54 protein-coding genes and 1 pseudogene (2 of these 55 only partly in view) are annotated in these 56,343 nt (G+C 63.4%); 32 read left to right on the top strand and 23 right to left on the bottom strand.

The features are described 5' to 3' along the window. Nucleotides 1-661 carry the 5' end (the start) of a UbiD family decarboxylase gene (locus FJ419_RS07270; protein ID WP_140688909.1) on the bottom strand. Its footprint begins 848 nt before the window's first position, so only the first 661 of its 1,509 coding nucleotides appear in the window; its start codon is at nt 659-661; its stop codon lies beyond the left edge, outside the window. Between the two features lie 146 nt (nt 662-807). Here FJ419_RS07270 and FJ419_RS07265 point away from each other — a divergent pair, with 146 nt between their 5' ends. The 5 genes from FJ419_RS07265 to mog all read left to right on the top strand — a co-directional run bounded on the left by FJ419_RS07265 (nt 808) and on the right by mog (nt 4,286). Further along, on the top strand, nt 808-1,251 hold the full coding sequence (locus tag FJ419_RS07265; RefSeq protein WP_140632127.1) for a hypothetical protein: 444 nt from the start codon (nt 808-810) through the stop codon (nt 1,249-1,251). 127 nt (nt 1,252-1,378) lie between these two features. Continuing rightward, on the top strand, nt 1,379-1,825 hold the full coding sequence (locus FJ419_RS07260) for an SCP2 sterol-binding domain-containing protein (RefSeq protein WP_246679138.1): 447 nt from the start codon (nt 1,379-1,381) through the stop codon (nt 1,823-1,825). An 8-nt stretch (nt 1,826-1,833) separates the two neighbouring features. Beyond that, entirely contained in the window at nt 1,834-2,817 is a 984-nt protein-coding gene (locus FJ419_RS07255) for a peptidase U32 family protein (RefSeq protein ID WP_140689337.1), read from the top strand. Nucleotides 2,818-2,820: 3 nt separating this feature from the next. Beyond that, nucleotides 2,821-3,765, top strand: a complete 945-nt coding sequence (locus tag FJ419_RS07250) for a U32 family peptidase (protein WP_246679137.1) — start codon at nt 2,821-2,823, stop codon at nt 3,763-3,765. Nucleotides 3,766-3,770: 5 nt separating this feature from the next. Next, a complete protein-coding gene (mog, locus tag FJ419_RS07245) occupies nt 3,771-4,286 on the top strand; it encodes a molybdopterin adenylyltransferase (protein WP_140688905.1) in 516 nt (171 codons plus the stop codon). A gap of 67 nt (nt 4,287-4,353) precedes the next feature. Here the strand turns inward: mog and FJ419_RS07240 are convergent, their stop codons facing one another. Continuing rightward, nucleotides 4,354-4,632, bottom strand: coding sequence for a DUF2249 domain-containing protein (locus tag FJ419_RS07240; RefSeq protein WP_140688903.1), 279 nt, complete (start codon nt 4,630-4,632; stop codon nt 4,354-4,356). A gap of 166 nt (nt 4,633-4,798) precedes the next feature. After that, on the bottom strand, nt 4,799-5,242 hold the full coding sequence (locus FJ419_RS07235) for a pseudoazurin (RefSeq protein ID WP_140688901.1): 444 nt from the start codon (nt 5,240-5,242) through the stop codon (nt 4,799-4,801). Between the two features lie 350 nt (nt 5,243-5,592). Between FJ419_RS07235 and FJ419_RS07230 the strand changes: the two genes are divergently transcribed. Further along, nucleotides 5,593-6,000 carry a hypothetical protein gene (locus FJ419_RS07230; RefSeq protein WP_246679136.1) on the top strand — a complete coding sequence of 136 codons (408 nt, stop codon included), beginning with the start codon at nt 5,593-5,595 and terminating at the stop codon, nt 5,998-6,000. A gap of 29 nt (nt 6,001-6,029) precedes the next feature. Continuing rightward, a complete protein-coding gene (locus tag FJ419_RS07225) occupies nt 6,030-6,620 on the top strand; it encodes an NAD(P)H-dependent oxidoreductase (protein ID WP_140541812.1) in 591 nt (196 codons plus the stop codon). Nucleotides 6,621-6,693: 73 nt separating this feature from the next. Here the strand turns inward: FJ419_RS07225 and FJ419_RS07220 are convergent. Continuing rightward, nucleotides 6,694-6,852: pseudogene (locus FJ419_RS07220) on the bottom strand (alcohol dehydrogenase); the annotation flags it as partial. A 38-nt stretch (nt 6,853-6,890) separates the two neighbouring features. Further along, a complete protein-coding gene (locus FJ419_RS30715; RefSeq protein ID WP_181170643.1) occupies nt 6,891-7,139 on the bottom strand; it encodes a hypothetical protein in 249 nt (82 codons plus the stop codon). 143 nt (nt 7,140-7,282) lie between these two features. Here FJ419_RS30715 and FJ419_RS07215 point away from each other — a divergent pair, with 143 nt between their 5' ends. Then, nucleotides 7,283-7,927, top strand: a complete 645-nt coding sequence (locus FJ419_RS07215) for a helix-turn-helix domain-containing protein (protein ID WP_140688899.1) — start codon at nt 7,283-7,285, stop codon at nt 7,925-7,927. 47 nt (nt 7,928-7,974) lie between these two features. Next, the gene (locus FJ419_RS07210) at nt 7,975-8,490 is read left to right on the top strand and encodes a GNAT family N-acetyltransferase (protein ID WP_140688897.1); all 516 of its coding nucleotides are present in this window, start codon (nt 7,975-7,977) and stop codon (nt 8,488-8,490) included. Nucleotides 8,491-8,644: 154 nt separating this feature from the next. Here FJ419_RS07210 and FJ419_RS07205 read toward each other — a convergent pair whose 3' ends face one another. Further along, complete coding sequence (locus tag FJ419_RS07205) at nt 8,645-9,820, bottom strand: acetate/propionate family kinase (protein ID WP_140688895.1); 1,176 nt, start codon at nt 9,818-9,820, stop codon at nt 8,645-8,647. Between the two features lie 62 nt (nt 9,821-9,882). Then, complete coding sequence (locus tag FJ419_RS07200) at nt 9,883-12,264, bottom strand: phosphoketolase family protein (protein WP_140688892.1); 2,382 nt, start codon at nt 12,262-12,264, stop codon at nt 9,883-9,885. A 271-nt stretch (nt 12,265-12,535) separates the two neighbouring features. On the opposite strand from FJ419_RS07200, the gene FJ419_RS07195 reads away from it, so the two are divergent. Further along, nucleotides 12,536-12,751 carry a DUF1858 domain-containing protein gene (locus FJ419_RS07195; protein WP_140688886.1) on the top strand — a complete coding sequence of 72 codons (216 nt, stop codon included), beginning with the start codon at nt 12,536-12,538 and terminating at the stop codon, nt 12,749-12,751. Here FJ419_RS07195 and FJ419_RS07190 read toward each other — a convergent pair. Continuing rightward, nucleotides 12,748-13,452 (bottom strand): Crp/Fnr family transcriptional regulator, encoded by a 705-nt coding sequence (locus tag FJ419_RS07190; RefSeq protein ID WP_140688884.1) that lies wholly within the window; start codon nt 13,450-13,452, stop codon nt 12,748-12,750. The genes FJ419_RS07195 and FJ419_RS07190 overlap by 4 nt on opposite strands. A 212-nt stretch (nt 13,453-13,664) precedes the next feature. On the opposite strand from FJ419_RS07190, the gene FJ419_RS07185 reads away from it, so the two are divergent. The 3 genes from FJ419_RS07185 to FJ419_RS07175 all read left to right on the top strand — a co-directional run bounded on the left by FJ419_RS07185 (nt 13,665) and on the right by FJ419_RS07175 (nt 15,990). Then, nucleotides 13,665-14,864, top strand: coding sequence for an NnrS family protein (locus FJ419_RS07185; protein ID WP_140689331.1), 1,200 nt, complete (start codon nt 13,665-13,667; stop codon nt 14,862-14,864). A gap of 188 nt (nt 14,865-15,052) precedes the next feature. Next, nucleotides 15,053-15,514 (top strand): group III truncated hemoglobin, encoded by a 462-nt coding sequence (locus FJ419_RS07180; protein WP_140688882.1) that lies wholly within the window; start codon nt 15,053-15,055, stop codon nt 15,512-15,514. A 44-nt stretch (nt 15,515-15,558) separates the two neighbouring features. After that, nucleotides 15,559-15,990: a potassium channel family protein gene (locus FJ419_RS07175; protein ID WP_140688880.1), complete on the top strand. Its 432-nt coding sequence runs from the start codon at nt 15,559-15,561 to the stop codon at nt 15,988-15,990. 15 nt (nt 15,991-16,005) lie between these two features. Here FJ419_RS07175 and hemN read toward each other — a convergent pair whose 3' ends face one another. Continuing rightward, nucleotides 16,006-17,385: an oxygen-independent coproporphyrinogen III oxidase gene (gene hemN, locus FJ419_RS07170; RefSeq protein WP_140688878.1), complete on the bottom strand. Its 1,380-nt coding sequence runs from the start codon at nt 17,383-17,385 to the stop codon at nt 16,006-16,008. A gap of 210 nt (nt 17,386-17,595) precedes the next feature. Between hemN and ccoN the strand changes: the two genes are divergently transcribed. The 9 genes from ccoN to FJ419_RS07125 all read left to right on the top strand — a co-directional run bounded on the left by ccoN (nt 17,596) and on the right by FJ419_RS07125 (nt 26,430). Further along, nucleotides 17,596-19,206, top strand: coding sequence for a cytochrome-c oxidase, cbb3-type subunit I (gene ccoN, locus FJ419_RS07165; RefSeq protein ID WP_140688876.1), 1,611 nt, complete (start codon nt 17,596-17,598; stop codon nt 19,204-19,206). A gap of 10 nt (nt 19,207-19,216) precedes the next feature. After that, nucleotides 19,217-19,948: a cytochrome-c oxidase, cbb3-type subunit II gene (gene ccoO, locus FJ419_RS07160; protein WP_140541800.1), complete on the top strand. Its 732-nt coding sequence runs from the start codon at nt 19,217-19,219 to the stop codon at nt 19,946-19,948. A 13-nt stretch (nt 19,949-19,961) separates the two neighbouring features. Beyond that, nucleotides 19,962-20,111: a cbb3-type cytochrome c oxidase subunit 3 gene (locus FJ419_RS07155; protein ID WP_140541799.1), complete on the top strand. Its 150-nt coding sequence runs from the start codon at nt 19,962-19,964 to the stop codon at nt 20,109-20,111. Nucleotides 20,112-20,113: 2 nt separating this feature from the next. Next, entirely contained in the window at nt 20,114-20,977 is an 864-nt protein-coding gene (ccoP, locus tag FJ419_RS07150; RefSeq protein ID WP_140688874.1) for a cytochrome-c oxidase, cbb3-type subunit III, read from the top strand. A 167-nt stretch (nt 20,978-21,144) separates the two neighbouring features. Continuing rightward, nucleotides 21,145-22,704, top strand: a complete 1,560-nt coding sequence (gene ccoG / locus FJ419_RS07145; protein ID WP_181170633.1) for a cytochrome c oxidase accessory protein CcoG — start codon at nt 21,145-21,147, stop codon at nt 22,702-22,704. Further along, a complete protein-coding gene (locus tag FJ419_RS07140) occupies nt 22,701-23,216 on the top strand; it encodes a FixH family protein (RefSeq protein ID WP_140688872.1) in 516 nt (171 codons plus the stop codon). The genes ccoG and FJ419_RS07140 overlap by 4 nt, the downstream gene beginning before the upstream one ends. Next, nucleotides 23,213-25,498 carry a cation-translocating P-type ATPase gene (locus FJ419_RS07135; RefSeq protein ID WP_140688870.1) on the top strand — a complete coding sequence of 762 codons (2,286 nt, stop codon included), beginning with the start codon at nt 23,213-23,215 and terminating at the stop codon, nt 25,496-25,498. Before FJ419_RS07140 ends, FJ419_RS07135 begins: the two co-directional genes overlap by 4 nt. Beyond that, nucleotides 25,495-25,665: a cbb3-type cytochrome oxidase assembly protein CcoS gene (gene ccoS, locus FJ419_RS07130; protein WP_140541795.1), complete on the top strand. Its 171-nt coding sequence runs from the start codon at nt 25,495-25,497 to the stop codon at nt 25,663-25,665. The genes FJ419_RS07135 and ccoS overlap by 4 nt, the downstream gene beginning before the upstream one ends. A gap of 63 nt (nt 25,666-25,728) precedes the next feature. Then, nucleotides 25,729-26,430: a CBS domain-containing protein gene (locus FJ419_RS07125; RefSeq protein WP_140688868.1), complete on the top strand. Its 702-nt coding sequence runs from the start codon at nt 25,729-25,731 to the stop codon at nt 26,428-26,430. Between the two features lie 89 nt (nt 26,431-26,519). On the opposite strand, the gene FJ419_RS07120 is transcribed toward FJ419_RS07125, so the two are convergent. Both FJ419_RS07120 and FJ419_RS07115 read right to left on the bottom strand, forming a co-directional pair. Then, complete coding sequence (locus tag FJ419_RS07120) at nt 26,520-26,780, bottom strand: DUF6455 family protein (RefSeq protein WP_140632174.1); 261 nt, start codon at nt 26,778-26,780, stop codon at nt 26,520-26,522. A gap of 223 nt (nt 26,781-27,003) precedes the next feature. Further along, nucleotides 27,004-27,813, bottom strand: coding sequence for a universal stress protein (locus FJ419_RS07115; protein WP_140688866.1), 810 nt, complete (start codon nt 27,811-27,813; stop codon nt 27,004-27,006). Between the two features lie 263 nt (nt 27,814-28,076). Between FJ419_RS07115 and FJ419_RS07110 the strand changes: the two genes are divergently transcribed. From FJ419_RS07110 to hemA, 3 genes are all read left to right on the top strand, one after another. Further along, nucleotides 28,077-29,564, top strand: coding sequence for a PAS domain-containing sensor histidine kinase (locus tag FJ419_RS07110; RefSeq protein ID WP_281405820.1), 1,488 nt, complete (start codon nt 28,077-28,079; stop codon nt 29,562-29,564). Continuing rightward, nucleotides 29,551-30,165, top strand: coding sequence for a response regulator FixJ (fixJ, locus tag FJ419_RS07105; protein ID WP_140632180.1), 615 nt, complete (start codon nt 29,551-29,553; stop codon nt 30,163-30,165). The genes FJ419_RS07110 and fixJ overlap by 14 nt, the downstream gene beginning before the upstream one ends. Before the next feature lie 522 nt (nt 30,166-30,687). After that, nucleotides 30,688-31,965 (top strand): 5-aminolevulinate synthase, encoded by a 1,278-nt coding sequence (gene hemA / locus FJ419_RS07095; RefSeq protein ID WP_140688864.1) that lies wholly within the window; start codon nt 30,688-30,690, stop codon nt 31,963-31,965. Between the two features lie 673 nt (nt 31,966-32,638). Here the strand turns inward: hemA and FJ419_RS07090 are convergent. From FJ419_RS07090 to FJ419_RS07080, 3 genes are all read right to left on the bottom strand, one after another. Beyond that, complete coding sequence (locus FJ419_RS07090) at nt 32,639-33,400, bottom strand: SDR family NAD(P)-dependent oxidoreductase (RefSeq protein WP_140688862.1); 762 nt, start codon at nt 33,398-33,400, stop codon at nt 32,639-32,641. Nucleotides 33,401-33,462: 62 nt separating this feature from the next. Further along, complete coding sequence (locus FJ419_RS07085; protein ID WP_140688860.1) at nt 33,463-34,233, bottom strand: SDR family oxidoreductase; 771 nt, start codon at nt 34,231-34,233, stop codon at nt 33,463-33,465. Nucleotides 34,234-34,328: 95 nt separating this feature from the next. Continuing rightward, nucleotides 34,329-35,162, bottom strand: a complete 834-nt coding sequence (locus tag FJ419_RS07080; protein WP_140688858.1) for a GNAT family N-acetyltransferase — start codon at nt 35,160-35,162, stop codon at nt 34,329-34,331. A gap of 458 nt (nt 35,163-35,620) precedes the next feature. Here FJ419_RS07080 and FJ419_RS07075 point away from each other — a divergent pair, with 458 nt between their 5' ends. Next, nucleotides 35,621-36,487 carry a hypothetical protein gene (locus FJ419_RS07075; RefSeq protein WP_140688856.1) on the top strand — a complete coding sequence of 289 codons (867 nt, stop codon included), beginning with the start codon at nt 35,621-35,623 and terminating at the stop codon, nt 36,485-36,487. A 132-nt stretch (nt 36,488-36,619) separates the two neighbouring features. On the opposite strand, the gene FJ419_RS07070 is transcribed toward FJ419_RS07075, so the two are convergent. Then, complete coding sequence (locus FJ419_RS07070) at nt 36,620-37,819, bottom strand: ROK family transcriptional regulator (RefSeq protein WP_140688853.1); 1,200 nt, start codon at nt 37,817-37,819, stop codon at nt 36,620-36,622. A gap of 223 nt (nt 37,820-38,042) precedes the next feature. Between FJ419_RS07070 and FJ419_RS07065 the strand changes: the two genes are divergently transcribed. From FJ419_RS07065 to FJ419_RS07040, 6 genes are all read left to right on the top strand, one after another. Beyond that, a complete protein-coding gene (locus FJ419_RS07065) occupies nt 38,043-39,281 on the top strand; it encodes an extracellular solute-binding protein (RefSeq protein ID WP_140688851.1) in 1,239 nt (412 codons plus the stop codon). 79 nt (nt 39,282-39,360) lie between these two features. Then, nucleotides 39,361-40,245 (top strand): sugar ABC transporter permease, encoded by an 885-nt coding sequence (locus FJ419_RS07060; protein ID WP_140688848.1) that lies wholly within the window; start codon nt 39,361-39,363, stop codon nt 40,243-40,245. Then, nucleotides 40,245-41,090 (top strand): carbohydrate ABC transporter permease, encoded by an 846-nt coding sequence (locus FJ419_RS07055; RefSeq protein ID WP_140688846.1) that lies wholly within the window; start codon nt 40,245-40,247, stop codon nt 41,088-41,090. The genes FJ419_RS07060 and FJ419_RS07055 overlap by 1 nt, the downstream gene beginning before the upstream one ends. Nucleotides 41,091-41,092: 2 nt before the next feature. Continuing rightward, nucleotides 41,093-42,109, top strand: coding sequence for an SIS domain-containing protein (locus FJ419_RS07050; protein WP_140688844.1), 1,017 nt, complete (start codon nt 41,093-41,095; stop codon nt 42,107-42,109). Beyond that, nucleotides 42,109-43,047 (top strand): PfkB family carbohydrate kinase, encoded by a 939-nt coding sequence (locus tag FJ419_RS07045; protein WP_140688842.1) that lies wholly within the window; start codon nt 42,109-42,111, stop codon nt 43,045-43,047. The genes FJ419_RS07050 and FJ419_RS07045 overlap by 1 nt, the downstream gene beginning before the upstream one ends. After that, complete coding sequence (locus tag FJ419_RS07040; RefSeq protein ID WP_140688840.1) at nt 43,034-44,110, top strand: ABC transporter ATP-binding protein; 1,077 nt, start codon at nt 43,034-43,036, stop codon at nt 44,108-44,110. The genes FJ419_RS07045 and FJ419_RS07040 overlap by 14 nt, the downstream gene beginning before the upstream one ends. Nucleotides 44,111-44,194: 84 nt before the next feature. On the opposite strand, the gene FJ419_RS07035 is transcribed toward FJ419_RS07040, so the two are convergent. The 8 genes from FJ419_RS07035 to FJ419_RS07000 form a co-directional block, all read right to left on the bottom strand. Continuing rightward, the gene (locus tag FJ419_RS07035) at nt 44,195-45,709 is read right to left on the bottom strand and encodes an aldehyde dehydrogenase family protein (protein ID WP_140688838.1); all 1,515 of its coding nucleotides are present in this window, start codon (nt 45,707-45,709) and stop codon (nt 44,195-44,197) included. Nucleotides 45,710-45,888: 179 nt separating this feature from the next. Beyond that, nucleotides 45,889-47,163: an RNA polymerase sigma factor gene (locus FJ419_RS07030; protein ID WP_140688835.1), complete on the bottom strand. Its 1,275-nt coding sequence runs from the start codon at nt 47,161-47,163 to the stop codon at nt 45,889-45,891. After that, entirely contained in the window at nt 47,160-47,534 is a 375-nt protein-coding gene (locus tag FJ419_RS07025; RefSeq protein WP_095766415.1) for a YciI family protein, read from the bottom strand. The genes FJ419_RS07030 and FJ419_RS07025 overlap by 4 nt, the downstream gene beginning before the upstream one ends. A 110-nt stretch (nt 47,535-47,644) precedes the next feature. Then, nucleotides 47,645-48,736 carry a DNA topoisomerase IB gene (locus tag FJ419_RS07020; RefSeq protein ID WP_140688833.1) on the bottom strand — a complete coding sequence of 364 codons (1,092 nt, stop codon included), beginning with the start codon at nt 48,734-48,736 and terminating at the stop codon, nt 47,645-47,647. A gap of 90 nt (nt 48,737-48,826) precedes the next feature. After that, a complete protein-coding gene (locus tag FJ419_RS07015; protein WP_140688831.1) occupies nt 48,827-49,702 on the bottom strand; it encodes a transglutaminase family protein in 876 nt (291 codons plus the stop codon). Then, nucleotides 49,703-52,114 (bottom strand): circularly permuted type 2 ATP-grasp protein, encoded by a 2,412-nt coding sequence (locus FJ419_RS07010; protein ID WP_140688829.1) that lies wholly within the window; start codon nt 52,112-52,114, stop codon nt 49,703-49,705. Nucleotides 52,115-52,120: 6 nt separating this feature from the next. Continuing rightward, a complete protein-coding gene (locus tag FJ419_RS07005; protein WP_140688826.1) occupies nt 52,121-55,471 on the bottom strand; it encodes a transglutaminase family protein in 3,351 nt (1,116 codons plus the stop codon). A 354-nt stretch (nt 55,472-55,825) separates the two neighbouring features. Beyond that, nucleotides 55,826-56,343, bottom strand: partial view of an acyl-CoA dehydrogenase gene (locus tag FJ419_RS07000; RefSeq protein WP_140688824.1) — the end only. It continues 679 nt past the right edge of the window; the window shows 518 of its 1,197 coding nt (coding positions 680-1,197); the start codon falls outside the window, past its right edge; its stop codon occupies nt 55,826-55,828.

Here is a 56,343-nt window from a genome sequence, read left to right as displayed (position 1 = left end):
CGGGCATCTCAAGCCCCCTCGCCTGCCACATGCGGTGGTGAGCCGCGCCGCCTCGCATGGGCAGCCACCTTATGATCGCCCGATTCCGGGCAATGACCTGCATCCGGTATACGCCCAGATTGTATCTGCCGGGGTCACCGTCGCCCGGTGGCCGGGTGACGACCACGGGCCATGTGATGAGGGGACCCGCGTCCTCCGGCCAGCAGGTCTGGACGGGAAGGATCGCGAAATCCGGTTCCGCATCCCTCCATAGTCTCGATAGCGATACGATCCTCGGGCGCGCCGCCAACGCGCCGCGCGCTACGGAGAAAATCTGGCGGGCCTGGCGCAAATTCTGCGGAACCTGGGGGGACCTCATCCACGCCAGCAGAGCGCCGAGCGTTTCCAACCCGCGAACGTCCGTGCCCAGCCCCCAGGCGACACGCTCCCGCGTCCCAAAGATATTTGCCACGACCGGAAAGGACGAACCCACTCCCTGGCCGTCCGTAGGCATGGTGATGCGCAACGCCGGTCCTCGCGCCGCGATCACCCTTCTATGTATCTCCGTCAGCTCGAATCGCGTCGATACCGGGGCGCTGATTTGTCGAAGCTGGCCCTTCCCGTTCAGATAGGAAACAAAGGAGCCGAGATCGCAGAACTGGGGAAGAAGGCGATAATGCATGGCGAAATCCGGCACGACCGGTCCGTCGGCCGCATCCTTCTCGCACCAGCAGCCGCTCGAGAACTTTGCGCTAGCGCAAAGAACGAGCCGTTTCTGCACCCTACTATCGGTCGGAAACTCTTTTTGCTTGAAGGACTGGGGCGCATATGAGCAGCAACCTGATCAACAACACCCTTGATGCGTGCCGGACCGCAATCGCCGTTTTCAAAGACCGCAGGCGGAACAGGGTAGCCAGAAGGGATTTTTGGGCACTCGGAACAGACGAGTGCATGGGCCTGCTTGAGGACATTGGGATGTCGCCCAGCGAGTTCGAGGACGCCATGCATCTGCCCTATGCCGCGAAGGATTTCCTTACACTGGCGATGCGTTCAGTTGGGATCGATCCCGACAATTTTCATACTCTGGAATTCGCGCATGATCAGTTCATGTCCCGAACCTGTATCACATGTCCCCATCGCCGAAGATGCCACAGCCATCTTGAGGCCTTCGATTTCGAAAGCCACTATCGCGAGTTCTGCCCCAACAAGGATAATTTTTCGAAGCTGCTCAGGCAGCGAATGCGGTCTCTGGATGGCCGTAAACCTTCATGATCGAATGTGAAACGGGCAGCTCTTAAATATGCCGCAGCACAATGCCGGGCCAATCCTGCCGCGATTTGTCCGCCTCCTATTTCCGACGGTTGCAGGGCTGCCGCTCGGGCCATTGCTGACATTGTCCTTGCGCTCGCTCGCCAGGCGACGTCCCGGCCTTTTCGAGCGCCTGGGCGAATCCCGGTCGGCCTGCTTCGGCATCGATCCCGTCGACCTCGCATTCGCGTTCTGCGTGGTCCCGGACGGACAACGATCCGGCGTTCGCGTCGTAAGCAAGGATGAGGCTGCTCGATCGGACGTGCAGATCAAAGGGCCGCTTCTGACCTTGTTGGGCCTGCTTGACGGCACATTGGACGGCGATGCGATGTTCTTCAGCCGCGTGATCTCCATAAGCGGGCGCACGGAAGCCGTGCTTGCCTTGAGGAACACGATAGAGGACGCGGAGCTTCGCCCGGCGGACCTGCTCGGGCTGCACGGCACCTTGGCCCGCTATGTCGACAAGAGTGTCCTCGGCGCCTTGGGCGTCGCACGGCGATTGGCCCACAACAGCCCTAGCAAGGCGCAGCAAGCATGAAGGCACGCATGGAACTGGTCTGTCCGGCGGGAACGCCTGCTACGTTGAGGGCAGCCGTCCAGGCGGGTGCGGACGCGGTTTATTGTGGATTTCGCGATGAAACCAACGCCCGCAATTTTCCCGGGCTCAATTTCTCCCCGAACGAGCTCGCCGAAAGTGTGCGCTTCGCCCACGACCACGGCAGCAAGATTCTGGTCGCGATCAATACCTTTGCGCGCGTCGACGATGTCGACATCTGGAAGAAGGCTGCGGACGCAGCGGTCAAAAGCGGCGCGGATGCCATCATAGCCGCGGACTTCGCCGTGCTCGACCATGTGGCACGGAATCACAAGCAGATCCGCCTTCACCTGTCGGTGCAGGCTGCCGCGGCAACGCCCGAAGCGATCGGCTTCTATGCGGCTCATTTCGGCATCCGCCGCGTGGTGCTTCCAAGGGTCCTTTCGCTCCAGGAGATAGCGGCGCTGAACCGTGCGATCGGCGTGGAAACCGAAGCCTTCGTTTTCGGCGGCCTTTGCGTGATGATCGAAGGACGCTGCTATCTCTCGTCATACGCGACGGGAAAATCGCCCAACCTCAACGGTGTCTGCTCACCGCCCGAGATGGTGAGCTATGACGAAGGGCCGAGCGGCACGACGGCGCGGCTGTCCGGCTTCACCATCGACCGGTACGCGCGCGGCCAGCCGGTGGGTTATCCCACTCTGTGCAAAGGCAAATTCAAAGCCGGGGGCAAGACGTCCCATCTGTTTGAGGATCCCGTCAGCCTGAATGCCGGCGGCATGATCGCGGGCTTGAAGGCCGCCGGGGTAACTGCGTTGAAGATCGAAGGGCGTCAGCGCGGCAAAGGCTATGTAAGCGAGGTCGTCCGCGCCTTCAGGAAAGCGGTCGACGCGGTCGAACAGGGCGGCGACGCTGTCGATATCGACCGGCTTCTCGCCGGCCAGTCGGAAGGGGCTCGGCAGACGGCCGGCGCTTACGAGAAGAAATGGAGATAGCCGGTGCCCCAAATCGCCCCGACGGAAATCGCCCTGCCGGAAATCGCTCTGCCGAAAATCGCTTTGACGCTTGGACCGGTCTTCTTCCATTGGTCCGCCGACCGTCTCCTGGATTTTTACCGCAGGATCGCGGACGAGGCCCCGATCGAGCGGGTTCACGTCGGCGAAGTCGTCTGCGGAAAACGCATGCCGTTTTCCGATCCTGTGTGGCCGGCGGTCATCGAACGGCTGGAGCGCGGCGGCAAGCAGGTGGTGCTATCCACACTGGCCGCGCCGGCAACCGTCCGGGAACGCAAAGGCCTCGAGGACATTTGCGGAGACGAGCGGCTGGTTGAGATCAATGACGTGTCCGGCCTGCCCTCACGTTCCGGCAGAACCTTCGTCACGGGTCCGTTCCTGAACGTCTACAACGAAGCTTCCGCGAGATTCCTGATCCAGCTCGGCGCGCGGACGATCTGCCCGCCCGTGGAATTGTCGTTTGCGGCGATCGGCGCCATGTCCCTGAAATGTCCCGAGGCCGAGTTCGAGATTTTCGCCTTCGGGCGGCTGCCGCTCGCTCTTTCCGGACGCTGCTATCATGCGCGGATCCATGGCCTTCACAAGGATTCGTGCCAGTTCACATGCGAAAGGGATCCCGACGGTCTCGCGGTCGACACGCTTGACGACCAGCAGTTCCTCGCCGTCAACGGCGTGCAAACCCTTTCCAATCAGGTTCAGGCTTTCTGCCCCGCGCCCGACGCGCTCGCCTCGAAGGCAATCAGGCGCCTTCGTTTATCCCCGCAGGCATGCGACATGGCGGAGGTGGCGAGGACTTATAGAAGACTTGCCGACGGCAGGGAGGAGCCCGAAGATGCCCGCTTCACCCTTTCATGCCTCGATTTGCCCGGCACCCTGGTCGATGGATACGCCTATGCCAGGCCCGGCTGGCAGGTAACGGCGAGGGCCTGACGGCGATGACCCGGATCGCGATCGTGACTATATCCGACCGTGCAAGCCGCGGCGAATACGAGGATCTTGGCGGACCGGCAATCGAGCGCTGGCTTCGCCGTGTCTTGGCGGAACCGTGCGAATTCGTCCGCCGCATCGTCCCCGACGGCCTGGAGAGCGTCCGTGACGTGCTCATCGAGCTTTGCGACCAGGCAGGCGCCGACCTGATCCTGACGACCGGCGGAACCGGCCCCTCGCCAAGGGACCTCACTCCGGAAGCCATGCGGCAGGTCATCGCCAAGGAGTTGCCCGGTTTCGGCGAGCTCATGCGGCAGGCCAGCCTGCAGCATGTGCGCACCGCCATTCTCTCGCGTCAAACCGCAGGCGTGCGCGGTCGTTCGCTGATCATAAACCTACCCGGAAAACCTGCCTCCATCGACGTGTGCCTCAGCGCCGTCTTCCCCGCCGTGCCATACTGCCTCGAGCTCATCGGCGCGGGCGTGATCGCGGTGCATTCCTCCATCCTTGAGCAGCGTGACTGAGCTGTCAGAGCAATTCCGGACGGAAAACCGCTGCACACTGGAACTGCTCTGGACAGCGGCGCCATCGTCAGCCGCCGCAGCAACAGTCGCAGCCGGATGAATGCAATCTCTTGATCTCCACGCGCCAAATGTCCGGTCCTTGCTGCAGGTATTCCCAACCGAACAGGCCAGGATATCTGACTTCCATCTGGTAGCGCAAAGGGCGTGGGTCATGATCGTTCACGATGACGAAGGATTGGCCCCCGGCCAGTGCCTGGGCGATCGCGAAAATCCGGGCGTGGCGCTCCACGGGCGGGACGGCGCGTACATCCAGCTGGGGTTGTGATGAGACTTCTGATTCAGACATATTCCTAAATCCCGACTTGCTGTGGAAGCGCCGAGCACCGACACTCTTGGCTCGGCGCCAAAAAATATCTCCGGTCGAATCCGTTTAGTTGCCGAAGCGCAAACAATTCGCGGAAAGTGCCGTAGCCCGCCGGATCAGCACGGCGCACAGATGGTTTGCGGCTCAATTATTGGTCGATCTGCTTGAAGAGTTCTTCGAAGGCCTTCTTGGCCTTGCCGGGCTGGTTGACCGACTCGGCTGCCTTGAGATTGCTGCTCGGATCGCCGACCACGACGAGCGCAACCATGCCCATGCCATAGTGAGGATTGCATTTGATGCCGTAGACCCCGGATTTCGTGAATGTGACCGAGGTGTCCTTGTTCATCTCGCCTTTGAACGGCTGGGCGCCGTCGGGCAGCATGCCGGAAATGGATTCGACGTCGTGTCCCTTGTCCTTGGCTACGAAATGGACGGTATCGCCCGGCGCTATCTTGAGGAAGGACGGTTCCAGCTGAAACATCCCGTGCTTGCCCATGTTCATCATATCGACCTCAACCTCGGCCGCACGCGCGGCACCAGCGGCTATCAGTGTGGCTGCCACGACTGACAGCGCGAGTCTAATCGAACGCATTTTCTTCCATGTCCTTATTTGCCTGGATGAGACCGCTAACGTCGATCCCCGATGAGGGTTTAGACGAAGCTCGCCGGCGAACATTTGCGCTAGCTCAAATTTGCAGCCGCTCGCGGGTGGAAATGCGAGGACTTGCCACCACGCTGTCGCTGCGCCGATGGAATTCGGTTTCGACATGCATTGGATACGCAGCTTGGAGGTGGCGGGTAGCTCTGCTGGATCAATCCGATCCCTGCTCAAGATTGATCCCGGTCAACGTATGCGTGCGCGACATGCCTTAGCCTGAGCTTCCCGCCAGACCAGGATCCGTTTGACCTTGATCAAGGCCGCCTCCAGCCGCCGCGCTAGGAATGGCCTTGAAGGAGCTTGCCATGACCAGCTTGCACGATCTCACCCCGAAATTCAGGAACATCCGCCTGCTTCTGGCGCGCGAGAAAGGTCATCCGGAAGGAGACCGCGAAGAGGGCTACGACGTGCTTGCGCCGCTCACAGGCGAAGGACGCCTGGATGCACGGGAATGGAAATCGCATCAAGGGGTCTGCCGCGTTCGCCGTTTCCGTACCGGCGAGGACGACCTAGTCGGCCGCTTGCGCCGCAAGCCGGGCGGACAATGGTTTTTCGACTATGCCGAAGGCGACCGTGACGACGAGGTTGGCTTTCACCTCGGCGAGGAGCGCTTCGTCACCGGCGAGTATGTCTCCATAAAGCGCAACGGGGCCATGCACACTTATCAAGTTGCCCGGGTCGAGCAGCCATAACATTTTTGTTGAAGCCGTCGGAGGGACTCATGTCACGCCGCATACTTGTCCTCATCGGCCATCCCGACCCGTCCCCCGACCGGCTCTGCCGCGCCTTGGCCTCGGCATATGCTGAAGCCGCGGAGGCCGCGGGCCATGCCGTCCGCGAGATCGATCTGGCCTCGCTGGACATTCCGTTCCTTCGGACGATGCAGGAGTTCGAGCACGGGTCGATCCCCGGCAGCCTCAGGGAGGCGGCCGACGCAGTCGTGTGGGCGGAGCATCTCGTCTTCGTCTTCCCGCTTTGGCTGGGCACCGTGCCGGCAATGCTGAAAGCGTTCCTCGAGCAGGTCATGCGGCCGGGCACGGCATTCGCCTATCCGGAACAGGGTGAGGGTTTCGCGAAATCCTTGCTGCGCGGCCGCTCCGCCCGCCTGATCGTGACGATGGGAATGCCCGCGGCCGTCTACCGGATCTGGTTTCTTAGCCATGGAATTGCCGGCGTGCGGCGCGGCATTCTCAACTTTGTCGGGATCAGGCCGGTGCGCGAAACATTGCTCGGCATGGTCGCGAACGCCAGCGACGTGAAACGGGCGAGCTGGCTAAAGCAGATGCAGCGGCTCGGCGCGCGCGCCGTCTAGAGCATGATGCCGAAAAGTGTGGAGGGGTTTTTCGGACGATATCATCTCTTTGATCTAGAGCCGGCCGGACCCGTCATGGCCGCAGGACGGCGGCGCCGCTCAGCCTGCCCATTCGCAAATCATCCAGCGCCTGGTTTGCCTGCTCAAGCGGATAGACCTTTGTATGCGTGCGCACCTGAGCGCGCTGCGCTATCGGAAAGAACTCCTCCGCGTCGCGCCGAGTGAGATTGGCGCAACGGCAACGGAAAAGCGCCGGTCCGGCATCCGTTCCTAGCGCGAGTGCCTGACCTTGACCGGGTGCGGCCGTGCGTGACGGCCAAGACCGTAGTCCACGGAAGCGTCGTTGCGCTTCCCAGCGGAAAGCATTGCGAGATAAAGGCCTGCTGCGGCAAGATAGGCCAGGCCCAGTATTCCAGCCCAGATTTCGATCATGTCGGAAGTCATGTTCAGGCACCCCAGGTTGATTGGTTCGACCGGATGATCGCCGAGCCAATTCATCCGGGCCTTGATCGTGGTCAATTGCACAGGACGAAAGCCTCGCGGGTGCCCGATCTGGTGATTTCGGGACAGCCCTACGTAGTTTCCCGTAGGGAGATAACCGAATTTCGACGTGGCTGGATTTGCGCGATTGCTGTTGTCGCAGATTCACCGAGACCACAGCCATGCACGCTCAAGCTTCCGCCAAGATCGAACTGCAGTCCTATCACTCCCATCAGAGCCCTGCGTCCGTCTTTGAAGGGCCGACGACGCCGGTCAGCTTCTTCCCGTCAGGGGCGGAAATCTACGCCCAGGGCGAAAAGGCCGGCGCTCTCTACCAGGTCGAATTCGGCGCCGTGCGCATCTATCGCCTGCTCGCCGACGGCCGCAGACAGATCAGCGCGTTCTATCTGGCGGGAGAAACCTTCGGCTTCGAGGCCGACGCCACGCATCACTTCTTCGCCGAGGCGATCAACGCGACCGGCGTCCGGGTCCATCGCACTTCCTCGGGCATGGACATGTCGCGCCAGCTCCTGCCTCTCGCGCTCAAAGGCCTGACGCGGGCGCAGGAACATCTGCTAGTGCTTGGCCGCCAGAACGCCATCGAGCGCGTCGCGGCATTCCTCGTCGAGATGGCGGAGCGCCAAGGCGGGTTGCGGCAGATGGAACTGCCGATGTCGCGCAACGACATCGGCGACTATCTCGGCCTTACCATCGAAACCGTCTCGCGGGTCTTCACCCGCCTGAAGGAGAAGGGCGTGATCCGCCTGCTCAGCCTGCGCAGCATCGAAATTCTCAAGCGCGAGACACTGCTGGCGATGGGGGAATGAGGCCGCTCGGGCCAATCGCCCGCTCCTCAATCCTGAAAGGGACGACCATGAAAACCACGCTTGCAACCCATAGCGGATTTCGCTTCGAAGTGCGCCGTGCGCGCCCTGACGATGAGCCGCTTGTCGCACAGTTCTTCACTCACGTGACGCCGGAGGATATGCGCTTCCGCTTCCTCGGCGCGGTGCGGGAAGTGTCGCATGAGCGCCTGGTGGCGATGACCCGTTCCGACGATGCGCATATCCATAATTTTCTCGCCTTCTCGACCGACGGAATGCTGATCGCGGTGGCGACCCTCGCCACCGATCCGGCCGACAGGCGCGGTGAGGTCGCCATCTGCATTCGCGAGGACCGTAAGCATCTCGGCGTCGGCTGGGAATTTCTCGGCTATATCGCGCACTATGCCGACGACCATGGCATCGAGACGATCGAGTCGATCGAAAGCCGCGAAAATCGCGCGGCGATCGAGCTTGAGCGCGAGATGGGCTTCACTGTCGCGACGGACCCTGACGATCCGACGCTTGTCTTGGTCCAGCGGAAGCTCGGCGCCACGTTGGCGAATTAAGATCCTGCCATTTCCAGCCGTGTGGGAGCCCGCTACCAGGGTCGTGGAGATCGGGAGCGGGCGCAAATGGCACCTCCGAGGGATCGGCCATCCACCTCAATCGACAGCTCCCGCATGTGAGGGACGTTCCGCCAATAGCGGGAGACCGTTCCGCTCAGGCGGTTTCGACGCCGAGCAGTTCTGTCGCCACCGCGCGCTCTTCGTCGGCCGGAATGACAAGCACATCGACACGGGAATTCGCGGCACTCACAAGGTCTTCGCCGCTGCCATTCAAACCGTCATCCATGGCGACGCCCAGCCATGCGGCAGCCTCGCATATCCGTCGCCGGACCGCCGGCGCATGCTCGCCGATGCCGGCGGTGAACACCAGCGTGTCGAGCCCGCCCAGCGCGGCCGCCAGTGACCCGATCTCTCGCCCGACCCGATAGACAAACAGATCGACAGCGCGGATTGCCGCCGGGTCCTTCGACGCCAGCAGCGTCTGCATGTTTCCCGAGATGCCAGATACGCCGAGAAGCCCGGACTTCTCGTAAAGCAAGGTCGACAGTTCGTCGGAGGACAGCTTCCTGTCTTGCAGAAGGTGCAGGAGGACGCCCGGATCGATCGCGCCGCAACGCGTGCTCATGACCAGGCCGTCGAGCGTCGAGAAACCCATGGTGGTGGCCTGGCTTACTCCTGCCTTCATCGCGCAAAGGCTCGCGCCGCTGCCAAGATGGGCGACGACAGCGCGGCCACCCGCGCCGGCGCCGTAACGCGCGCGGAGCTCGTTGGCGATATGGCTGTAGGAGAGCCCGTGGAACCCATAGGACACCATGCCCTGCTCCGACATCTCGTGCGGCAGGCCATACAGTCTTGCGATCTGGGGCTGCGTGGCGTGAAAGGCGGTATCGAAGCAGCCGACTTGCATGGCGTCGGGCAGAAGACCGTGGGCCAGATCGACGAGCTCCAGGTTGATCGCCTGATGAATTGGAGCGAGCGGCTCGAGCTTGCGCAAGGCATCGAGCGTGGCCTGGTCAAGCAGCGTTGCGCGGGCAAACTCCCGACCGCCATGGACGATGCGATGCCCGACCCTGCTCACTCGGCGCAACAGGCCGCGGTCCGTCAGATAGGACGCAACGGCTTCGAATGCCTCCGCGACGGAGATCGCTCGTTCGCCGAGGCTCCTGTCGAACGGCGGCGTCGTTGCCGTGGGCGCGACATGAAGTCTGGGCCGCTCGCCGATTGACGAGACGCTGCCACGCATCAGCAGATGAAGCTCACGGCGTCCTTGAAAAGCGGCGAACTTCAGGCTCGATGAGCCGCCATTGAGGACAAGAATGACATCAGTCATGTTCGACCGGTTCCAGCCGGTTTTGCGGGTCGGATCCTGTCGGCCTGGCGCTTCGGCATCGGCTACTGCTCCCATTTCCAGCCGAGGATCTCCGGCATGTCCTGCCCGTGCTCGCGGATATAGGCCCGGTGCTCGATCAGCTTGCCTTCCATGGCCTGTTTCAGCTGGATATGCGCGCCGGCCGGCTCGGGAATGCGGTCGAGCACGCCGAGCACCAGATGGTAGCGGTCGAGCCCATTGAGCACGGTCATGTCGAAGGGTGTCGTCGTCGTCCCTTCCTCATTGTAGCCGCGCACGTGGATGTTGTCGTGATTGGTCCGCCGGTAGGTCAGGCGATGGATGGTCCAGGGATAGCCGTGATAAGCGAAGATAACGGGCTTGTCGCTGGTGAACAAAGCATCGAACTCGCGATCCGACAGCCCGTGCGGATGGTGTTCCCTTGGCTGCAGGGTCATCAGGTCGACGATGTTGACCACACGGACCTTGAGGTCGGGAATGTGGCGCCTCAGGATTTGAACGGCGGCCAGCGTCTCGAGCGTCGGCACGTCTCCGGCGCAGGCCATCACCACATCCGGCTCGGCCCCGCCGTCGGTCGACGCCCAACCCCATATGCCGATGCCGGCGTTGCAATGGACTTTCGCCTCGTCGATGGACAGCCACTGCCAGGAATTGGCTTTGCCGGCGACGATGATGTTGATGCGGTTCCATGTCCGCAGCACATGATCCGTCACGCAGAGCAGGCTATTGGCATCAGCCGGCAGATAGACGCGCACGACATCCGCCTTCTTGTTCAACGCCACGTCGATGAAACCCGGATCCTGATGGCTGAAGCCGTTGTGCTCCTGCTGCCAGACATGGCTGGACAACAGATAGTTCAGCGAAGCGATCGGCCGCCGCCAGGCAAGCTTGCGGCAGGCATCCAGCCATTTCGCATGCTGGTTGAACATGGAATCGACGATGTGCGTGAAGGCTTCGTAGCAGGAGAAGAGGCCGTGGCGCCCGGTAAGAAGGTAGCCTTCCAGCCAACCCTGACACGTATGCTCGGATAGAATTTCCAGAACCCTGCCTTCTCGACCGAGATGCACGTCCTCGGGCAGGATCTCTTCCATCCAGGCGCGCTCCGTCACCTCGAAGACGTCCTGCAGCCGGTTCGATGCCGTTTCGTCGGGCCCGACGATGCGGAAGTTCCTGGTGCCTTGATTCAATGCCATGACGTCACGCAGGAAACGGCCCATCACACGGGTCGACTCTGCCTTGACGCCGCCGGGCCGCTCGACCGGGACGGCGTGCTCTTGCAAGGCAGGCAGTTCGAGAGACCGGCGCAGCAGGCCGCCATTGGCGTGCGGGTTGGCGCTCATGCGCCTTTCACCTTTTGGCGCAGTAGCGCGGACCGCAGCCACAGGCTCGCCGGCGGCGTCGAAGAGCTCTTCGGGCCGGTAGCTTCTCATCCATTCCTCGAGCATCCTCAGATGCGCGGGGTTTTCGGCGAGGCCGGAAAGCGGGACTTGGTGGGCGCGCCAGAATCCTTCGGTCTTCAGCCCGTCGACCTGCTTGGGACCGGTCCAGCCCTTCGGGCTTCGCAATACGATCATCGGCCAGGTCGGCCGCGGCTGCGCGGTCTTTGCTCCGCTACGAGCCGTGTTCTGAATCGCCTTGATGCGGTCGAGCGCATCGTCGAGCACGAGCGCCATTCGCTCATGCATCCACGCCGGATCGTCGCCCTCGACGAACAACGGCTCGTAACCATAGCCGACGAACAAGGCACGCAGCTCTTCTTCGGGAATGCGAGCGAGAATGGTGGGATTGGCGATCTTGTAGCCGTTGAGATGGAGGATCGGCAGCACCGCGCCGTCAAGCGCCGGGTTGAGGAACTTGTTGGAGTGCCAGGAGGTGGCGAGCGGTCCGGTTTCCGCCTCGCCGTCGCCAACCACGCAGGCGACGACAAGATCCGGGTTGTCGAAAGCCGCGCCATAGGCATGCGAAAGCGCGTAGCCAAGCTCGCCGCCTTCATGGATCGAGCCGGGCACGTCGGGAGCGGCATGGCTTGGGATGCCGCCCGGAAAGGAGAACTGCCGGAAGAGCTTCTTCATTCCAGCCTCGCCCGGCGCGACGTCCGGATTGATTTCGCTGTAGGTGCCTTCGAGGTAGCTGTTGGCAACCATCGCGGGTCCGCCATGGCCCGGACCGCAGACATAGATGACATTGGCGTCGCGTTGCCGGATCACTCGGTTCAAATGCGCATAGATGAGACTGAGGCCCGGCGATGTGCCCCAATGGCCGAGCAGCCGCGGCTTGACGTGCTCCAGCCGAAGCGGCTCGCGAAGCAGCGGATTGTCGAGCAGATAGATCTGCCCGATGGTCAGGTAGTTGGCGGCACGCCAGTAGGCATCGACGTCGTGCAGTTCCTGTGCGGACAAGCGATTGGTGCTGGGACGCTCGGTCATTTTCCGACTCCTTCGCTGGTGCCAGACCCACCCGGCTGAAGCTGAACGCTTGAAGGCCGCCACCGGTTCACCACTGGTCGGTGTCAACAACGGTGACTTTCGATTTATCCGGGCAAGACCAGATCGAGCTTTGATCCATCGCAAATGCCGGTCGGGTGCGACCAAATTCTAAAGCCCGGTTGCGTCGCAAGACAGCGCCGTCTTTGTTTCAGAGCAACGAACGCGTCGTGTGGCTCAGGCAGACTGTTGCATCCAAATGCGGACAATCTGCATGAAGCGCAAACTGAACGACGAGGCGACGATGGACGGGATCATGCGCGCGACCCCGGCAACGATCCGCGTCGTTCTCCAGCACGGAATGCTTTGCGTCGGCTGTCCGATCGCTTCCTTTCACACCGTTTCCGAAGCGGCGCGCGAGCATGATTTGGATGAGGACCAACTTCGCCGCGACCTTGAGGCAGCAATCAAAAGCGGTGACGTGGATTAGCTTTTCGATCCACGCGCTTCGGCGACCACGACGAGCCGATGAGGCTCGACCACGACGACCCTTTGGCGCCCGCTTTTCACCAGCCCCTGGTCTTCCCAGGCCGAAAGCAACCGGCTTACCGTGTGAAGCGTCGTGCCCGTCATCTCCGCAATGTCCTGGCGCGAGATCGGAAAATCGATCAGGATTCCTTCCTCGGTCTTCTTTCCCGATTGTTTGACCAGTTTGAGCAATGCATTCGCGACGCGCTGCTCGACCTGCTCGGTAGACATCTCGATGACGCGTGTGTGGGCATCCTGCAGCCTGCTTCCCACCATCCTGTAAGTGTTGGCGCTGAGGCTCGGAAAACTCGTCGCGAATGTCGGCCAGAGATGGCTTGGCCAGGCAAGCACCACGCAATCGACGGCGGCGAGGGCATTTGCCGGATAGGTCGTCCGGCCAAGCGCGCCGGCGATCCCCATCAGCTCGCCCGGGCCTATGTATCGCACGGTTACCTCGTGCCCGGCCGGGGTCGATTTCACCACGCGCACATGGCCGTCAAGCAGCAGGAAGAACGAACGGGCCTCCTGTTCCTGCTCGAACACCGATTGACCCCTGGCGATCCGGATCGACCTTGCCTGTCCGACGATGCGATCGAGATCGGCGACCGCGATCCCCTCGAAGAGGGACAGCCCGGCAATCAGCGATCGGTCAAGGCTTGCCAATTGGCTTTTCTCCCGCTTTCAACAACGCAACGCGCTCAAAGTCCCGCGACTGGACTTTGTCACGGACCGCAGCCCGTCGACAAGCGAAGCCTCCTGTCGCTACCGCTGGCCATTCACGCGCCTGCTTTGATCTAACGCAAATTCCATCCTTCCGGGCCGGGATAGAGATGGGATCGAACAGGCAGCAAGCCTGGTCACCGATGAGGCATGCCATGGCAATTCCGCGGACGCGGCCAAGCGTCTATCCGGCAATTCTCTCCTACGGGTTCCGGCCCTTCTTTCTACTCGGCTCGCTGCAGGCAGGCACAGCTATACTTTTTTGGTTGCCTCTCTATTACGGCAAGCTCGGGACCTTCAGCACCTTCCTGCCCGTGGACTGGCATGTTCACGAATTGCTCTTTGGCTATCTGCCGGCAGTGGTGACGGGTTTCCTGCTGACCGCAATTCCGAATTGGACCGGTCGGCTTCCGGTTCAGGATTTCCGTCTGCTGGCCCTCGTGCTGCTTTGGATTGCCGGCCGGGCGGCCGTGTTCTTTTCGGCGGAAACGGGCTGGCTCCTGAGCGCCGTCATAGACTGCTCCTTTCTTCTGGCGGTGGTGGCTGCCGCCGCGACGGAGATCGTTGTCGGGCGAAATTGGCGGAACCTCAAGGTGCTGCTGCCGGTCGCGACCCTTTTTGCGGCAAATGTCATGTTTCATGCCGAAGCGCATTACCAGGGGATCTCCGACATGAGCCGGCGCCTCGGGCTTGCGGCGGTTGTCCTCCTCGTCATGATTGTCGGCGGGCGGATCGTTCCGAGCTTCACCCGCAACTGGCTGGTTCGCGAGAAGCCGGGCCGGCTCCCGGCATCGTTCGGCAGGTTCGATGTCGGGACCATCGCGCTGTCGGCTGTCGCGCTCGTCGCGTGGACGTTTTTTCCCGACGCCATCGCAACCGGCGTGTTGCTGGTCGCCGCCGCTATCTTCAACGCCGTCCGGCTTGCCCGCTGGGCGGGCTATCGGACGCTGCCAGACCCTTTGGTTCTGATCCTACATGTTGCCTTCGCCTTCGTGCCAGTTGAACTTCTGCTTGCCGGCTTGAGCGTCCTCGCCCCGGAAAGGATTCGGGCGATGGCCGGCATTCATGCCTTTGCGGTGGGAGCGATCGCCTCCATGACGCTTGCCGTCATGGCCCGCGCCACGCTTTGCCATACGGGCCGCGAATTGAGGGCAAGCGCCGGCACCTGCGCGGTTTTCGCCGCCATCATCGTTGCCGCCATCCTGCGCGTGGCCGCCGGCATGGCGCCTGCCATGGCAATTCTCCTCCATCTCTCGGCGGCGTTCTGGGCCGCGGCCTTCATCGGCTACGCGGTCCTGTTCGGCGGCATGCTGATGCGGCCGCGACTCAATGCGCGCAGCAGGACTCTCTCTTGAGGAAGCGCATGTTGTGGAGGGCATCCACCGGGCCTACATGTCGAACATAATCCGCGATGGCGACGGTGCGATTGTCCGGTCGGCGGGCCGCCTGAAATTTAGGCCTCCCATGTCCGTGACCACCGCCGCTGCGGGTCGCCACTCATCGCCTGGGATCGACCTGAGTTCTCGAGAAACAAGGAACCCGTATGACTTCGAAGTCCGTCTTGCTTGACAGGGTTCGCCCTGCCGCCGAACAGCCTCTGCTTCGCCCCGGCGTCGATCGGGCGTCGATAGGAAAACTGGTTCGCGAATTCTATTCCAGGGTGAGAAAGGATGGGCGGCTCGGGCCTATCTTCGCCGGCGAAATTGTCGGCGATTGGGAGCCTCATCTGGAGAAGATGACGGACTTCTGGTGCTCCGTCATCTTGAAGAGCGGCGACTATAACGGCCGACCGGTCCCGGCTCACCTGAAGCTCAAGGACGTCACCGAAGCCGATTTCGACATCTGGCTGGCTCTCTTTCGCGAAACGGCGGCAGAGCTGTTCACGCCCGAAATCGCGGCGGTCTTTGTCGAGCGGGCGGAGCGGATAGCGGCGAGCCTGAAGCTCGCCATGTTCTTTCGCCCAGGCTCCGCCGTCGCCCCGTCAAATGCTGCGGGCTCGGCTTGATTTTACGCAAGGACTGCAGCGGTCGGGTTGCGTAGTTTCCCTGGATGGTCCTCGATCTCTGCGTCGGCACGATCGTCATCAGCCTGACGGTGCTGATCCACACGTTCGGTCTTATCGCGATCACACGCGTGATGGCGCGTCTTGTGGCGCACTTGCGCATGCACGGTCGGCGTAGCCGGATCATCGCCATGATCAGCGTGGTGATGGGACTTTTCGCGGTCATGACGGCGGAAGTCTGGCTTTGGGCCGGTCTGTACCGACTGCTCGGAATCCTGAGCGATTTCGAGACGGCGCTCTACTTTTCGACCATCACCTTTTCGACCGTTGGCTACGGAGATGTGGTGCCTGCCCATGGCTGGCGCATCCTGGCGGCCCTGGAAGGCATCAACGGCTTTCTGCTGATCGGCTGGTCGACTGCCTATCTGATAGCGGCCGGCACGCGTGTCGGTCCCTTCAAGGTCGGCGAGCACTTCTGATGCGCAGTTCCGGCCTTAAACCGCTAACGAGTGCCTGCCGGTTCCATTGTTGAGATATTTGTCAAACTTGGCCGCCACCGTCCGCACGAGCGGACGGTTTTCCTCCGGCACGACGAAGTTGTCGCCGTCGAGCCGAAGCAGCTGGCCGGCGCCGCTGATAGCCAACCGGCTCGCTTCGCAGAGCAATGTTTGGCCGACCGCTCCAAAGCGTTTGACAAGCTCTGTCGCCGAGAACGTGAAGTTGCACATCAGACGCTCGATGATCCACCCTCGCGCCAGATCGTCCAGACTGAATTCGACGCCCCGGGCTATTGCCAGCCGTCCGGAATTCACGACCTTTTCGTACTCGCCCGTCGCAACGATGTTTTGTGCGTGGCCCTGGCGATACCGGCTGATCGAGGAGGGACCGAGGCCGATCAGGGTTTCGCACTGGTCTTCGGTATAGCCCTGGAAATTGCGGCGGATCCTGCCCGCGCGCGCGGCGACCGCCAGCATGTCCTGCGGCTTGGCGAAATGGTCCAATCCCAATGCCTCATAGCCGGCATCGACAATCAGCCGCGCGGCAAGCTGCGACTGCGCCAGGCGCGCGGTGGAGTCGGGCAGCCAGGCTTCATCGATCATCGTCTGGTGCTTCTTGAACCACGGCACATGCGCGTAGCCGAACAGGGCCAACCTGTCCGGCGCCAGGGTCAGCGCCTGGGCGACCGTCGCCGCTACGCTCTCGCAGGTCTGGTGCGGCAGCCCGTAGAGCAGATCCAGGTTGACGGAAAGAACGCCCCGCGCACGCACCGCATCAACAATGCCTTTGGTCAGCGCGAAACTCTGCTCGCGATTGATCGCCTTCTGCACCCTGGGATCGAAGTCTTGGACACCAAGGCTGGCTCGCGTCATGCCGATCGCCGCGAAGGCGTCGAGCCGCCCCTCGTCCATATCGTTTGGGTCGATCTCGACGCTGAGGCTGGCACCGTCGAGGAAGTCGAACCGATCCCGCAATGCCTTTCCGAGCATGAGGATGTCTTCGGGCTTGAGCATTGTCGGGGAACCGCCACCAAAGTGAACAGCTCGGACCCTGCTCCTGCCGCTCACAAGGCGGCCGACCGTTTCGATCTCCTTGTGAAGCGAACGCAGGAAGGTGGCGACGGGCGCATAGTGACGCGTCTGTTTGGTATGGCAGGCGCAGAACCAGCACAACCGGTCGCAATAGGGGATGTGCACATAGAGCGATACCTCGTCGTCGCCCTCAAGCGCATCCATCCACCCGCGCACCGCGACCGCGTCAACACCGGGATGAAAGTGGGGTGCCGTGGGATAGCTCGTGTAACGCGGTACATTGTCGCCGAGGCCCAATGTGTGAGTTGGCCTCGGGGAATGGACGGGAGCGGCGGGAGCGGTCATGACGGCCAAACTGCCCGAACGACGCCGGCAAAGCCTTGATTTCGATCAAGGCGGCCACTGCCGCGGCCATGCTCCAGCGATCGCTGCAACCCTCCCAAACAAAAGCCCTTCACGTTTGACTTGAATCAAGGCCCGGCAACGGAAAATCCCGAAATGGTGCCGCGAGCGGGAATTCCGCCGAACCTTTCGAGACGAGATCGGGGACTTGCGATGAAATATGGCACGGAGATGGTCCTTCTAAGCCTGTTTGCGTTTGGCGCCGTTGTCGCCGCCGGTTTCGGCGCGGATGAACCTTTCCGCCAGCATATGTGGGTTTTGTTCTTCGCCGTCGCCGGCTTCACCGCGATCCTGCTGCGCAACTCGGACTTCAAGCCAGCGTTGTCGGTCGACCCGGAAGCTTACATGGATGGACCGGTCCGCTACGGCGCCATCGCGACGATGTTCTGGGGTGTCGTCGGCATGACGGTCGGCGTCATTATCGCGCTTCAGCTCGCTTTCCCCGATCTTAACATCCCACCCTGGTTCAATTTCGGCCGCCTGCGTCCGCTGCACACCTCCGGCGTCGTCTTTGCCTTTGGCGGCAACGCGCTGATTTGCACCTCGCTTTACGTCGTCCAACGCACCTGTCGGGCGCGGCTGTTCGGCGGCAATCTTGCCTGGTTCGTCTTCTGGGGATATCAGCTTTTCATCGTCATGGCTGCGACCGGATACCTGCTCGGCATCACCGAGAGCCGCGAGTACGCCGAGCCGGAATGGTATGTCGACATCTGGCTGACGATTGTCTGGGTCGCGTATCTGATCCTTTTCCTTGGCACCATTTTGAAGCGCAAGGAACCGCACATCTACGTCGCCAACTGGTTCTACCTGTCCTTCATCGTCACCATCGCGATGCTGCACGTCGTCAACAATCTGTCGATGCCGGCTTCATTCCTGGGATCGAAGAGCTATTCGGCCTTCTCAGGTGTCCAGGACGCGCTCACACAATGGTGGTACGGGCACAATGCGGTCGGCTTCTTCCTCACCGCGGGCTTCCTTGGCATGATGTATTACTTCGTACCCAAGCAGGTGAACCGGCCGGTCTATTCCTACCGCCTGTCGATCATCCACTTCTGGGCGCTGATCTTCCTCTACATCTGGGCGGGTCCGCACCACCTCCACTACACCGCCCTGCCCGATTGGGCTCAGACGCTGGGCATGGTGTTCTCGATCATGCTGTGGATGCCCTCCTGGGGCGGCATGATCAACGGCCTCATGACCCTCTCCGGGGCCTGGGACAAGATCCGCACGGATCCGATCGTGCGCATGATGGTTGCGGCCATCGCGTTCTACGGCATGTCGACCTTCGAAGGGCCGATGATGTCGATCAAAACCGTCAACTCGCTGTCCCACTATACGGACTGGACAATCGGCCACGTCCATTCGGGCGCGCTCGGCTGGGTCGGCCTGATCTCGTTCGGCGCCATCTACTACATGGTGCCGAAGCTATGGAACCGACCGCGGCTCTACTCGACGCGGCTTGTCACCTGGCACTTTTGGCTGGCGACGCTGGGCATCGTCGTTTACGCGGCCGTCATGTGGGTGTCCGGCATCATGCAGGGCCTGATGTGGCGCGAGTACGACGAACAAGGGTTCCTCGTCTATTCCTTCGCCGAGACCGTCGCTGCCATGCACCCCTACTACGTCATGCGCGGCACCGGCGGCGCCATGTACCTCGCCGGCGCTCTGATCATGGCCTGGAACATCACCATGACCATCCGCGGCTACCAGCGCGAGGAACAACCTCTGCCGGGCGCGGCGCCCGCCCTCCAGCCTGCCGAATGAGGAGCCAGACATGGGCCTGATGGACAGACATGCTCTAATCGAGAAGAACGCAACCCTGCTTCTCGTTGGATCCCTGCTGGTCGTGACAGTCGGCGGCATCGTCGAGATCGCGCCGCTCTTCTATCTCGACAACACGATCGAGAAGGTCGACGGCATGCGGCCTTATTCGCCGCTGGAACTGGCCGGTCGCAACATCTACGTGCGCGAGGGTTGCTATCTCTGCCATAGCCAGATGATCAGGCCGTTCCGGGACGAGGTGGAACGCTACGGCCACTACAGCCTGGCGGCGGAGTCGATGTACGATCACCCGTTCCAGTGGGGATCCAAGCGGACCGGACCCGATCTCGCTCGCGTCGGCGACCGCTACTCCAATAGCTGGCACGTCCAGCACCTTAGCGATCCGCGTTCCGTCGTGCCCGAGTCGGTCATGCCGAGCTACGCGTTCCTGAAGGACACCCCGATCGAGGTGAAGAACTTCTCGACGCATCTGGTCGCCAACAGGCGCGTCGGTGTGCCCTACTCCGACGACATGATCGCCAATGCCAATGCGGATCTGACGGCGCAGGCTGATCCCAATGCAGACACGTCAGGCCTGGAGAAGAGATACCCGAAGGCCAAGGTCGGCGATTTCGACGGCAACCCCCAGCAGGTCACCGAGATGGACGCCCTGGTGGCCTATCTCCAGATGCTCGGCACCTTGGTCGATTTCAAGAACTACGACGAAGCCGCCGGCTACCGCTGAGGAGAAACAACCGATGGACTACAATTTGATGCGGGAGTTCGCCGACAGCTGGGGCCTGCTCGCAATGGCCCTGTTCTTTGTCGGCTGCATTGCTTTTGCCTTTCGCCCGGGCGGCAAGTCGCATGCCGATCACGCCGCGCAGATTCCTCTCCAGGACGACTGATCATGAGCAGCGAGCATGTCGACGAAATCTCCGGCGTCACGACCACCGGCCATGAGTGGGACGGGATCAAGGAGCTCAACAATCCCCTGCCGCGCTGGTGGGTGATAACCTTCTACATCACCATCGCCTGGGCGGCCGCCTACACGATCGCCTATCCCGCTTGGCCGATGCTGAGTTCCGCCACCAAAGGCGTCCTGGGCTTTTCCAGCCGCAACGATGTCAAGAACGAGATGGCGGCCGCGGAAGCCACCAAGGCCAAATATGTGGCGGCAATACAATCCAAGACGGTTTCGGAGATCGCCGCAGATGACGCATTGCGCGAATTTGCCGTCGCGGCGGGCGGTGCCGCATTCAAGGTCAATTGCGTGCAGTGCCACGGCTCCGGCGCCCAAGGATCGACAGACTTTCCGAACCTCAACGACGACGATTGGCTCTGGGGTGGCAAGGCGGAGCAGATCCAGCAGACGATCACCCACGGAATCCGGTTCGCGGCTGATGCCGATACCCGCCAGTCGGAGATGCCTGCCTTTGCCGATGTGCTCAAGCCGGAGCAGATCGCCGAGGTCAGCGCCTTTGTCGCCAGCCTTTCGGGACCGCTGCGGGACCAAACCCTGATCGAGCCCGGCGCCAAGGTTTTCGCGGACAATTGCGCGGCCTGCCATGGCGAGAACGCGAAGGGCAACAGGGACCTCGGGGCACCCGATCTGACGGATGCGATCTGGCTCCACGGTTCCGGCGAAGCCGCGATTGCCTCTCAGGTGCGCGCGCCGAAGAACGGGGTGATGCCGGCCTGGGTCGGCCGGCTCGGCGAGACGACGGTCAAGGAACTGGCTGTCTATGTCCATTCGCTTGGCGGCGGAGAATAGGAGCGGGGCCTATTCTCGGCCCTCAGCCGCTCAAGCGACGAGGCCCGGCCGTGCCGGGCCTCGACTTGCTTCTGATGACTCAAATTTGACCTGCATCAACGCGCCGCGCGAGCGACTGCAACACTGCTGGAGACAGGCGGCGTCATTCGCCGCGATTGGAGATCGTCGTGCTGGATCAGGCGCAGGTGGAACGGCTCGATGCCGAAGCGGTCAACTCGGCAAAGACGCGACCGCCGCTTTACGCCGCACGCAAGAAGATCTTTCCGAAGCGGGCCTCCGGCCGTTTCCGCCAGTTCAAATGGCTGGTGATGGCGATCACGCTCGGCATCTATTACCTGACGCCATGGCTGCGCTGGGATCGTGGTCCGTTTGCGCCCGATCAGGCCGTCCTCATCGATCTGGCCAATCGCCGGTTTTATTTCTTCTTCATCGAGATTTGGCCGCAGGAATTCTATTACGTCGCGGGCCTTCTCATGATGGCGGGGGTGGGTCTCTTCCTGATCACATCGACCGTCGGGCGAGCCTGGTGCGGCTATGCCTGCCCACAGACCGTCTGGGTGGACCTGTTCCTTGTCGTGGAACGCGCGGTTGAAGGCGATCGCAATGCCCGCATCAAGCTGGAAGCCGCACCCTGGAGTACCCGCAAACTTGTCCTGCGCGCATCCAAGCACGCGATCTGGCTCATCATCGCGGTAGCCACCGGCGGCGCCTGGATCTTCTACTTCGCCGACGCGCCGAAGCTGCTCGGCGAAGTTGTCACCGGGACGGCGGCGCCCGTGGCCTATGTCACCATCGCCGTCCTGACCGGCACCACCTATGTCTTCGGCGGACTGATGCGCGAGCAGGTCTGCACCTACATGTGCCCATGGCCGCGAATTCAGGCCGCCATGCTTGACGAAAATTCGCTGACCGTCACCTACAATGACTGGCGCGGCGAACCGCGTTCGCGCCATGCAAAGAAGGCTCTCGCCGCCGGTTTGCCGGCCGGCGATTGCGTCGACTGCAACGCCTGCGTTGCCGTCTGCCCGATGGGAATCGACATCCGCGACGGGCAGCAGCTCGAATGCATCACCTGCGCACTCTGCATCGACGCCTGCGACGGCGTCATGGACAAGCTCGGTCGCGAGCGCGGACTGATCTCCTATGCAACATTGGCGGACTACAATGCCAACATGGCGGTGGCGACCGCGGGTGGCACGAGTCCAGTCAATCCATCGCTGGTAAGAACAACGACCGGCGCTTTCGTCGACGGCCTGGCGCATTTCCATCTGGGCAAGATCTTCCGGTTGCGCACCTACATCTATCTCGGCGCATGGTCGACGATCGGCCTGGTGCTCGTCTATTCGCTGGTGACGCGCGAACGGCTGGAGCTCAATGTCCTGCATGACCGCAATCCTCAGTTCGTGACGCTCTCGGACGGCTCCATCCGCAACGGCTACACGGTCAAGCTGCTCAACATGATACCCGCACCAAGGACGATCGAGGTCATGCTGCAGGGTCTCGACGGCGGCGAGATGAGCATTGTCGGTGTGGACCAGGCCCCTAGCCGCTCATTTTCCGTTGCGGTCGAACCCGACCGGCTAAAGGTGCTCAAGGTCTTTGTTCGCCAACCGGTGGACCGGATCAGGGAGCCGGCGCAGAGCTTCGAATTCCGCATCGAGGACAAGGCGAGCTCGGAATCGGCCGAATACACCGCCAGTTTCAACGCACCGAAGAACGACAAATGAGCACCGGTTTGCAGAAGTCGCGCGAGTTCACCGGCCGGCACATGTTGATCGTGATCGTGAGCTTCTTCGCGGTGGTGATCGGGGTCAACGTCACGATGGCCACGCTCGCCCGAAAGAGTTGGACCGGCCTCGTTGTCGAGAACACCTATGTGGCGAGCCAAAAGTTCAACGAGGAGGCTCGGAAAGGACGAGCGCAGGCAGCACTAGGCTGGACAGGCAAGCTGACCATCGCCTCCGGAGAAGTCCGCTACAGCCTTGTCGATGAACACGGCGAAGCGCTGCAGCTGCGCGGCGTCAGAATATTGTTCCGGCACCCGGCCTACGAAGCGGAAGACGAAGCCCTGACGCTTGCCGCACCGGCGGGCGTCGCCCAGGGGAATGCGCAAGAGTTTGCCGTGCATCACACGCCAAAGGACGGCGTCTGGATCGTCGAGATCGATGCCGACGCGGGCCTTGCCGCTCCATTTCGCGACGTCCGCCGCCTCATGATCGCGAACGGAGCCCTGCAATGAGTTGCTGCGCGCCGGGGGCCGAGATGGCTCTGGAGGTCGTGGACGCGGCATCCGCTGTGCCCTCCAGCGACGAAATAAAACTGGCTAGCCGCGCATTGGACGGCGGCTACCGCCAGACGGATCTGTCAGTTCCGTCCGTTCATTGCGCGGGCTGCATCCAGGCGATCGAGGCGGCCCTGGCGAAGATCGACAACATAGAGTGCGCCCGCGTCAATCTCTCAACCAAGAGAGTATCCGTTCGCTGGCGCGGGGAACAGGTTCCGCCGTTTCTCGCAGCGCTTTCAAGGCTTGGCTATCAGGCGCATCTGTTCGACCCGGAAATCCAGGAAAAAGACCGAACCCTGTCGGAGCTGATCCGCGCCGTCGCCGTCGCCGGCTTCGCGGCAGGCAACATCATGCTGCTGTCGGTATCGGTCTGGTCCGGCGCCGAGGGCGCGACGCGCGATCTGTTCCACTGGCTGTCCGCGTTGATCGCCATCCCGGCCCTGGCCTTCGCCGGCGGCATCTACTTCCGCTCAGCCGCGAACGCGCTGCGCCATGGCCGCATGAACATGGACGTGCCGATTGCGGTGGGTGTGTCGCTGGCTTACGCGATGAGCCTCTACGAGACCATCAACCACGGCGAGCACGCCTATTTCGACGCCTCGGTGTCGCTGCTCTTCTTCCTGCTGATCGGCCGCACGCTGGACCATGTGATGCGCGAGCGCGCGCGGACCGCCGTCGATGGTCTGTCAAGGCTCGCGTCGCGGGGTTCGCTTGTCCTGACGGATGACGGCACGCGCGAATACGTGCCCGTCGCCGAACTGATGCCGGGAATGCGCCTGCTCATCGCGGCCGGAGAACGCATACCGGTCGACGGCGACATACTCAGCGGAAGCTCCGACCTGGATTGCTCGATCGTCTCCGGGGAGAGCGCGCCAAAGACCGTCGGCGCCGGCGCCCATGTGCAGGCCGGCACGCTCAACCTGACGGGTCCGCTGACGATGCGGGCGACCGCCGCCGCGAAGGATTCCTTCCTGGCGGAAATGGTTCGACTGATGGAGGCCGCCGAAGGTGGCCGCTCACGCTATCGACGCATCGCCGATCGCGTGTCGGCGCTCTACGCGCCCGTGGTCCACCTGGTGGCCTTCGCGACATTCCTTGGCTGGATGGCCGCGTCCGGCGACTGGCACCGCGCCATGACCATTGCCATCGCCGTGCTCATCATCACCTGCCCCTGCGCGCTCGGCCTTGCGGTGCCGATCGTCCAGGTCGTTGCGGCCCGACGTCTGTTCGAGGCCGGCGTCATGGTCAAGGACGGTTCGGCCATGGAGCGTCTCGCGACGATCGACACGGCTGTCTTCGACAAGACCGGGACGCTGACGCTCGGGCGTCCAAAACTGGTGAATGCGTCATCGATCGATCCGATCATGCTTTCGATCGCGGCAGACATGGCGGTTCATTCCCGCCATCCGTTCTCAAGGGCAATCGCCAGTTATGCAGGGTATTCCGGCCGGCCCGTCGTCGAATCCGTCAGCGAGCATCCGGGCTTCGGCATTGAAGCCATAACGGAGGGGAATACGTGGCGGCTAGGAAGGCGTGGATGGGCGGGCTGGAAGGCTCGCACCGGCGGGGAAGGCAAGCTCGGCGGCTATGGCGGCACGGTGCTCTCAAAGAATGGAAACATCGTTGCGTGTTTTGCTTTCGATGACGCGCTGCGACAAGACGCCAGGGCAGCGATCCGGCAGTTGAAGGACGCCGGCGTGTCCGTCGATATGCTGTCCGGAGATACTGCGAAGGCCTGTGGCGAGGTTGCCAGATCGCTGGGTGTCGACAGTTTCGCGCCTGCGCTGCTGCCCTCGGGAAAGGTCGAGTGGATCGAGGCGCTGACCCGCGCCGGACACAAGGTGCTGATGGTGGGCGACGGCCTCAACGACACACCGGCGTTGCGGGCAGCGCATGTTTCGATGGCTCCGGCAACCGCCGCCGACATTGGCCGGCAGGCAGCGGATTTCGTCTTCCTGCGTGAAAGCCTGCTTGCGGTCCCTCTGGCGATGGATGTCTCGCGCAAGGCTGGCCGGCTCATTCGCCAGAACATCGCCATCGCGATCGTGTACAACGCTTTTGCCGTTCCGATCGCCGTTCTGGGCCACGTGACGCCGCTCATAGCGGCGATCGCAATGAGCGCCTCTTCACTGATCGTGATTGCAAATGCGATGCGGCTTCAGGCACGGGCGAAAGCGGCACCTGAAGCTGCGCCGGCCCGGCGCCGCACCGATGTCGTCGACGCTGCCCGCCCATGACCACGCTCGTCTATCTCATACCAGTAGCCCTGTTCCTGGGAGCGCTCGGTTTGTCTGGCTTCCTGTGGGCCTTGCGCAGCGGCCAGTATGAGGACCTCGATGGAGCGGCAGAGCGGATACTGATCGAACCTGATCGCCGAGACGGCGAAGGCCGGCAATCAAACTGACATGGATCAAGGCGGCGTGGCTCTCGACGTCCGAAAAGCGGCTGACGAAAGCGGGAGATTTCGATGCAGGCTCGCGACATCATGACGACGCCGGTGGTCACAATCACCGCCTCTGCCTCGGTTGCCAAAGCGGCAGATCTGATGCTGACCAGGAACATCCGTTGCCTGCCGGTCGTGGGAGACGATGGATCGCTGGCTGGCGTCATCAGCGAAGGCGATTTCCTGCGCCGGGGCGAGCTTGGCACCAGACGTGCGCGGCCTCGCTGGCTGGAGGTTCTTCTCGGTCCAGGCAAGCTCGCTGACGAGTATGTCCGTTCGAGCGGCCGGCGGGTGGACGAGGTTATGACCACCGGCGTCATTTCCGCAGCGCCCGGCGCCTCGCTCGCCGAGGTCGTAGACCTTATGGCGACCCACGACATCAAGAACGTCCTTATCCTTGACGCGGGGAAGATCGTCGGCATCGTCAGCCGCTCCGATCTGATGCGTACTCTCCTTCGCACTCTGCCCAAATCAGGCGCTGCGACCGTCGACGACGAGGTCATCCGCAGGAACATTCTTGCCGAGTTGCGGGGCCAATCCTGGAGCGTCGGTGGCGACCTTATCGGCGTCACCGTCAAAAAAGGAGAGGTCGAGCTGAATGGCGCCATTTTCGACGAGCGCCAGCGAAAGGCCGCAGTCGTTGCCGCGGAGAACGTCGCCGGGGTCAAGACAGTCACCGACAAGCTCTTCTGCGCCGGACCGTTGTCGGTCCTGCTCCTCTCCTAACGAGGGTCGGCGTTTATCGGTCGATGGGCGTCCCGACCGTGGGCTGCATCGTGAACGGCGCGCTCAGGGCTTCCAGCGTCAAGGTTCAATCAACGGACGGACTGCAATCGAGCGATCAAGTCGCTATTGCGGCAATAGGCCGGTGGATGATCGGCATGCGCGGTTTCGTCGAGCCAGGCGGCGCATTCGTCCTGGTGGCCGCAAGACCGGCACCGATCGACGGCACGACTGGTGACGGCTGCGTGATCAGCCACAACTTTCAGCTGCCTCTCGACGCCCATCTTCTGCATCATGCGTTCCATCAAGGCGGTTCTAGCGTCAGCCCCGAGCAGATATTCGAGAAAGCTCATGTCGCTACACTCCTCAGACCGCGAATCATTGCCATGTCAGGCGGCGTGCGACATTGATCTCGATCAACGAAAGAGCCCGTCTGCGTTAGCGGACCTAACTGTCTCGAGCGACCAGTATGGGCGCTCGACCTGACCAGGAGAGCGGCTGGCCGATCGCGACCCGCTCGCCATGGCTATCGGCTGGTCTGTGCCATCTGCCGCTCCGGTCGCCATGATCGCAAAGTCAATTCGAAAACAGGCGGCTGATATCGCTCTCGCCAATCAGCGAGCGCGTGATGCCGCCAAAGGCCCATTCCCTGAGTCGGCTGTGACCGTAGGCGCCGCAGACGATCAGATCGGCGTTGACAGAGCGGGCAAACGCCATCAGCCCCTCGCCATGCGCGGCACCGGCGACCACTTCGGTTCGCGCCATGATGCCATGCTCCTCCAGAAACACCGCGACGTCGGCGAGGCTGTCTCGAACATCCGTTCCCGGGGCGGCTTCCATTGTGGCGACTACAACCTCTTTGGCCTTGGCAAGGAGCGGCAAGGCATCGGACAAGGCCCGTCGTGCTTCCCGGCTGTCCTTCCAGGCGACCAGCACGGTTTTCCCAAGCAGGTGTTCGGCATTGCCCGCCGCAACCAGCACCGGGCGACCGGCCCCAAGCACCAGGCCGCCTACATCGAGGGCTCGGAAGACATCGTCGCTGCCGTTGGCGGTCACGATGAGATCGGCTGAACGGGCTGCCAGCCCCAAAGCGCGAGTCGGACCGCAAATATGCTGTTTCCATTCGCTGCTGATGGAGTGCGGGACGAGCTTCTCAAAGCTATCGCACAGCTCGGCAAGACGCTTCTCGATCTCCTGCCGTTTGACCTGCATGACCTCGCCTTCATAGACCAGGCCTTCACCCGTGGTCACCAAGGGCGGAACGTCCGCGGCAGCGAAGCCGACAAGGTGAGCGTCAAAGCGATGCGCCATTTCTGCCGCAAGCTTCACGATTGGCGCGGGATCCGCATCGACGGCCAAGTTGACGACAATCGTTTTGTAGGACATGCGGCACCTTCAGGAGATGATGATCGATTGATGAGTGCCATTCCGCGAGGTGCATGACCTTGATGCTAGTCAAACTCCGGTAGCTCCATGTTTGCGAATGCCTGCGTGAATGCTAAACCATCGATCGCCAGTGTTCCTTCAGATGCAGAATGGATGTGACCCAGAAGAACCCAGCTTCCGCGGAAACCATCGCCGAAGCGGCCGCTTCGCCTGACGGCGTGTCGCGAGCTGGTGATTTGCCGGAACGTGCGCTGCTTGCATCGATGTTCGAGCAGGCGCCGGGTTTCATGACTTTGCTCAGGGAACCGGGGCACGTATTCGAGCTGGCGAATGCCGCCTACGAGCGAATGGTCGGCCAGCGAAACATCCTTGGCAGATCGATGCGCGAAGCCTTTCCCGATCTCGAAGGCCAAGGCTTCTTCGAATTGCTGGACCGCGTCTATGAGACCGGCGAACCCTATGTTGGCCGAAGCGTCAAGGTCGTCTATCGGAACGTCGAAACGGGCGTTGCGGAAGAACGCATCCTCGACTTCGTCTATCAGCCCGTCAGGGCGAAGGACGGCCGGATCACGGCGATATTCGTTCAAGGCACGGACGTCAGCGAGCTGTCCTTCGCCAATGCCGCGCTGCAGATGCGAGAGGATCACCTGCGTTCGATCCTGGCGACGGTGCCCGATGCCATGGTCGTCATCGACGAGAGCGCCAATATCCAATCCTTCAGCACCGCCGCGGAAACATTGTTCGGTTACAAGGCCAGCGAGGTCATCGGCCAAAACGTCAAACTGCTGATGCCCTCACCGTACAGGGAAGAGCATGATGCATACATGCAGCGTTACCTGACGACCGGTGAGCGGCGCATCATCGGGATAGGCCGCACGGTAACCGGGATGCGCAAGGACGGGTCGATCTTTCCGATGGAGCTCGCTGTCGGCGAGATGCATCCGGGGACAGGCCGCTTCTTCACCGGCTTCTGTCGCGACCTGACGGAACGCCACAAAACCGAAGCCAGGATGCAGGAGCAGCAGCAGGAATTGCTGCACATGGCGCGTTTCACCGCGCTCGGCGAAATGGCCTCGACATTGGCGCATGAGATAAACCAGCCGCTGACGGCCATTACGAACTACCTGAAGGGCAGCCGGCGCCTGCTCGAGAAAAGCAACGACGAGAACGCGGCAATGTTGCGGGAGGCTGTCGGAAAGGCCGCGGAACAGGCTTTGCGTGCCGGCGACGTCATTCGTCGTCTCAGGGACTTCGTTGCCAGGGGTGAAAGCGAGCGCCAGGTCGAACACTTGCCATCGCTTATCGAGGATGCCTCATCGCTCGCTCTAGTCGGCGCGAGGGAGGCCGACGTACGCGTCACATACGATCTCGACCCGGCGGCCGAGCTGGTTCTGAGCGATCGAATTCAGATCGAGCAGGTGCTGCTCAATCTCATGAGAAACGCCGTGGAGGCTATGCAGGGCATGCCGCGCCGGGAGTTGCGCGTCTCTACGACCTCTCGACATGACAGGATGGCAGAGGTCGGCGTGATCGACACCGGGCCTGGGCTGGCGCCGGAGGTCTCGGCCCAACTCTTCCAGCCCTTCATTACCACGAAGAAGCACGGAATGGGCGTGGGACTGTCTATTTGTCGCACTATCGTCGAGTCGCATGGTGGTCATATTTGGGCGGAGTCGATGCCCGATGGCGGAACGGCCTTCCGCTTCACTTTGCGCGCGGTAGAAAAGGAAGAGGTCGCTGGTGGCCAGTGATATCGTTCATGTCGTCGACGATGATGTCGACGTTCGCAAGTCGCTGGGTTTCCTGCTCGCGACAGCTGACTTTGCCGTGCGCCTCTACGAATCGGCAACCGCATTCCTGGCGACAGAGCCGAAGGAGCTCGAGGGTTGCATCGTCACCGACGTGCGCATGCCCGGCATCGACGGCATCGAGTTTCTGCGGCAACTGAAGACCCGTGGCCTTGGCGTGCCGGTGATCGTGATGACCGGGCACGCCGACGTCGCGCTGGCCGTCCAGGCGATGAAGGAGGGCGCCGCCGATTTCATCGAAAAGCCTTTCGACGACCAGGTGCTCATTGATGCGATTCGTTCCGCCTTGGACAATCGCAGCGAGCCCATTGCGACACATCCGCAATCAACCGATATCCGGAAGAACCTTGCCACTCTTTCGGAGCGCGAGCGCCAGGTGCTCGACGGGCTCGTCTCCGGCTTGCCGAACAAGACGATTGCCTACGATCTCGGGATCAGCCCGCGCACGGTCGAAATCCATCGTGCCAACGTCATGAGCAAGATGGGAGCGGGCAGCCTCTCGCATCTGGTACGGATGGCCTTGATCGCTGAGCCCAAACATTAAGAAAAGTTTGCCGCGGTTCCGTCCGGAATTGCCGCTCTAGATGTGCCGAAAAGTGTGGAGCGGTTTTCGGACGACATCATGCTCTATCTCTTTGATTTAGACATGGTTCCAACCGAGGCGGTACTGTCTTTTGGCAGATCCCAGTCGCGCCAGTGGGTCGGCCGGATATCGACGCGAATGCCGGTAACGGCATTCCGCCACCCCTCCCGGTCCTTTTCGCAGGGAAATATTACGGCGTGCAAGCCTTCCTCGTCCAGAACGGCTAGTTCGAGACTGCGGCCAAACGGAGCGCTTGCTATTGGATTCCACATCCAGCCAGCGTGGGTTGAAATGGGGTCCGGCGCTTTGATTTGAATCAGTTTTAGACGGCTTATGTCGAGGAACCTGCCTACCCATGAGGCATCCGCGCGCCTCCCAATTTGACATAGCTCAAAGCGGCGCCTTCCCCTGTTTCGTAGGTTGACGTCCCAGCGGATCGAGCCCGTCGGGTCCGCGGCGTCACTTCCCGCACAGGAGCTCGACATGAACTATCAGCGGTTCTTCGAGGATGCGATCGACCAGCTCCACGCCGAGCGTCGCTACCGCGTTTTCGCCGACCTGGAACGCATTGTGGGCAAGTTCCCGCGCGCCATCTGGCGTTCCAACGGCCGCGCCCAGGAAATCACCGTATGGTGCTCCAACGACTATCTCGGCATGGGCCAGAACGCCGATGTGATTGCCGCCTTCCAGAACGCGGCCGGCAAGATGGGCTCGGGCGCCGGCGGCACCCGCAACATTTCCGGCACCTCCAACCCGCTGGTCGAGCTCGAGCAGGAGCTCGCCGACCTGCATGACAAGGAAGCAGCGCTGGTCTTCACCTCCGGCTTCGTCTCCAACGAGGCCTCGATCTCGACCATCGCCAGGCTTCTGCCCAACTGCCTGATCATCTCGGACGAGCTCAACCATGCCTCGATGATCGAAGGCGTGCGCCGCTCGGGCGCGGAAAAGAAGATCTTCCGCCACAATGACGTCGCGCATCTGGAAAGCCTGCTGCAGGCCGCGGGGCGCGAACGCGCCAAGCTGATCGTCTTCGAAAGCGTCTATTCGATGGACGGCGACATCGCGCCGATCAAAGAGATCGTCGAGCTCGCCGAACGCTACAACGCCATGACCTATATCGACGAGGTCCATGCGGTGGGCATGTACGGGCCGCGTGGCGGCGGCATCACTGAGCGCGAGGGCCTGGCCGACCGCATCGACATCATCGAGGGCACCTTGGCCAAGGCCTTCGGCACGCTTGGCGGCTACATTGCCGGCACCAGCGCCGTCATCGACGCGGTGCGCTCCTATGCGCCGGGCTTCATCTTCACCACCGCGCTGCCGCCGGCCATCGCCGCCGCCGCCACCACCTCGATCCGGCATCTCAAGCGCTCGCAGGCAGAACGCGACGCGCAGCAGCGCCAGGCAGGCAGGACCAAACAGGTGCTTGCCGCGGCCGGGCTGCCGGTGATGGAAACGGCCACGCATATCGTGCCGGTGCTGGTCGGCGACCCCGAACTTTGCAAGATGGCGAGCGACCGGCTGCTTGGCGTGCACGGCATCTACATCCAGCCGATCAACTATCCGACGGTGCCGCGCGGCACCGAGCGGCTGCGCATCACGCCCACACCCTTCCATTCGGATGCGCTGATCGCCCAATTGCAGGATGCGCTGGTCGAGACCTGGGATGCGCTGGGCATTCCCTATGCCGGCTCCGGCCGTCCCGCCGTCGCCAAGAGCGACCGGATCATTCCACTGCTGGTGAGCAACGCAGGCGGCTAGATCCAGGGCGAAAAACTTGATCCGACGCAATGCGCGAAGGTGTCCAGCACGCGAACATAGAAACAGAGCCACCGGAACGACGATGAAGGTGGCCATCCGCGCGTTGAAGCGACGTTCCCCACGAAAGCCGATCGCATGATCAGACGCGCAGCATCTTCCTCATGTGTTCTTCAGCATCGTCATCGTGCAGGCCGCGAGGCGTCGGAGGCACTGATGGCCGGGCATCGATCATGATGCTTTTGCCCGGCTAGGGCATGATGCCGAAAAGTGTGAGGCGCTATTCGGGCGACATCATGCTCTATTGGTACCGCTGTGAGCGGCTCCTTTTTCGGTGCATTGATCGAGATCAAATTCTTCCTGTCACAATTGGTCATATGTCTTGCGATCAGGCGCTTAAGGTGAATTCCGCTCGATGAAAAATGCCGTCGCGAGACTTGTCGACACGTGCAACGCCGAAAGAAGCAAGGGATCGGACTTTCCCACGATCTGGAGGAATGTGCTGAAGGCGCACCCTTGCGTGCGCGGACAACCCGTTCAGGACAGTGCAGAGAGCGGCCCTATTTTGCGGGTCCCCCTGATTACCGGCCAGTTCCTCGTGTTCCTGGGTTCGCATTTCATCCTGTTATGAGCTGAGTACCAAAGCGTCCCTGTATTTTGACTTTCGCGCTCGCGGTCATGCCTTGCGTTCCTGCAGGATGTTGCCGCCGTCCACGACGAGAACGGCGCCGTTGACATAGCTGGCTCCGTCGGACGCCAGGAACAGCACGGCCGCCGCGACTTCCTCGGGGCTGCCGGCGCGGCCAAGCGGCGTGTTGCGGGCAGCGGTCAGTTCCTCAGGCGTCGAGGCGCCCGTCGCGATCCATCCCGGCGCCACGGCATTGACGGTGACGCCGCTGCGGCCGACCTCCAGGGCAAGCGCGTGTGTCAGGCCGATCATGCCGGCCTTGGCCGCGGAGTAGGCGGCCTCGCCTTCATTGGATACGTAGGGCCCGGTCACCGAGGCCATGTTGACGACGCGCCCATGGCCGCGCCGCACCATGCCGGCCAGAAATCCGCGCGTGCTTAAGAACGCAGTTTTCAGGCTGACATCGATGCCGCGATCCCAATCGCTTTCTGTGAGATCGAGAAACCGCCGCTGCAATGCCGGCTGGGCGATGGTGCCCATCCCGGCATTGTTGACGAGGACGTCGATCTCGCCGGCCTCGGAGCGTAAACGATCGACATCGCCCGACAGCGTCAGGTCGGCCATGAAAGCGCGGATATCGAGCCCCTCCGCCCGCAGTTCCGCCGCGCGTTGCTCGACGCGAGCGGACGAAGCGGTGATGGTGACCGAAACACCGGCCTCAGCCAACGCCCGCGCGGTCGCGATGCCGATGCCGTCGGCGGCGCCCGCGCCGGTCACCAACGCCCTGCGGGATTTGCGAAACACGATCATTTGCCCTCCAGGATGCCGATATGCCGGCGCGGCCAATCACAGCCGCGACGAACCGAACCGGCTCAATAGCCGGCGCTGACGCCGAAATCGATCGAAAGAGCGGCCCCGGTGATCGGCGCCGCGCCCGGCTGGCACAGATAGTGGATGAAGGAAGCAATCTCCTCCACCTGGATGAACCTTGCCTTGTCCCCTTGCGGATAGTGCCCAAGGAGCCGGCGCTTGTAGCCGTCGGGGTCGTCCGCGCCATAGGTCTTGGCCTGATATTCGATCATCGGCGTTGCCGTGTCGCCGGGACAGACTGCGTTGACCCTGATGCCTTGCGGGGCGAGTTCCAGCGCGAGAGCTTTGGTTAAGAGCACCAGTCCGCCCTTCGAAGCGCAATACACGGCCGCCCCGCTGTTGCCGACAATGCCGGCATCGGACGCAATGTTGACGATCACGCCCTGCGGCGCCGACAGATGCGGTATGGCTGCCGAGATCAGGAAGAAGGCTCCCTTGAGATTGACGTCCAGCACCAGGTCCCACTGGTCTTCCTCGACCTCGCGTGCCGGTCCCTCGAGCCAGACCCCGGCGGCGTTGACGAGAATGTCGATCGCACCGCCCCACTCCCTGGCCTTGCCCACCACGTCGCGACAGGCAGCGACGGAGCGGATATCGAGCGGCAAGCCGATCGCGTCCGCCCCGGCCGCGGCAATCTTCGCCACGGCGCCGTCGAGCTTGGAGCCGGAAAGATCCGCGAGCACGATCCGCTCGGCGTCAGCGGCGAAACGCAGTCCCGTCGCCAGACCCATTCCTCCGGCGCCGCCGGCGATCAGAACCGTCCTTCCAGCCATTCGATAATCTCCGAAACGCAGCTCGGCAAAGGCAACCACGTCATTGAGCCATGTCGCATGGACCAGCCAGGCAAAACAATGATCTCAGCAGGCGATCATCCCAGCTCGAGCGTCGTGACGCCGAAAACCGTCGACTGGTCGTTGCCGGGCTTGCCGCCCTTGTACATGCGTGTCGTCGTGAAGCCCGGAACCATGCCGGCGGCCTGCAGCATGGCGGTGAATTGAACCTGGCCGGCCGGCACGTCGATATGCATTGCCTCATTGCCGATCCTGCTTGAAAGGTCCGCCATCAGGGCCAGGGCCAGGTCCGTCCGATCTGCGAACAGCGGCCCGACCTTGAAACCCTGCCTGCAGCGGCGCGCCACGCCGTGCCCGGCAGTGCCGTCCGATCCGGCTGAGAGCAGCGCAATCCGCGGCGGCCGCAGCCACTCGCCAAGGAAGGTTTCGCGCGGTGCTGGAAAGCACTTGCGATCGTAGGCGAAAATCCCAGCCGTGTCGCCGGCCGTCACGGGTCTTGTCTTGCCGCCCTCGGGCAAGCCGGATGGACCGCCGCTGTGGCGGACGGTCTCATAGGCAGGCACGAAGCCCATGCGCTGGTAGTTGGCCCGCTGCTCGGCCACCCCGTCGAGACCGATGATACGATTGCCCAGACGCGCCATGCCGGCGTCCCAGACCGCCTTGCCGTGACCTTCGCCACGCCGGTCGGGCCGGCAGATGTAGAGGCCGATGAAGCCGAAGCCGGGGCCGTATGCGACGGCCGAAATGCCGGCCACCATCTCGCCGCCGACAAAGGCGCCGATGAACCCTTGTGGATCCGCCGCCCGAAACGCGGCGGCATCGCCGGTGCCCGGATTCCAGCCTTCCTCCGCTGCCCAGCCAACAAGCGTTTCCACCTCGCTGGCGGCCAGCGTCCTGATTGTTCTCGGCATCGTTTCACTCAGGGTTGGCCATCACCGACCAGGATAGGCCGCCCTCCGCAGGCTGCAAAGGGCTGCGCGATTCCTCGTCACGTTATCGATCGGCGTCCGACCGGCGCGGCCGACGCCAGGGCGCATGTGTTGGAGACCGTCGCGATGGCCCGACAGAATGCGGCATCCTCGAAGCGCGTATCCTGCAGGATTGTCCGCGGATCGGCACCAGGGACGGAGCCCGGCCCCGGGAAGCTCTCCCCGCAGCCCCGATGGCGCGGAACCTATGCCCACCTGGCGGGACTCGTCAATTCAACGCAGGAGCTGCGGGCCAGACGGCTTTCCCGAACCGATGCAAAGAGTTAGCAACGAATTCACGGCCTGATCGTTCGTTGTTCCAATGGGCAACTGGACACAACCGGCGAAGACTGGGAATCTTCATTTGTCGTTGCTTGGAATCGCATGGAGTACCATAGGAAATGCCGCTGAGTGCCGCAGAGATCGCCCGTCATCCGGCAGCGCTTCGCGGTGTCCAGGAGCAGTCCAAAGCGCTCATCCATATTTATCAAACGAGCCCGCGGCTGGCTGCCGTGTTCGCCACCCAGCAGCGCTGGCTGCTCGCCCACGTCGGCTTGGCTTTGCATTTCCGGCGCGATCCCAACGATCGCCGTACCGACATGACGATGGCGCGTTTCATCGACGTCGTGCGCCGCAATTCCGTGGCCAGCCGCAACACCGCCGAGGCCTTCGTCAAGGAGATGCTGCACTACAATATCGCCGAATATATTTCGGCCAGCGGTGATGGTCGCGCCCATCCGTTGCGGGTCACGGCGGGCACCATAGAGACCTTCACCGGCTGGATTTACGCGCATCTGAGAACGCTCGACCGCATAGATGGCGCCAACCGGCTGGAAAACCTCCTCGAGCGACCCGAGATGCTGCCCACCTTGCAGCCGCTGATCGCCGATGGATTGCTGGCCAGCGGCGCAGTGCGGGAGCCTGGGCAGACTTTTTCATTGTTTATCTGGCTAAATAACGGCGGCATCATCATGGACTGGCTGATGTCCGGTATCGATCCTGAGGATGTTCATCTCGACAGGATACCGACCGGCGTCATCTCGGTCAGTGAATTCGCCCACTGGCTGAAGCTCTCACGCACCCATCTGGCGCGCAAACTGTATGATGCCGAGGCGCTCGGCAGCATCGGCTGGATCGGCCAGCGCGGCCATTCCGTGATGTGGGTTTCAAGGGCTTTCTTCGACGAATACATGGCCGTCCAGGCAGCCAAGCTCGCCGTCGTCGACGAGGCCTTCGAAGCCTGTATCTCAGCTCTGAAGAATCGCTGACCGTCAAAACTCCGCGCGCCGCGCGCAAGACCGGTACCCGCGCTGGCGGGCGCCGCGCAGGCGGTCAAGCTCGCCATCATCGACGCGGCTTTCGCCGCAAGCACGACGCAGGCGACGGGCTGACCGCTTCTATCAAGCCTTCAGGATCGCGGAAAAGCGCGGATCGAAGGCCCGGCTGATCGGCTCTGCCGCGGCGCCGACCGCGATCGCCCAGGGATCGGTGGTACCGAGTTGCAGCCGTGGCAGGCGCCGGACCGGGCGATCCGCGATCGACGGCAGCAGCGGATGCATGGACCGAAGCAGGAGCCGCGCGAGTGCTTCGGGCGCGCTGGAGGTGAGGATGACGGTTTGCGGATCGAAGATCGTTTCGATCAGATGCACGCTCCAGCGCAGGTCGGACGCGGCTCTTTCGACCCAGCCCATGACCCGCGGATCCTGCGCAAGCGCCAGTGCGCCGAGCGTCTCGTAAAGCCCCCGCTCGGTGGGGTCGAGGCCGAGATGCTGATAGAGCGAGGCCAGCGACGCACGGTGTTCGAGCGGCGTGGAACCGGGGCCGGCCGGCGAAAGCAGCGCCATGCCGACCTCGCCCGCATTGCCGTTGCCGCCGCTATAGAGCTCGCCATTGAGGATCAGCCCGGCGGCTATGCCGTAACCGACATAAAGGCAGACGGCGTGATCGACGCCATGCGCCGCGCCGACGATCCGCTCCGCCGTCGCGGAGGCCGCCGCGTCGTTCTGCAGGCCGACATCGAGCCCCGTGCCGGCCGCAAGCGCCTCCACCAGCGGAAATTGCTGCCAGGCCGGCATCATCCATTTGTTGTCGGGGTTCTTCAGCCCGAACGGTCCCGGCATGGCGACGCCCAGTCCGACCAGCCGCCGCTCGGACTGGGCAAACAAGGAAGCCAGCTCGCGCCTGACGTGGTCGACCAGGCCGAGGATGATCCTGACGCCCGCCGAAGGCTCGTCGAACGGCAGCCCCGCCTCGGCGCGCGCTATCACCTTGCCGACGAGGTCGACCACCACCACGCGTGTCAGATGCCGGTCGATCTGCAGCCCGATGGCGAAGGCCCCTTCCGGAACCAGCCGGTAGGGCGTGAAAGGTTGCCCCCTGCCCTTGCGCACCGCATCCAGCGCCACGACCAGGCCATCGCGTTCGAGATCCTCGATGATATTGGAGACCGCCTGCTTGGTAAGCTGCGTCGCCCGCGCCAGGTCGGCGCGCGAAAGCGCGCCGTTGAGCCGCAGCGCCTCGATCATGACGCGGCGGTTATGGGCGCTCGTTCCCTCTTGGTTGGTGCCGCTTTTGGCACGGATCGGGCTGATTTCGTGCACCGTCGTTTCCCCTCTTGACTCCATTAAAGGATTGATCGACTAATTAAGTCAAGCGAATTGACTTAATAGGTGAGACCTCCGCGGTTCTTAAAAAAGACGGCAAAAGCTTTCGAGCTCCGCCGCACGCCGTTGGGGATGGATCCGGTCAGACGCGATGCGAATTCGAGAAAGCGGCACAGCCTTGGCCGCCCACTCGCAGCCGTCGAAAATGGGAGAAAGACAAATGCTGAAATCGATCGGTAAGACACTTCTGGGCGCGGTGTTCGTTGGCGGGCTGCTCGTCCCCCACGCCTTTGCTGAAACCACCTTGAACGCGCTCTTCATGGCGCAGGCCGCCTATAGCGAGGCCGACGTGCGCTCGATGACGGAGGCCTTCACCAAGGCCAATCCGGACATCAAGGTCAACCTCGAATTCGTTCCCTATGAAGGCCTGCACGACAAGACCGTGCTCGCCCAAGGATCCGGCGGCGGCTATGACGTGGTGCTGTTCGACGTCATCTGGCCGGCCGAATACGCGACCAACAAGGTGCTGGTCGACGTGTCGTCGAAGATCACCGACGACATGAAAAAGGGCGTTCTGCCCGGGGCCTGGACCACTGTCCAGTATGACGGCAAGTACTATGGCATGCCGTGGATCCTCGACACCAAATACCTGTTCTACAACAAGGAAATCCTGGAAAAGGCCGGTATCAAGGCGCCGCCGAAGACCTGGGAAGAGCTCGGCCAGCAGGCCAAGAGCATTCAGGACAAGGGCTTGCTGAAGACGCCGATCGCCTGGAGCTGGTCGCAGGCCGAAGCCGCCATCTGCGACTACACCACGCTGGTCAGCGCCTATGGCGGCGACTTCCTCAAGGACGGCAAGCCCGACTTCCAGAACGGCGGCGGCCTCTCGGCGCTGAAATACATGGTCGACAGCTACAAGTCGGGCCTGACCAACCCGAACTCCAAGGAATTCCTGGAAGAGGACGTGCGCAAGGTCTTCGAGAACGGCGACGCCGCTTTCGCGCTGAACTGGACCTACATGTACAACATGGCCAATGATCCGAAGGACTCCAAGGTCGCGGGCAAGGTCGGCGTCGTGCCGGCGCCGGGCGTTGCCGGCACCAGCGAGGTCTCGGCTGTCAACGGCTCGATGGGCCTTGGCGTCACGGCGGTGTCGAAGCACCAGGACGAAGCCTGGAAATATATCGAGTTCATGACCTCGCAGGCGACGCAGAACCAGTACGCCAAGCTCTCGCTGCCGATCTGGGCCTCGTCCTATGACGACCCGGCCGTCACCAAGGGCCAGGAAGAACTGATCGCCGCCGCCAAGCTCGGTCTTGCCGCGATGTATCCGCGCCCAACCACGCCGAAATACCAGCAGCTGTCGACGGCGCTACAGCAGGCGATCCAGGAATCGCTGCTCGGCCAGGCGACGCCGGAAGATGCGCTCAAGACCGCTGCCGAAAACAGCGGCCTCTGATCTGGCGTTCCTCCACGCGGGCGGCCACGAGCGCCGCCCGTGCTATTTCTGACCGGATGACAGGAGAGAGGCGCCTCTGATGTCGGGCACCTGGATGACGACGCGTGCGTGGCTGTTGATGCTGCCGCTTCTGGTGATCATGGTGGCCGTCATCGGCTGGCCGTTGGTCGATACTGTCAGGCTTTCCTTCACCGACGCCCAGCTGGTCGGTACGGCGGGCAACTATGTCGGCTTCGACAATTACACCAAGATGCTGACGAGCTCGAATTTCACCCGCACGCTCTCGACCACCACCTGGTTCGCGGTCATCTCGGTCGCCGCCGAAATGGTGCTCGGCGTGCTTGCGGCGCTGCTGCTCAATCAGGAATTCCGCGGCCGCGCCGTGCTGCGCGGGCTGATGATCCTGCCCTGGGCGCTGCCCACCGTCGTCAACGCGACGCTCTGGCGGCTGATCTACAATCCCGAATATGGCGCGCTGAACGCGGCGCTGACGCAGCTCCATATCATAGACGATTACCGCTCCTGGCTAGGCGAGCCGGGAACGGCCCTGGCGGCGCTGATCGTCGCCGACTGCTGGAAGAATTTCCCGCTGGTCGCGCTGATTGCGCTCGCCGCCCTGCAGGCGGTGCCGCGCGACATCACCGCCGCGGCGCTTGTCGACGGCGCCGGCCCGTTCAACCGCTTCCGCTTCGTCATCCTGCCCTATCTTGCAGGCCCGCTGATGGTGGCGCTGGTGCTGCGCACCATCGAGGCGTTCAAGGTCTTCGACATCATTTGGGTGATGACACGCGGCGGCCCGGCCAACAGCACGCGCTCGCTGTCGATCCTGGTCTACCAGGAAGCCTTCTCCTTCCAGCGCGCCGGCTCCGGCGCCTCGCTGGCGCTGATCGTCACCCTGCTCGTCACCGTGCTCGCCGTCGCCTATGCGACGCTGGTCAAGAAGACCGCCGGGAGCGCGGCCTGATGGAACGCAAGAGCCCTGTCTTCACCGCTTTCGTCTATGCCTGCGCCATCCTGCTCGCCGCCGTGATCCTGGCGCCGCTCGCCTGGCTTTTCGTCATGAGCATATCGCCGGCCGCCGACCTCGCCGCCAAGCCGCTGCGCTGGTGGCCGCAGGCCGCCGACTTCTCCCGTTACGCGCAGCTTCTATCGAGAGCCGAGAACAGTGCCGGCGCCGCCTTCACGTCATCGCTGCGCAACAGCCTGGAGGTCGCCGGCATGGCGACGTTCGCCGCTGTTGTCCTTGCCGTGCCGGCCGGCTGGGCCGTTTCACGCACGCCTTCGGTCGGCTGGTCGCTGTCGATGGTGATCGCCACCTACATGCTGCCGCCGGTTGCGCTCTCCGTGCCGCTTTACATGGGTCTCTCCTATCTCGGCCTGCTCAACAACGTCTTCGGCTTGGCGCTGATCTATCTGACGATCCTCGCGCCCTTCACCACCTGGCTGATGAAATCGGGTTTCGATTCCATCCCGCGCGAGATCGAGGCCGCGGCGATGATCGACGGGGCGGGACTGCTCCAGACCTGGCGCATCATTACCTTGCCGCTGGCCGCGCCCGTGGTGGCGACGTCGGCGCTGTTTGCCGTGCTGCTTGCCTGGGACGAGTTCTTCTATGCCCTGCTCTTCACCTCGGACCAGCGGGCAAAGACGCTGACGGTCGCCATCGCCGATCTCGCCGGCGGCCGCGTCTCCGACTACGGACTGATCGCCACCGCCGGCGTGCTTGCGGCCTTGCCGCCCGTGCTGATCGGCCTCGTCATGCAACGCGCGCTGATCTCGGGTCTGACCAGCGGCGGAGTGAAAGGATAATCATGATTGCGCAAAAGAACCGCCCGGCAGGGCTTGTCGCGATCGACCGCGAGATGGCGCGCCAGCATCAGGACGCGCTAGCTTCCTTCGAGAATAACACGGATGCCGCCACCGAGGTCGCCGCCTCGATCAGGAAGACCGGCCGGCTCATCCTGCTCGGCATGGGCGCCTCGCACGCCGTCGCCCGCGCTGTCGAGCCGCTCTATCGCGCGCGCGGCATCGACGCCATCGCGCTGCCGCTGTCGGAACAGCTTGGACAGCCGCTGCCGCTTGAAGGCAGGACGGTGATCGTCACCTCTCAATCCGGCGAAAGCGCCGAGGTGTTGCGCTGGTTTGCCGAGACCGGCGATCGCACGGAAGCCTTCGGTCTGACGCTGGAGGCCGGCTCGTTCCTCGGCCGCACAGTGCCTTGCCTCGTCGGCGCCGGCGGTAGCGAGCTTGCCTTTGCCGCGACCCGCAGCCTGACCGTGACCTTCGCCCTGCATCTCGCCATCCTGACTGCGCTAGGCGACGATCCCGCCGGCGCGCTCGCCGGGCTCAAGGCGCCCCAGACGGTCGAGATCGATGCCGCGCTCGCGGCGCTGAGGATGGTCACGACCATTGTCACTTCCGGCCGCAAGCTTCAAGGCGTGGCTGAAGCCCTTGCGCTCGGCTTCACCGAACTGTCGCGCCTGCCTTGTTTCTCGCTCGAAGGCGGTCAGCTGCGCCACGGGCCGATGGAGATGCTGGGTCCGAGCATTGGCGTCGTGCTCTTCCGCGGCGACGACCCGACCGCCGACCTCGTCACCGCCATGGCCGTTTCAGTGGTCGAGACCGGGGCGCCGCTGATCGTGTTCGACGCTTCGGGCAAGCCGCCGGTCGCAGGCGCCGTCACATTGAGGTTCAAGCCCGCGTCCGGGCTGGCGGCGATCTTTGCCATGCTGCCGGTGGCGCAGCGCCTGATGATCGCCTTCGCAGATTCCCGCGTCGAGAATGCCGGAACGCCGGTGCGCACCACCAAAATCACCAGGAGCGAATGATGCGGCCGCTCGCGGTGATCGGCAACGTCAATGTCGACCTGATCGTCGGGCCGGTCGCGCCCTGGCCGAAGGCGGGCACGGAGACCGTCGTCGATCATGACGACCTGCGGGTCGGCGGCCAGGCCGGCAATACGGCGCTTGCCTGGCAGGCGCTGGGCGTCGATTTCGACATCGCCGCCAATCTCGGCGACGACCAGTTCGGGCGCTGGCTGCGCGAGGCATTCGGGAGTCGTGCCGCGAGATGGCCGGTCCACGCGGAGGGCACGACGCTGTCGGTCGGCATGACCCATCCGGACGGCGAACGCACCTTCTTCACCACTCGCGGTCACCTGCCGCGCTTCAACCTCGACGACGTGCTTTCGGTTCTGGATGGCAATCGGCTTTCCGGCGGCTATGCGCTGCTTTGCGGCTCCTTCCTGACCGACGACCTGACGCGCCAGTACGAGGCTTTTTTCGACTGGGCGGAGGCACACCGTATCGCCGTCGCGCTCGACACCGGCTGGCCGATGGACGGCTGGACGGCGCAAAATTGTGCCGCGGCGCGCGCTTGGCTGTCGCGTTGCGAGCTTGCGCTCTTCAATGAGGTCGAGACGACGACGCTGGCGGGGTTGAAGGACCCCACGGACGCGGCACGCAAGATCCGCGACGGCATGAAAAAAGCCGCGACCGTGATCGTCAAGCGCGGACCCGAAGGCGCAATCGCTGTCGGCCGGGACGGCCAGCTCATCGATGCGACCGCGCCACGCGTCAACGTCGTCGACACGATCGGCGCCGGCGATGTCTTCAACGGCGCCTTTCTAGCGGCGCTTGCTCGGGAGCACGCTCTGGCACGTTGCCTTGCAGCGGCTGTTCAGGTGGCATCGCGGGCCATTTCCACCCTGCCCCGCGACTATGGCGGGCCGATTTTCTTCGAGGAAGCCATCCATGAGCGCGCTTGAAATCCGCGATATCCGCAAGAATTACGGCAGCGTCGAAACGCTGAAAGGCATCGACATCGCGCTCGAGAACGGTGAGTTCCTGGTGCTGCTGGGCTCCTCCGGCTGCGGCAAGTCGACCTTGCTCAACATCATCGCTGGTCTTGCCGAGGCGACCAGCGGCGACGTGTTGATCGGCGGCCGCTCGGTGCTTGGCGTGCATCCGAAGAACCGCGACATCGCCATGGTCTTCCAGTCCTACGCGCTCTATCCGAACCTGACGGTGAGCCGCAACATCGGCTTCGGGCTGGAGATGCGCAAGGTTCCCGTCGCCGCGCGCGACAAGGCGGTGCGCGAGGCGGCGAAGCTTTTGCAAATCGAGAACCTGCTCGACCGCAAGCCCGGGCAGCTCTCCGGCGGCCAGCGCCAGCGCGTCGCCATCGGCCGCGCGCTGGTGCGCAAGCCGCAGGTCTTCCTGTTCGACGAGCCGCTCTCCAACCTCGACGCCAAGCTGCGGCTCGAGATGCGCACCGAGCTGAAGCGCCTGCACGAGATGCTGCGCACCACCGTCGTCTACGTCACCCACGACCAGATCGAGGCGATGACGCTGGCGACCCGGATCGCCGTCATGCGCGACGGCCGCATCGAACAGCTCGGCACCCCGGAAGAGATCTACAACCATCCGGCGACGCTCTATGTGGCAGGCTTCGTCGGCGCGCCTGCGATGAACATGCTGGAAGCGGTTGTCGAGGACGGCAAGCTCGCCATTGCCGGCACGGATGCGCGGCTGGCGCTGCCGGCGCGCTACGCCAACTCAGGCCGCGACGGTGCTCAGGTCATTGCCGGAGTGAGGCCGGAAGCGCTCCGGCTTGGGCCGGGCAGCGGCGCCGATCTGGCGCTGCCGGTCGAGATCGACGTCGTCGAACTGACCGGTCCCGAACAGGTCACCACGGCCCGGATTGGCGCGCAGAATTTGACGGCGACCTTGCCGCCACGCGCCCGAGTCGCCAAGGGTCAGCCATGCGCGTTCGTCTTCGATGCGGACGCGCTCCGCCTCTTCGATCCGGCCACCGGCAAGGCTTTCTGAGCGATCGCCCGCCTTCCGCCGCATGGCCTGATCGATAGTCGGGCCGGGTCAGCTCGCGAGCGAGGCTGACCCGTCGCTTCGTCCTCAATCGATGTCGAACGACACGCCCTGCGCCAACGGCAGCGCTTTCGAATAGTTCACCGTGTTGGTGGCGCGGCGCATATACGCCTTCCAGGCATCCGAGCCGCTCTCGCGGCCGCCGCCCGTCTCCTTCTCGCCGCCGAAGGCGCCGCCGATCTCGGCGCCCGAAGTGCCGATATTGACGTTGGCGATGCCGCAATCCGAACCATCGACGCCGAGGAAACGCTCCGATTCCTGCAGGTCGCGCGTGAAGATCGATGACGACAGGCCGGCGCCCACCGCATTGTGCTGCTCCAGCGCCTCGTCGAAATCGGAGTATTTCATCACGTAGAGGATCGGCGCGAAGGTCTCTTCCGTCACCGGCGAGACCTGGGCAGGCATTTCGACCAGTGCCGGATGCACATAATAGGCGTCCGGATGGCCGTTCTCGACGCGCGTGCCGCCGGTCACCTTGCCGCCATGCGCTTCAGCCTCCTTCAATGCCTTCTGCATGTTGTCGAAGGCCGCCTTGTCGATCAGCGGACCGACCAGCGCCTTGCCTTCCAGCGGATTGCCGACCGAGACGGACTGATAGGCCTTCTTCAGCCGCGGCAAGAGCGCGTCATAGACGCTGTCATGTACGAAGAGGCGCCTCAGAGTCGTACAGCGCTGGCCAGCCGTGCCCATGGCGCCGAAGGCAATCGCCCGCAGCGCCATGTCGAGATCGGCGGTGGGCGTGACGATGCCGGCATTGTTGCCGCCGAGCTCGAGCACGGCGCGGGCAAAACGCTTGGCCAGCCTGGGGCCGACCTCGCGGCCCATGCGCGTCGAGCCGGTGGCTGAGACCAGCGGCACCTTCGGATGGTCGACCAGCACCTCGCCGGCGGCGCGGTCGCCGATCAGCACCTGCAGCAGCCCCGCCGGCGCATCGGTGCCGAAACGCTTGGCGGCGCGCTTGAAGATCGCCTCGCAGGCAAGCGCCGTCAGCGGCGTCTTTTCCGACGGCTTCCACACCACCGCATCGCCGCAGACGAAGGCCAGTGCCGAATTCCAAGACCAGACAGCAACCGGAAAATTGAAGGCCGAGATCACGCCGACGACGCCCAGCGGATGCCAGGTCTCCATCATGCGATGTCCGGGGCGCTCGGTGGCGATGGTGAGGCCATAGAGTTGCCGGGAGAGACCGACGGCGAAATCGCAGATGTCGATCATCTCCTGGACTTCGCCCAGCCCCTCGGACGGGATCTTACCGACCTCGATCGATACCAGCCGGCCGAGCTCGTCCTTATGCGCGCGCAACTCCTCGCCGAGCAGGCGCACCAGCTCGCCGCGCTTCGGCCCCGGCACCAGCCGCCAGGCCTGGAAGGCCTTGTGCGCGGCATCGATGGCCTTGCCGGCGTGGGCGGCCGAGATCGACTTCAGCGCCGCGACCTGTTCGCCCGTCACCGGACTGCGCACGATCAGGTCGCCCCCCGAAAGCGCATCCTTGGCGACGCCCAGCTTCTCAAGAAGTGAAGCGGTTTCCTTCGCTAACGTCATTTTTGTCCCTTTCATATCCCGCCGCTCATGGGACGGGCGTGGAAGCCATGCGCCATGTCCGTGCCGTCGGGCACAGCCGGGCGCTTTCATGGCGTGGCATTACGCGTTTCGGGGGAAAACCGCTACCCCGGCATGGTCCAAGGCCGGATTGCGAAATTGGGCCAGACGGCGAAGCCGGATCAGCGCGCTTTTTGGAAGGAAGACTTCTCAGTGCTTTCCTTGATCAGCCGGTCGATATGCATGCGGATATGCGCCGCCTCGGCCGCGGTGTTGGCCAGGGCGATGGCGCGGTCGAAGGCGACACGCGCCTCGTCGTTGCGCCCAAGCTGCATCAGCAGCCCGCCCCTCAGCCCGAAGAAGTGGAAATAGCCCGACAGCCGCTCTTCCAGCGGCTCGATCATGGCAAGCGCGGCTTCCGGGCCGCGCACCTTGCTGACCGCGACGGCGCGGTTGAGCGTTACCACCGGCGACGGCTGCATCTGCTCCAGCAGACCGTAGAGCAAGTCGATCTCGGTCCAGTCGGTATCCTCGGCCGTCGCCGCCCTTGCATGCAGCGCCGCGATCGCCGCCTGCACCTGATAAGGGCCGGGCTTGCGGTGGCGCAGCGCCTTGTCGACCAGCGCCAAGCCCTCGTCGATCATCTTGCGGCTCCAGAGCGAGCGGTCCTGATCCTCGAGCAGCACGATCTCGCCGTCTTCGTCGAAGCGCGCCGGTGCCCGCGCATGCTGGAGAAGCAGCAGCGCCGTCAGCCCCATGATCTCAGGTTCCTGCTGGAACAGCCTGAGCAGCAGCCGGGCGAGCCGGATCGCCTCCTCGCACAGCGGCGCGCGAGCCGGCGCCTCGCCGCCATTGTTCGAATAGCCCTCATTGAAGATCAGATAGACCATTGCTGAGACCGCGGCGAGGCGCTCGGAGCGCTCGACCGCGCCCGGCGTCTCGAACGGCACGCCGGCATCGGCAATGCGCGCCTTGGCGCGGGTGATACGCTGCTCCATGGCGCTCTCGCCGACCAGGAAGGCGCGCGCGATCTGCTTGACGGTGAGGCCGGACACGATGCGCAGCGCCACCGCGATCTGCTGCGTCGCCGGCAGATCCGGATGGCAGCAGATGAACAGAAGCCGCAGGATATCGTCGCGATAATGCGCGCCGTCCAGCCGCTCGGCCATATCGCCTTCGGCATCCTCGAGATCGGAAATCTGGTCCTCTTCCGGCATCGGCGCCTGCTTGGCGCGCTTGCGCACGGCGTCGATCCCGCTGTTGCGTCCGACGAAGATCAGCCAGGCCGCGGGATCGCGTGGCGGCCCGTTCTTCGGCCAGTTGTTGAGTGCCCTCAGGCACGCGTCCTGGAAAGCCTCTTCCGCGGCGTCGAGGTCGCGGAAGTAGCGCAGCAGCGCGCCCATCGCCTGCGGACGGGCATTGCTGATCGCGGCGTTTATCCAGGCGAGTTCCGTCATACCGCGACCTTTGTCGGATTGAAGACCGAAACCGGCCGGATCTCGTAGGAACCGCCGCTCGGATTGACTTCGGAAAGCTCGCGCGCGAATTCGACGGCTTCGTCGAGATCGTTGCATTCGAGCGTGTAGAAGCCGAGGAACTGTTCCTTGGTCTCGGCGAACGGACCGTCGAGCACGATGGACTCGCCTTTGACCTTTCGCAGCGTCGTGGCCGCCGTCGTCGGCAAAAGGCGCGCCACCGGCCCCAGCCGGCCCGCCTTGGCGTATTTGTCCTGCACGTTGAGGAGCTTTGCCATGACCTCGTCGTCCTGTTCCTTGCTCCAGGAGCAGACGACGTCTTCGGAGGCGTAGCAGAGGATGGCGTAAAGCATGGCAGGTCCTTTCCGTATCAAAGGACGCGACACTAGGACCCTTCCCGACACCAGGTCGATAAAAAAATTTATCGAGGGATCACTGACTTGACGGTCTTCGCAACCGCCTGTCAGGCGCCGCGCGCCTGCAGCCATCTGAGCACCAGCGTTTCTTCCTCGTCGAGGCCGGGTATGACGCGCTTGTGCTTATTGGCTTCGGCCATTTCGTCGAGCAGGCGTCCGTTGCTCCACGCCTCGAACACCAGCGGGTGGATGTAGCATTTGCGACAGACGGCACGGGTGTTGCCCAACCGCTCGGCGACCTTGTCGACGATGCTGTTCGTCACCCGTTTCCGCAGCGCCTGGCTTTCCGGCAGTTCGGTCTGCGCAAACAGCGAAGCGGCGTGGATGGTGCCGCCCCAGGTGCGGAAATGCCTCGAGCTGAATTCGGCGCCGGAAGCCTCGCGAATGTAGCGGTTGACGTCCTCCGAACGCACCGGCCGCCGGTCGCCATCCTCGCCGAGATATTGGAACAGCTTCTGCCCGGGCAGGTCCTGGGCGCCGCGCACGATCTTGGCGACGCGGCGATCGGCCAGCTTCAACTTCCATTCCTTGCCCGACTTGCCCTTGAAGGCGAAGCGCAGGCTGGAGCCCGTGATCTCGACATGGCGGTCGCGCAGCGTGGTCAATCCGAAACTCTTGTTGTCGCGCGCATAGGCCGCGTTGCCGATGCGGATCATGGTGTTGTCGAGCAACCAGACCACCGAGGCGACGACGCGCTCCATAGGCAGCCCGTGGCGGCGCAGATCGGCATCGATCTGCCGCCTGAGGGCAGGCAGGCTTTGCGCGAAGGCGACGAGGCTGGAATATTTGACGCCGTCGCGTTCCTCGGTCCATTGCGGGTGATAGCGGTACTGCTTGCGGCCGCGCTGATCCCGGCCTGTCGCCTGGATATGGCCGTCCGGATCGGGCGATATCCATACATCCGTCCAGGCCGGCGGAATGACGATCGCCTTGATGCGGGCAAGTGTCTCCGCGCTGACCTTGCGCCCGTTCGGACCGACATAGGAAAATCCCTTGCCTTTTCTCAATCGTCGGACGCCGGGATCGGTGTCGCTGACATAGCTGAGCGACGCGCGCTCGGCCGAATCCTGCGCACCGTTCCTTACTGTTTCCTCGCTCCGCGTTGAACGGTGCGAGGACAATTGTGAATGCTGCAACATGCCGGCTCCGCGAAATTATCCGTAGATAAAGCCGCTCGCCGATGACTGGTTCCGATGCAAACGGCGGTGCGCGTCATCGACGCCCGCGGGTCAGGCTTCCACCGGGACGACGTCGACCGCCTGCTCCCCGACCTGGTCGCCGGTGGTCTTCAACACGCCGACGATCGGCGCAACATCGGAATAGTCGCGGCCGTAGCCGACCGTGATATGGTCGTTGCTCGCCCGCATGCCGTTGGTCGGGTCGAACTCCTGCCAGCCGGCATCGCGTCCGCACCAGGCCTTGACCCACGCATGCATGGCATCGGCGCCCTCGAGCCGAGGCTTGCCCTTGGGCGGGATCGTGCGCAGAAAGCCGCTGACATAACCGGCGGGAATACCAAGCCCGCGCAGGCCGGCGATCATGATATGCGAGAAATCCTGGCAGACGCCGCGTTTCAGCGCGAAGGCGTCACTTGCCCGCGTCTGCACCGTGGTTGCCTTGCCGTCATAAGTGAAATCGCGATGGATGCGGTTGCAGAGATCGGCCGCCGTGGCGACCGCGGAGCCGGCCAGGCTTTCCCGCGCATAGGCCGTGATCGCCGCATCGATGCCGGCATGGTCGCTGGCGGGGAGGAAATGATGCGGCGCGGACGGCAATAGCGAGCGCACCAAGTCGAGCTCCGACCTCAGCCCGCTTATATCGGGCGAGACATCGAGACCCGGCTCGGGCCGCGAGACAGACACGCGCGCGCTCATTCGGATGTCGAGCGTCTCATGTGCGTCGCGAAAGGCGATCGAGGTGACGTTGTTGCCGAAGAAATCGGAAAAATCGGCACGCTCGGCCGGCGACGGTTGAAACGACAGCGAGGCGGCGATCACGCGCTGCACTCCGGCGATCGTCTGCGGCAAGACGCGCACCTGGTGCCGCCCGCCACCGGCGGCAGCGGCGTAATCGTAATGCAAAAGGAGTTTGATGTCGTAGAGCATCTAAGCGAGATAGGCTCTGGAGAGGCTGTTGTAGAGATCGCCGATCTGGCCGGCGAGGTCGTCGAGCGCCTTGGCGCTCATGTCCGACGGCTCCATGACGGCTATTGCCGTGTTGAGCCGCAGGATCTCCTTGGCGGCGGGTGACATGTGCCCCTCGCCGCCGATCGAAGGCAGCATGCCGATCTCGGCCTTCAGCCGCTCCAGCTGGAACAGGATCGAGCGAGGATTGAGCGGGTCGAGCGCGAGCAGGTCGATCACCGTGCGCCGCCCGGCCTGCACCGGATATTGCCGGCGATGGGTCATGACGCTGTCGCCGATCTCCAGCATCATGTCCAGCGCCCCTTCCGGCGCCCCATTCCTTGTCAGCTGGCTGAGCGTGCGGGCGATCTGGATGCCGCGTTCCAGCCTGCGGCCGATCTCCAGGAAACGCCAGCCGGTGAAGCGGTACATGTTCTCGTGCAGCAGGCCGGAAAAGCCAGCAAGCTTGCGCAGCATCACCGTCATCGCCCGCGTCGCGTCGTCTCCGGGCGCGACCGTCTCCGCGAATTTGTGGATGGTCTTGGACAGATCCTTCAGCGCCAGCCAGCCATCGGGAGAGAAGCGGTCGCGAATCTGGCCGGCGCTGTAGACCGCGCTGTCCAAAGTGCCGATCAACCCCGGTGGTATCGCCGTTTCGACATCGATGCCGAACGGCTCCAGATAGTCCCTGATATCGGCAAGCAGCGGCATATCCGGATCGGACGTCTCGGCAAGCCGCACGTGATAGGCGCGCAGCACGCGCACCGTGTCTTCGGAGCGCTCGATATAGCGGCCGAGCCAGGTCAGGTTCTCGGCCGCGCGGCTGGGCAGGCTGCCCGGCATGGTGCGCGTGAAGCCGTCATGTTCCTGCGGCAACAATGTCTCGCGCTCGACCGGCCTGTCGCTGACCACCCAGACATCCGCCGCCTGGCCGCCGCGCTGCATGGCGATCGCCGTCGGGTCGAGCGAAAAGCCGACACGGGCGAAGCCGCCCGGCATCACCGTCCAGCCTTCCGGCGTGCGCGCCAGATAGACGCGCAGGCTGGCAGGCCGCGGCTCCAGCAAGCCGTCGACGAACACCGGCGTGGTCGAGAGCGTCACGGCTTCCTGGCCGACGAAGCCGGCGCCGTCCGCCTCGATGCGCGCGATGAGCTCGGCCCGCTCGCCGGCCGAAAGGGACGATCCGAGCCGGGTCGCGCCATCGTCCTCAAAGGCAAGCCGGGTCGAGAGCGCCGGGCCGACCACCATGTGATCGATATTGGCCAGCACATGGGCGCGCTCGGCCTCCTGTCCGCACCACCAGGTGGCGATGCTCGGCAGTTTGAGATCTTCACCTTGCAGTTCTCGCGCGATCCTGGGCAGGAACGACAGCAACGCCCGCGTCTCCATCAGGCCCGAACCCAGCGCATTGACGGCCGAAACGGAGCCGCGCCGGATTGCCTCGACCAATCCTGGCGTGCCGATCTGCGAGTCGGGCCTGAGCTCCAGCGGATCGGCGAAGGCGGCATCGAGCCGCCGCCACAGGACGCCGATTGGCATCAGGCCGGAAACGGTTCGCACCATCAGCCTGCCGCCGGAAACGGTCAGGTCCTCGCCCTCGAGCAGCATGATGCCCAGATAGCGGGCGATATAGGCGTGCTCGTAATAGGTTTCGTTGAGCGGTCCCGGCGTCAGGATGGCGACGCGGCCGCCCGACTCCCTTGCCATAGCGTTCAGCGCGTCGCGGAAGCGGCGGAAAAAGCCGGCAAGCCGATGCACATGCATCTCGCCATAGATATCCGACAGCGCACGCGTTGTGGCGACGCGGTTCTCCAGCGCGAACCCTGCGCCCGACGGCGCCTGGGTGCGATCGCCCAGCACCCACCAGCGGCCGTCCGGGCCACGGCCGAGCTCGAAGGCCACCATGTGCAGGAAATGCCCGTTTGCTGGCAGGACGCCGGCTATCGGGCGCAGATATTCCGGGCTGGCTGCTATCAGGCCGGCCGGCAGAATGCCTTTCTCGACCAACCGGTTCGGCCCGTAAATATCGGACAGGATCGCCTCGAACAGGTCGGCGCGCTGGACGAGGCCGGCGCTGATGTCGGCCCATTCCTTCTCGTCGATCAGCAGCGGGACATGCGCGAGCGGCCACTCCCGCTCATTGGCGCCAGCCTGCTCATAGACACGGTAATAGACGCCAGCATCGCGCAGATACTGGTCGGCGCGGGCAAACCGCTGCCCGAGCCGATCCGCCCCCAGATCGTCGAGCGCGTCGATGAAGGAGCGCCAGGCCGGGCGCGGGCTGCCGGCCGCGTCGACCATCTCGTCGACGACGCCTTCGATCGGTCGGTAGCGTTCCAGCAGGCTCGGCGCCCGCGGCCTGCCGCCCGCCCGTCTCTGATTCCCCTTGGCCATTGTCGATCAGAATCTCGCCGGCTGCCTGAGGTCAAGGGTCATGGGGAACTCTTCAGCAGCTTCTTCGTCACGCAGCACATAGCCGCCCGGCGTGTGACCGCGCGGTTCGAACCGGGCAAGCCGTCGCGCCTCGGCCTCGTTGCCGTTGACCGGGAAGGTGTCGTAACTGCGGCCGCCCGGATGCGCGACATGGTAGACGCAGCCGCCGACCGAGCGGCCCGACCAGCGGTCATAGATGTCGAAGACCAGCGGCGTGTTGACCGGCAGCGCCGGATGCAGGCCGGACGCCGGCTGCCAGGCCTTGAAGCGAACGCCGGCCACCGCGACCTCTCTGGTGTCGGTGACCTTCATCGGCACGATGCGGCCGTTGCAGACGATGGCGTGACGCTCCGGATTGAGGCCTTCGGTTCGCACCTGCAGCCGCTCCACCGAGGAATCGACGAAGCGGACCGTGCCTCCGATGGCGCCCTGCTCGCCCATCACATGCCAGGGCTCAAGCGCCTGCCTCAACTCCAGCTTGACGCCGGCATGTTGCACCTCGCCGCAGAACGGGAAACGGAATTCGAGCTGGGCCGCGAACCATTCGGGGCGGAAGTCGAAGCCGTTGAGCTTCAGATCCTCCAGCACGTCGAGGAAATCCGTCCAGACGTAGTGCGGCAGCATGAAACGGTCGTGCAGCGAGGTGCCCCAGCGCACGAAGCGGCCGTCGAGCGGGTTCTTCCAGGCCCGGGCGATGATCGCGCGGACCAGCAATTGCTGCGCGAGCGACATGCGCGCATTGGGCGGCATCTCGAAGCCGCGGAACTCGACAAGGCCGAGCCGGCCGGTCGGGCCATCCGGCGAGAACAATTTGTCGATGCAGATTTCCGAACGGTGCGTGTTGCCCGCCACGTCGGTCAAGAGATTGCGGAACAGCCGGTCGACCAGCCAGGGCAAGGGTGCTGCGCCCGCGTCGGGATGCGGCACCTGCGCCAGCGCGATCTCGAGCTCATAGAGCGAATCGTGCCGCGCCTCGTCGATGCGCGGCGCCTGACTGGTCGGGCCGATGAACAGCCCTGAGAACAAATAGGACAGCGACGGATGCCGCTGCCATTGCAGCACCAGACTCTTCAGAAGGTCCGGCCGGCGCAGGAACGGGCTGTCATTGGGCGTAGCACCCCCAACCACGACATGGTTGCCGCCGCCGGTGCCGGTGTGGCGGCCGTCGATCATGAATTTGTCGGTGCCGAGCCGCGATTGCCTGGCTTCCTCGTAGATGGCCGTGGTGGTGGCAACGCATTCCTGCCAGTTGGCGGCCGGATGGATGTTCACCTCGATGACGCCTGGATCGGGCGCGACGCGGATGACGTTGAGGCGCGGGTCGTGCGGCGGAGCATAGCCCTCGATATGCACCGGCAACCCGATGGCCTTGGCAGCATTTTCCGCCGCCGCCACCAGTTCGAGATAATCCTCCAGCGCCTCGACCGGCGGCATGAACACGCAGAGCCTGCCATCGCGCGGCTCGACGGTGAGCGCGGTCCGCACCGCGCCGCCGATCTCGGTCAATCGCTGCTCGACCCGGTCCTGCTGGGCCGTGGCAGCGGTGAAGGACGCCTCCGCCTGCTGACGCGCCATTTCGTCCGCGCCGCCAGCCGGAGCTTCCGGCAGGATTTCGACGCGCGCCGGCAGCGGGCCACGTGGCACTGAGGGGTCGACGGGCACGATGTAAGGGAATTGCGCCGGCGGAACATAGGGCAACGTACCGAGCGGCAAGCGGTAGCCGACTGGAGAGTCGCCCGGCACCAGAAACAGCCGGCCCCTCCGCGTTTTCCATTTTTCCGAGCGCCAGCGCTGCCCCACAGCCTGGCTGTTCCAGCGCTGCACCGGCAGCACATAGCCTGACGGCTTGGTCAGGCCGCGCTCGAAGACGCGTGCCATGCGGCTGCGCTCTTCCGGGTCCTCCAGCTTCGAATTGGACGGATCGACATTGTCCGGCAGCTTGCCTTCCTTGAGCAGCCACTCGCCCGGGTCCTCATAGGCCTCGCCGACCATCGCCTTGTCGATGCCGAGCTCGCCGGCGATCGCCGTGAGCAGGCTTTCGGCCTGTTCGGGTCCGATGGCGGCGCTGCTCGTCTCGCGCGCGATCAGCGATGGATCGCGCCAGACCGGCTCGCCGTCGGTGCGCCAGTAGAGCGAGAAGGTCCAGCGCGGTAGGCTCTCGCCCGGATACCATTTGCCCTGGCCGTAGTGCAGGAAGCCGCCCGGCGCAAAGCGCTCGCGCAGCCGGCGGATCAGCTGATCCGCCTTGTCGCGTTTGGTCGGACCGACGGCCGCCGTGTTCCATTCCGCGGATTCGAAATCGTCGATCGACACAAAGGTCGGCTCGCCGCCCATGGTGAGCCGCACGTCGCCGTCTTTCAGCACCGCGTCGACCTTTTCGCCCAGTCGATCGAGCGCCTCCCAGCTTTCGTCCGAGAATGGCTTGGTGATGCGCGGATGCTCGGCGATGCGGTCGACCCGCATGTCGAACTGGAAATCGACATTGGCGAAGCTCGCCATGCCCGAGATCGGCGCGGCATTGCGGAAATGCGGTGTTGCGGCAAGCGGCACATGGCTTTCGCCGGTGAGCAGGCCGGAGGTCGGGTCGAAGCCGATCCAGCCGGCGCCCGGAATATAGACCTCGCACCAGGCATGCAGGTCGGTGAAGTCGACAGCGGTTCCGGGCGGTCCGTCGAGCGAGACGAGATCCGGCTTCAACTGGATCAGATAGCCTGAGACGAAGCGCGCGGCGACGCCCAGATTGCGCAGGATCTGCACCAAGAGCCAGCTCGAATCCCGGCACGAGCCCTTGCCGGCGGCCAATGTCTCCTCGGGCGAATAAACACCCGTCTCCATGCGCACGATGTAGGCGATCTCGCGCTGCAGCCTTGCATTGAGGTCGACAAGGAAATTGACGGTGTTTGTCGGGCTGCGGCCGATCGTCCGAAGGAATGCCGTCAACAGCGGCCCGGCCGGCTCCGGCGCGCGGTAGATGGCGAGGTCTTCCCTGATCTCCTCCGGGTAGTCGAACGGAAAAGTCTCGGCGCTCTCCTCGACGAAGAAATCGAACGGGTTATAGACCGTCATGTCGGCGACGAGGTCGACCTCGATCTTCAATTCCGTCACCGGCTCCGGAAAGACGAAGCGGGCGAGGAAGTTGCCGTAGGGATCCTGCTGCAGGTTGACGAAGTGGTTTGCCGGCTCGACGTTCAGCGAATGGCTGAGCACCTTCGTGCGCGAGTGCGGCGCCGGCTGCAGTCTGATCACCTGGGGACCGAGCACCACCGGCCGGTCATATCGGTAATGGGTCAGGTGATGAACGGCTGCCTGAATTGCCATGGTACCCCGGAGTTCGGCGTTTCGGTCACCGAACCCTGACATAAATGCTGGCCATTCTCCAAGCAGAGATGTTGCGCTGCACCTAAATTAAGCAGCCAATAGACGATCGACGTCGCCGGGTAACAGCCAGTCTCCAACATCTGCGATTGGCGAAGACCTCTGCGCCTTCATCAAGCAAGGAGCGAAGCGACGCGCGCAGACCATAGGATGATTTCCGTGACGCAGGCTGAAGAACGCGGCGTTGCAAACAAACTTCCGTCGTGCTCGTGCACCGAAAATTCCTGTATCTCAGCAGCGCTTCCACGTCACGGCATGGATACTCGGGTCAAGCCCGAGTATGATGAAAGTACTGCCTTAAAAGAACGCCTGGATCCCCGTCTGCGCCCTTCCGAGGATCAGCGCATGCACGTCATGCGTGCCTTCATAGGTGTTGACCGTCTCCAGGTTCTGCGCGTGGCGCATGACATGGTAGCCGATCTGGATGCCGTTGCCGCCATGCATGTCGCGGGCCTGGCGGGCGATGTCGAGCGCCTTGCCGCAATTGTTGCGCTTGACGATCGAGATCATCTCCGGCGCCATCTTGCCTTCGTCCATCAGCCGGCCGACGCGCAACGATCCCTGCAGCCCGAGCGCGATCTCGGTCTGCATGTCGGCGAGCTTCTTCTGGAACAATTGCGTGCCGGCGAGCGGCTTGCCGAACTGTTTTCTGTCGAGGCCGTATTGCCGCGCCCGCTGCCAGCAATCCTCGGCCGCGCCCATCGCTCCCCAGGAGATGCCGTAGCGCGCCCGGTTGAGGCAGCCGAACGGACCGCCGAGGCCCTTGGCGTTGGGCAGCAATGCCTCTTCGCCGACCTCGACGCCTTCTAGCACCA

Origin of the sequence: Mesorhizobium sp. B2-6-2, assembly GCF_006440615.1 — a bacterium.
Lineage (GTDB): Bacteria > Pseudomonadota > Alphaproteobacteria > Rhizobiales > Rhizobiaceae > Mesorhizobium.
The sequence above is the reverse complement of the archived record's forward strand: the minus strand, read 5'-3'. Positions and strand labels throughout refer to the sequence as shown.

Bases quoted from the DNA above. Each gene is read 5' to 3' on its own strand.
- FJ419_RS07200 (WP_140688892.1), bottom strand. From the start codon at position 12,264: ATGACCGAGCGTCCCAGCACCAATCGCTTGTCCGCACAGGAACTGCAC.
- FJ419_RS07050 (WP_140688844.1), top strand. From the start codon at position 41,093: ATGATTGCGCAAAAGAACCGCCCGGCAGGGCTTGTCGCGATCGACCGC.
- FJ419_RS07045 (WP_140688842.1), top strand. From the start codon at position 42,109: ATGCGGCCGCTCGCGGTGATCGGCAACGTCAATGTCGACCTGATCGTC.
- FJ419_RS07125 (WP_140688868.1), top strand. From the start codon at position 25,729: ATGCAGGCTCGCGACATCATGACGACGCCGGTGGTCACAATCACCGCC.
- FJ419_RS07255 (WP_140689337.1), top strand. From the start codon at position 1,834: ATGGAACTGGTCTGTCCGGCGGGAACGCCTGCTACGTTGAGGGCAGCC.
- FJ419_RS07135 (WP_140688870.1), top strand. From the start codon at position 23,213: ATGAGTTGCTGCGCGCCGGGGGCCGAGATGGCTCTGGAGGTCGTGGAC.
- FJ419_RS07175 (WP_140688880.1), top strand. From the start codon at position 15,559: ATGGTCCTCGATCTCTGCGTCGGCACGATCGTCATCAGCCTGACGGTG.
- FJ419_RS07185 (WP_140689331.1), top strand. From the start codon at position 13,665: ATGGCAATTCCGCGGACGCGGCCAAGCGTCTATCCGGCAATTCTCTCC.
- FJ419_RS07075 (WP_140688856.1), top strand. From the start codon at position 35,621: ATGCCGCTGAGTGCCGCAGAGATCGCCCGTCATCCGGCAGCGCTTCGC.
- FJ419_RS07210 (WP_140688897.1), top strand. From the start codon at position 7,975: ATGAAAACCACGCTTGCAACCCATAGCGGATTTCGCTTCGAAGTGCGC.
- FJ419_RS07140 (WP_140688872.1), top strand. From the start codon at position 22,701: ATGAGCACCGGTTTGCAGAAGTCGCGCGAGTTCACCGGCCGGCACATG.
- FJ419_RS07180 (WP_140688882.1), top strand. From the start codon at position 15,053: ATGACTTCGAAGTCCGTCTTGCTTGACAGGGTTCGCCCTGCCGCCGAA.
- ccoP (WP_140688874.1), top strand. From the start codon at position 20,114: ATGAGCAGCGAGCATGTCGACGAAATCTCCGGCGTCACGACCACCGGC.
- FJ419_RS07155 (WP_140541799.1), top strand. From the start codon at position 19,962: ATGGACTACAATTTGATGCGGGAGTTCGCCGACAGCTGGGGCCTGCTC.
- ccoN (WP_140688876.1), top strand. From the start codon at position 17,596: ATGAAATATGGCACGGAGATGGTCCTTCTAAGCCTGTTTGCGTTTGGC.
- FJ419_RS07205 (WP_140688895.1), bottom strand. From the start codon at position 9,820: ATGACTGATGTCATTCTTGTCCTCAATGGCGGCTCATCGAGCCTGAAG.
- FJ419_RS07115 (WP_140688866.1), bottom strand. From the start codon at position 27,813: ATGTCCTACAAAACGATTGTCGTCAACTTGGCCGTCGATGCGGATCCC.
- FJ419_RS07195 (WP_140688886.1), top strand. From the start codon at position 12,536: ATGAAGCGCAAACTGAACGACGAGGCGACGATGGACGGGATCATGCGC.
- FJ419_RS07015 (WP_140688831.1), bottom strand. From the start codon at position 49,702: ATGCTCTACGACATCAAACTCCTTTTGCATTACGATTACGCCGCTGCC.
- FJ419_RS07120 (WP_140632174.1), bottom strand. From the start codon at position 26,780: ATGAGCTTTCTCGAATATCTGCTCGGGGCTGACGCTAGAACCGCCTTG.
- FJ419_RS07005 (WP_140688826.1), bottom strand. From the start codon at position 55,471: ATGGCAATTCAGGCAGCCGTTCATCACCTGACCCATTACCGATATGAC.
- FJ419_RS07035 (WP_140688838.1), bottom strand. From the start codon at position 45,709: ATGACGTTAGCGAAGGAAACCGCTTCACTTCTTGAGAAGCTGGGCGTC.
- FJ419_RS07090 (WP_140688862.1), bottom strand. From the start codon at position 33,400: ATGATCGTGTTTCGCAAATCCCGCAGGGCGTTGGTGACCGGCGCGGGC.
- FJ419_RS07225 (WP_140541812.1), top strand. From the start codon at position 6,030: ATGTCACGCCGCATACTTGTCCTCATCGGCCATCCCGACCCGTCCCCC.
- FJ419_RS07010 (WP_140688829.1), bottom strand. From the start codon at position 52,114: ATGGCCAAGGGGAATCAGAGACGGGCGGGCGGCAGGCCGCGGGCGCCG.
- FJ419_RS07065 (WP_140688851.1), top strand. From the start codon at position 38,043: ATGCTGAAATCGATCGGTAAGACACTTCTGGGCGCGGTGTTCGTTGGC.
- FJ419_RS07080 (WP_140688858.1), bottom strand. From the start codon at position 35,162: ATGCCGAGAACAATCAGGACGCTGGCCGCCAGCGAGGTGGAAACGCTT.
- FJ419_RS07030 (WP_140688835.1), bottom strand. From the start codon at position 47,163: ATGACGGAACTCGCCTGGATAAACGCCGCGATCAGCAATGCCCGTCCG.
- FJ419_RS07060 (WP_140688848.1), top strand. From the start codon at position 39,361: ATGTCGGGCACCTGGATGACGACGCGTGCGTGGCTGTTGATGCTGCCG.
- FJ419_RS07040 (WP_140688840.1), top strand. From the start codon at position 43,034: ATGAGCGCGCTTGAAATCCGCGATATCCGCAAGAATTACGGCAGCGTC.
- FJ419_RS07110 (WP_281405820.1), top strand. From the start codon at position 28,077: ATGTTCGAGCAGGCGCCGGGTTTCATGACTTTGCTCAGGGAACCGGGG.
- FJ419_RS07265 (WP_140632127.1), top strand. From the start codon at position 808: ATGAGCAGCAACCTGATCAACAACACCCTTGATGCGTGCCGGACCGCA.
- FJ419_RS07240 (WP_140688903.1), bottom strand. From the start codon at position 4,632: ATGTCTGAATCAGAAGTCTCATCACAACCCCAGCTGGATGTACGCGCC.
- FJ419_RS07020 (WP_140688833.1), bottom strand. From the start codon at position 48,736: ATGTTGCAGCATTCACAATTGTCCTCGCACCGTTCAACGCGGAGCGAG.
- mog (WP_140688905.1), top strand. From the start codon at position 3,771: ATGACCCGGATCGCGATCGTGACTATATCCGACCGTGCAAGCCGCGGC.
- hemA (WP_140688864.1), top strand. From the start codon at position 30,688: ATGAACTATCAGCGGTTCTTCGAGGATGCGATCGACCAGCTCCACGCC.
- FJ419_RS07055 (WP_140688846.1), top strand. From the start codon at position 40,245: ATGGAACGCAAGAGCCCTGTCTTCACCGCTTTCGTCTATGCCTGCGCC.
- FJ419_RS07025 (WP_095766415.1), bottom strand. From the start codon at position 47,534: ATGCTTTACGCCATCCTCTGCTACGCCTCCGAAGACGTCGTCTGCTCC.
- ccoS (WP_140541795.1), top strand. From the start codon at position 25,495: ATGACCACGCTCGTCTATCTCATACCAGTAGCCCTGTTCCTGGGAGCG.
- FJ419_RS07235 (WP_140688901.1), bottom strand. From the start codon at position 5,242: ATGCGTTCGATTAGACTCGCGCTGTCAGTCGTGGCAGCCACACTGATA.
- FJ419_RS07230 (WP_246679136.1), top strand. From the start codon at position 5,593: ATGGCCTTGAAGGAGCTTGCCATGACCAGCTTGCACGATCTCACCCCG.
- hemN (WP_140688878.1), bottom strand. From the start codon at position 17,385: ATGACCGCTCCCGCCGCTCCCGTCCATTCCCCGAGGCCAACTCACACA.
- FJ419_RS07215 (WP_140688899.1), top strand. From the start codon at position 7,283: ATGCACGCTCAAGCTTCCGCCAAGATCGAACTGCAGTCCTATCACTCC.
- FJ419_RS07085 (WP_140688860.1), bottom strand. From the start codon at position 34,233: ATGGCTGGAAGGACGGTTCTGATCGCCGGCGGCGCCGGAGGAATGGGT.
- ccoO (WP_140541800.1), top strand. From the start codon at position 19,217: ATGGGCCTGATGGACAGACATGCTCTAATCGAGAAGAACGCAACCCTG.